Below are 54,632 nucleotides of genomic sequence, written 5' to 3'. Positions count from 1 at the left end.
CGCGCCTGCCGCGCTCGCCGCGCCTGCCGCGCTCGCCGCGCCTGCCGCGCTCGCCGCGCCTGCCGCGCTCGCCGCGCCTGCCGCGCTCGCCGCGCTCGCCGCGCTCGCCGCCGAGGCGCTGTGGTCCCGGGCACCTGTTGGCGGGGTTCGTGGTGCTAACTCTCGCGTGACCCCGTGGCAACAACGGCGTAACACGCGTCGGCGAGGCTCGGGGGATGGAGACAGGTGCGGGCGGTGGGCCGTTGGTCGGGTTCATCGTCGGGGTTACCGCGGCCCGGCGGCGGGAGGAACTTGTCGCGCTGCTCCAGGGGTTGGGCGCCGAGGTGGTGGACGTGCCCACCGTGCGGATCGTCGAGCCGGGGGAGGACCCGGTGTTGCGGCGGGCCACCGAGCGGGTGTTGGAGCGGCGGCTCGACTACGTGGTGGCCACCACCGGGGTCGGGTGGCGCGGGTGGTTCGGGGCCGCGGAGGGGTGGGGGCGAGGGCCTCGGCTCCTGGCCGCGTGTCGGGCGGCCGTCCTGGTCGGTCGCGGGCCGAAGGCCACTGCGGCGGTGCGTGCGTACGGATTACGCGAGGTGTACTCGCCCGGCTCGGACGCCGGCGACGAGCTGCTCGCCTGGCTGCTCGCGCGCGATCTGCGCGGCCGGCGGATCGCGGTCCAGGAGCACGGTGTGCCGTCCACGGGCCTGACCGACGCGCTGCGCGAGCGCGGCGCCGAGGTGCTGGAGCTCCCGGTCTACCGCTGGGGCCCGGCGGAGGATCCCGGCGCGGTGCGCCGACTCGTCGAGCAGACCGCGCGCCGCGAACTGCACGCGCTCACCTTCACCAGCGCGCCCGCGATCGGCGCGTTCCTGGACGTCGCCGACGAACTCGGCCGCCGCGCCGAGGCGTTGGCCGCACTGCGGGCCGACGTACTGCCGGTGTGCATCGGCCCGGTGTGCGCGCGTCCGTTCGCCGAGCAGGGCGTCGACGCGGTGTGGCCCGAGCGCGGCCGGCTCGGCTCGCTGGTGCGTACCATCGCCGAGACGCTCCCGGCGAGGGCCCGCCGGGAACCGGACACCGGCACCGAGCGCTGATCCCGCCGGGCCGCGCGGTCCGCTCCGGCACCGGGTGCGGTTGCCGGCCGGCCGTGGGTCCTCGAGCAAAGCGGTATATTTCCAGCGCGCGCTACCCCCCGCCTGGTAGGAGCCGAGGACCAACCCGCACCATGGCTGGGTGACAGGGGGTGAACACGTACCTTGATACGCATACGGAAACGCACACGGCTGTCGGCGGTCGTGCTGCTCGCCACCACCATGGCCGCCGCCGCGGCCTGCACCGGATCACCCGACACCGGCAAGGTCGCGGACACCGTGGCCACCGCCGGGTCGAGTTCGGCGCGGCTCGCCACGGACCCGAACAAGCCCGCCGCACCGGCCGGCGCCGGCCCGACCGCGGTCGGCGCTCCGCCGGTGGTCCCGCCCGCCGCCGCGGGCGACTCGCCCGAATCCGGCGCCTACGGGAGCGAACTGCTCACCCACATCCGCGCGACCGTGCACGGGAAGCATGTGACCCGGGTCCGGGTGGCCAGCTCGTACAGGGTCTACAAGGTCACGCTGGAAACCGACCTGGTACGCGGCAACGGTTCGAACGTGCAGGCCGAGGAGCTGGTCCGGGACCGCGCGGGCAAGCTGCTCACCGAGACCGCGCAGTGGGCGGAGGACCATCCGGCGTTGTGGGTGGGCGGGATCGAGATCCTCGACTCGGACCGGGACCAGATCGACTACCGGCTCGGCGCCGAGCGGGACGGCCGCAAACCGGCCGCGGACGACTACGGGGCCGCGATGCTGGCCGCGCTGCACACCACCCCGGAGGGGGTCCGGCTGCAGCAGGTCCGGCTGACCATGGACCACAAGGGCAAGTACGAGGTCGCGGTCGACACCGACCTGTCCTCGCACCTGCCGGGCGACTACTCGACCGAGGCCGCGCAGACGTTCAACACCGCGGCCCGGATGGTGCTCGCGGCGCAGAACTGGATCCGCGCGCATCCCGGCTTCGAGGTGGCGGCGCTGCGCGTGTACGACGAGGAGCGCGGGTTGATCACGATCAAGGTGGTCGACTGAGCGCGCGTCCCGGGCCCGGGCGGGCGACCCGGGAGCGGGCCGCCCGGCTGTCGGGAACGGTCCGCTCTGCGGCATGATCGGCGCGGGTCGGAGCACCGGTCGCGGGCAGGCCGATCGCATCGGATCCGGCTCGGATCGGCAAAACCGAAGCGGGGACAGGGGAGGAGGCGCCACGATGGCACGTATGCGCCAGAGCAGCGTTCCGTGGTGGCGTTGGCGGGCCCAGGTCCGCTCCGCGCTGCACATGTTCGGCGACCCGACGTTCCAGCGCGAGTGCTGGCTGGCCGGCCGCCCGGAGTACGGCTCGATCACCGACGCCGTCTATCGCCTCGTCGGCGACTCGTGGTTGGACCGCTGGTCGGCGAGCCGCTACGTCGGAGCACTGGTGGTGGACGCGGACGAGGCGGCGCTGGTGGACGCCGCGGTGGTGGAGATCCTGGCCGTAGTGCACGAGATCGGCGAGGACGCCCCGGCGCCTGCCTACCTCACCCACCCGCGCTGGCCGCAGGTGGTGGCCCGCTCGCGCGCCGCGCACGTCGCGCTGGCCACGGCGGACCAGGACGATCCGGACGCGGGCCCCGACTCGCTCGACGTATTGCGCATCCGTACCGGCGGGCGCTGACCCGCCTCGGACGTGGGATCCTGTACGACCGGCCGGCTCGCGCGACACGTCGACCGGGTCGCACACCCGGCCGCACATCGCCGCACATCGCCGCACATTGGGAAGAAGGGCGCGTCCATGACCGAGCAGACCAAGCCTCTCGACGGCGGCGGTAGCGGTAGTGGCAGCGGCGACGCCTCGACGGGCGGCGGTCAGTACGTACTGACCCTGTCCTGCCCGGACAAGCGCGGCATCGTGCACGCGGTGGCCAGCTTCCTGATGATGACCGGCTGCAACATCGTGGACAGCCAGCAGTTCGGCGACCGGGACACCGGGCTTTTCTTCATGCGCGTGCACTTCACCGCCGAGCCGGGCGTCGAGCTGGACGCGCTGCGGGCGGGCTTCACCGCGGTCGGCGCGTCCTTCCGGATGGACTGGCAGATCCACGACGGCGACACCCGGATGCGGGTGTTCGTGATGGTCAGCAAGTTCGGCCACTGCCTCAACGACCTGCTCTTTCGGGCCGGCATCGGGGCGCTGCCGATCGAGATCGTGGGTGTGGTGTCCAACCACCGCGACTTCGAGGAGTTGTCCCGCTCGTACGGCGTGCCGTTCCACCACATCCCGGTCACCCGCGAGACCAAGCCGGAGGCCGAGGCGCAGCTGCTCGCGCTGGTGCGCGAGCACGACGTCGAACTGGTGGTGCTGGCGCGCTACATGCAGGTGCTCTCCAACGACCTGTGCAAGCAGCTCGAGGGCCGGGCGATCAACATCCACCACTCGTTCCTGCCGAGCTTCAAGGGCGCCAAGCCCTACCACCAGGCGCACGCACGCGGGGTGAAGCTGATCGGCGCCACCGCGCACTACGTCACCGGCGACCTGGACGAGGGCCCGATCATCGAGCAGGAGGTCGAGCGGGTGGAGCACGCGGTCACCCCCGCCGGGCTGGTCGCGATCGGGCGCGACGTCGAGTGCCGGGCGCTCTCGCGCGCGGTCAAGTGGCACTCCGAGCGGCGTGTGCTGCTCAACGGGACGCGTACCGTCGTCTTCACCTGAGCGTCGCCGCGCCTCACCGGGAGCCGAGCACGAACGCCACCGAGCCGACGACGGCCGCGGCGATGCCGGCGAGCCAACCCGCCCGGGCGGCGCGCGGGAACTCGGTGCGTTCCAGCGGGCCGTCGCCGTCGAAGTCGCGGACCGCCGGCGGCACCCGCTGCCGCCGGCGGTCGCGGCCGAACAACACGCAGGCGACGGCGGTGATCCACGCGGCTACCCCGACGACGAACATGGATCGGGAATGTACGCCCGGGCCGGTCGGCTGTCACCGCGGCGCGCGGGGTGCGCGAGGGGCGCCCGGGCCGCCGGCCCGCTTCGACCGGAAAACCCTTTGCGGCGTGGCTCGTTGCCATGGCTTGATGGAGGCCGAGCCAGGATCGGACCTGTCACGGGTCCGGTCCCCGTAGGGAGAGGAGCGAGCCGGTGCGGTTCCGTGACCAAAGCCGACGCCCCGTCAGGTGTGTGTCGGCCCGCCGCGTGTAACCCCTGCTTCGCTTCCTGCTCCGCGGGTCCCGCAGTCGCCAACCCTGCGGCACCCGCCACCGGCTGCCCCCGTGGCGCACCCGGGCACACTACCCGGAGTGCGCCGGGGCAGCCGACCGAGACTTCTTCGAGCCGCCGCGCTCATGTCCGGCCGCTTAAACTGCACTCAGGAGAGTGACCCACCCATGTCGTACACCGAGGTTCCGGGCAACCGGGTACCGATTCGCATGTGGACCGACCCCGCCGCCGTCGAGGGCCAGGCCATGGAGCAACTCCGCAACATCACCACCCTCCCGTGGTTGCACGGCCTCGCGGTGATGCCCGACGTCCACTTCGGCCGCGGCGCCACGGTCGGCTCGGTGATCGCCATGCGCGACGCGGTCTGCCCGGCGGCGGTGGGGGTGGACATCGGTTGTGGGATGAGCGCGGTGAAGACCTCGCTGACTGCGGCCGACCTGCCCGACGACCTGTCCAAGGTCCGGTCGAAGATCGAGCAGGCCATTCCGGTCGGGACGGGCATGCACGGCGAGGCGGTCGACCCGAGCACGCTGTACGGGCTCTCCGCGGCCGGATGGAGCGAGTTCTGGTCGCGCTTCGACGATGTCGCGGACGCGGTGAAGTTCCGCCGGGAGCGGGCCATGAAGCAGATGGGCTCGCTTGGATCCGGGAATCATTTTGTAGAACTTTGTGTAGATATGTCCGATTCTGTGTGGCTCATGTTGCACTCGGGCTCGCGCAACATCGGCAAGGAACTGGCGGACCACCACATGTCGGTGGCCCGGTCGCTGCCGCACAACCAGGGCATCGTCGACCGGGACCTGGCGGTGTTCGTCAGCGACACGCCGGAGATGGCGGCCTACCGCTCCGACCTCTACTGGGCGCAGGAATACGCGGCGAAGAACCGGGCGATCATGATGGCCCTGTTCCAGGAAGTGATCCGGCGCGAGTTCCGCAAGGCTCGGGTGGGCTTCGAGGAGCCGATCAGCTGCCACCACAACTACGTCTCGGAGGAGACGTACGAGGGCGTGGACCTGCTGGTCACCCGCAAGGGCGCGATCCGGGCCGGCCGCGGCGACCTGGGCATCATCCCGGGATCGATGGGTACGCGGTCCTACATCGTGCGCGGCCTGGGCAACGAGGCAGCGTTCAACTCCGCGTCGCACGGCGCCGGCCGCAGGATGAGCCGCAACGCGGCCAAGAAGCGGTTCACCGTCGCTGACCTCGCCAAGCAGACCGAAGGCGTCGAGTGCCGCAAGGACTCCGGTGTCGTGGACGAGATCCCGGGCGCCTACAAGAAGATCGAGCAGGTCATGCGGCAGCAGCAGGACCTGGTCGAGGTGGTGGCGGAACTGCGCCAGGTGATCTGCGTCAAGGGCTGACCACCGGCCCGACGACGTCGAAGGCCCGCCCGGATTCGGGCGGGCCTTCGACGTGTCCCGGTCTTCGCTCACCGGCCGCGGCTGGTGCGGCCGAAGAGGATCAGGGCTCGGGCCAGGGCTGCGGTGGCGGCGGTGGCGGCCAGGGTTCGGGCGATGTTCCAGGCTATCCAGGTGTTTTCCACGTCGTTGCGGAGCTTGGCCGGGTCGGCGATCTTCGTCGGGTCGCCGGCGTCCTTGAGTTTGTTGTTCAGCGGGATGTTGCCGGCGATCGTGATCAGCAGGCCGAGGAAGGCCAGGGCGACGCCGGCGATGATCCAGCGGGTGAGGTCGGGGCGGGACAGGCCGCGGGATTTGACGATGGCGATGATGCCCAGGATCGGGGCGCCGAAGAAGCAGGCGAAGAAGACGGGGTTCTCGATGCGCTTGTTGACCTGCTGGAGGACGTCGATGAAGGTGCGGTCGTCGACGTGCGCCAGGCCCGGCATGATCGCGACGGCGAAGCAGAAGTAGACACCGGCGACCAGGCTCGTGGTGACGAGGGTGGCGCCCAGGACGGTGCCGAAACCGCGTGGTGTGGTGGGCTGTTGGAGCTGCTGCGGGTGCTGGTGCCGAGTGGTCGTCATGCCGGGTCCCCGTTTCGAGTGGTCGAGCCTTCGGTATCGCTGGGTCGGTGGGTCAGTGGGTCAGGGCGAGGGTCAGACAGGCCGCCGCCGCGATGGCGGACAGCGCGCGGACGTGGTTCCACCTGGTCCAGTCGGTCCGGTAGGCGGCCCAAAGGCGGTCCTCCGCCTCGGAGTTCGGCTCGACCCGGGCCAGCGCGTCGTTGCGTGGCACGTGGTAGCCGGCGGTGAGCCCGATCGCGCCGATCAGGTAGCTCAGCCCACCGGCGAGCAGGTATCCGGCGTACGCCTCGCGCCACGAGACGATCGCGGTGATCCCCAGGCCCACACACAGCAGCGCGGTGCCGAACAGGCCGGCCATGAACGGCGGGGTCACCGCTTTGACGTTGATCGAGCGCATCGCCGCGGCCCCCTGAGCCGCCGGCAGTCGGCCGAGGCCCGCCATCACGAAGGAGGAGAAGCCGAAGAAGACGCCGCCCATCGACGCGCAGCCCAGGGCCGCGACGAGGGTCAGTACGAACAGGGGGCCGCTCATGGTCACACCTTCCAGACACCGCGCTCGGCGGCGTCGTTTACGTAGTCGGAGAAGTCGCGAGGTGCCCGGCCGAGCGCCCGCCGTACGCCGTCGGCGAGGTGTGCGTTGCGCCCGTCCATCACCTCGCCGAACAGGAACGACAACAACTCGATCACCTCCGCGGGCACCCGGTGTTCGGCCAGAACCGCCGAGTATGCCGCCAGTGGAACCCGTACGAACGTGATGTCCCGGCCGGACGCCCGGGCGATCTCGGCGACCGCGTCGGCGAAGGTCAACAGCCGCGGACCGGTCACCTCGTAGACGTGGCCGGCGTGCCCGGCCTCGGTGAGCGCGGCGACCGCGACGTCGGCGATGTCCTCAACGTCGACGAACGGCTCACCCACATCGCCCACCGGCAGCGCCAGTTCGCCGCCCAGGATCGGGCCGAGGAACTCGCCCTCGTCGAAGTTCTGCGCGAAGAAACTGGCCCGCACGATCGTCCAGTGCGCGCCCGATGCGCGTACCCGGGCCTCGGCGTCCTGCGCCTCGGGCTCACCCCGGCCGGACAGCAGGACCAGGTGCTCGACGCCCTGCTCGGCGGCCAGTTCGGCGAACGCGCCGACCGCTTCGGCGCCGCCCGGGGCGGCGAGGTCCGGCTGGTAGGAGATGTACACCCGGTCCACGTCGCGCAGGGCCGGGGCCCACGTGGCCCGGTCCGCCCAGTCGAACGGGACGGCCGCCGAGCGCGAGCCGATCCGGACCGGACGGCCCAGCGCGGCGAGCTTGGCGGCGACCCGGCGGCCGGTCTTGCCGGTCCCGCCGAGCACGAGCGTGGTTTCGGCGGCTCCGGCGGCTCCGGCGGCTCCGGTGGCTTCGACAGTTTCGGTGGCTTCGGTGGCTCCAGCGGCCTCGGTGGAGTTTGCGAGGTGTTGTTCGTTCGTCGTCATGTGCTCTATTCAAGACCCGCGCGGTGAGACTGAACATCGCTGAAGCGCCCAATTACATGTTCGATCGTCTAGGATTTGAGCCATGGACGCTCTCGCGAGTCTGCTCAACGGGCCTCGGGCGCAAGGCGCCTTCCTGCTCCGGTCGATGCTGAGCCCGCCGTGGTCCATGCGGATCCACGACGAGGCGCCGCTGACCATCGTGGCCATGGTGCGCGGCCACGCGTGGATCGCCCTGGACCGGGGCGATTCGGTCCGGCTGACCTCGGGTGACGTGGCCATCGTGCGCGGCCCCGACCACTACCGGGTCTCCGACGAGCCGAACACGCAACCGCAGATCATCATCCACCCGGGCCAGCGCTGCTCGACCCCGGACGGGCGCGATCTGGCCAAGGAGATGGCCCTGGGCGTGCGCACGTGGGGGAACAGCGCGCAGGCCGAGACGATCATGCTGACCGGGACCTACCAGATGGCGGGCGAGGTCAGCCGCCCGCTCCTGGAGGCACTGCCCACGCTCGCGGTGATCCGGGCGGACGAGACGGGCTCCCCGGTGATCCCGCTGCTCGCCGACGAGATCGTCAAGGACGGACCCGGCCAGGACGCGGTTTTGGACCGGCTGCTCGACCTGCTCCTGATCGCGATGTTGCGCACCTGGTTCGCCCGGTCCGGGACGGACGCGCCGGGCTGGTATCGCGGTTACCGCGACCCGGTGATCGGCCACGTGCTGAGCCTGATCTACAACAACCCGGAACAACCCTGGACGGTCGCCTCGCTGGCCGGCGAGGCGGGCGTGTCCAGGGCCGCGCTGGCCCGCCGGTTCACCGAACTGATCGGCGAGCCGCCGATGACGTTCCTGACCGGCTGGCGCCTGGCGCTGGCCGCCGACCTGCTGTGCGACCCCACCACCACGGTCGGCGGGATCGCCGAGAAGGTGGGCTACGGCGACGCGTTCGCGCTCAGCACCGCGTTCAAGCGGGTCCGGGGGATGAGCCCGCGCGAACACCGCACCCGGGCGCTGCGCCGCGAGGGTGTGGGCATCGACGGATCGCGGCACCTGCTGGCCGGATCGGGCTGAGCACTACCCCCGCCCGCCGGGCGAGGGTGCGGCGAACCGCAGCCGGAACAGCGCCCCGCCGCCCGGCGCGGCCTCGGCGGTGAGCGTGGCACCGTGCGCCTCGGCGATCTGCCGGGCCAGCGCCAGACCGAGCCCGGAGCCCGGCAGCGCCCGTGCGGCGGAGGCGCGGTAGAAGCGGTCGAAGACGTGCGGCAGATCCTCCGGCGCGATGCCGGGCCCGTGATCGCGCACGGTGAGGTCGAGATCGGCGCCGAGGGTCACCTCGACCGGCCCGCCCGGCGGGCTGAACTTGGCCGCGTTGTCGAGCAGGTTCGACACCAGCCGGGCCAGCCGCGCGGGCACGCCCGAAACGGTTCGCGCGTCCGCGAGATCGACGAACTCGAAGGCCACGGACGGCCAGTGGTCCCGGGCCGCCCGGACGCAGTGTCCGACCAGGGTGCCCGGCCGGACCTGCTCGACCAGCGCCTGTGGCTCCTCGTCCCGGGCGAGTTCGATCAGGTCGTTGACCAGCCCGGTCACCTCGCGCAACTGTCGCTGTAGCGCGGCGCTCGCCCGGTCGCGTTGACCCGCCGTCAACCGGTCCGCCCGGCCCAGGAGTTCGGCGTTGGTGCGGAGCGCGGTCAGCGGCGTGCGCAGCTCGTGCGAGGCGTCCGCGACCAGCCGGCGTCGGGCGGTGACCGACTGCTCCAGCTCGCCGAGCATGGTGTTGAAACTCCCGGCCAGACTGGTCAGTTCGTCCGCCCGCCGACCCGGCGGCAGCTCGATGCGCAGGCTCGCGTCCCGGGTCGTGGCGATCCGCCGGGCGGTCGCGGTCAGCCGGGCGACGGGGGCCAGCCCGGTCCGGGCCACCGCGTAGCCCAGCCCGGCCGCGAGCAGGACACCCGCCGCCGCGACGGCCGCCATCAGCTCGCCCGCCTGCCGCACGCCCCGGTCCACGCCATCCGAACGCAGCGCCACCTGCACCGCCTTGCCCGGGCCGCCCTGGGTGGTCAACATCCGGGCGGACCGGCCGCCGACGGTGACCTTCGTATAGAACGCCCGACGCTCGCGGGCCGCGACCTCGCGCGTGGCGGGCTTGACCGGCAGTAGATACGGCGTCGCGGGGTCGGCCGCAGGATCGGCCGGCACGATCTGGGTGCACGGCGGCGCGGACAGGTAGGCACACTCGCCCTGGAGCACCCCCGGCGGATCGGTCCGGTGTTGTAGCTGCACCAGGGTGGCCTGCTGGGTCAGGCTCAGCTCCAGTTGGTGGACCAGCTCGTAGCGGATGATCGTGTACGCCGCCGCACACACGCCCAGCGCGACCAGCGCCACCGCGCCGGTACACGCGAGCGCCAGCCGGGTGCGCAACGGCCGCCGCCGGCGCCACCGCGCGTGCGCCCTCACCCGTGCCCCGGATCACGATCGAGCCGGTAGCCGACGCCATGCACGGTGTGCACCAGCCGCGGCTCGCCCGCCGCGTCGAGCTTGCGCCGCAGGTAACCGATGTACACGGCGGGCGAGTTGGAGTCGGGGCCGAAGTCCGCGCCCCACACCCGCTCCATGATCACCTCGCGCGGCAACACCTGGCCCGGGTGCCGTAGCAGCAACTCCAGGAGCGCGAACTCGGTACGGGTGAACTCCAGCGGCCGGCCGCCCCGCCGGCCGGTACGGGTGAGCGGGTCCACGGTCAGATCGCCGTAGGTGTAGCTGCGCTCGGCCGGCGGCTCGGGCGCCGCCCGGCGCAGCAGCGCGCGCAGCCGCGCGGTCAGCTCGTCCAGGGCGAACGGTTTGACCAGGTAGTCGTCGGCGCCCGCGTCCAGTCCGTCCACCCGGTCGCTGACCGAGTCGCGCGCGGTCAGCACCAGGATCGGCGTACGGTCGCCGAGCGCGCGCAACCGGCGGCACACGGCGAGGCCGTCCAGGACCGGCATCAGCACGTCGAGCACGATCGCGTCCGGCTGCCAGCCGGCCACCTCGCTCAGCGCGCTCGGGCCGTCGGCGGCGCCGCGCACGAGGTAGCCCTCGACCGCGAGGCCGTCCTCGACGGCGGCGCGTACTTCCGGGTCGTCGTCCACGACCAGCACCTTGGGGCCGTTGCTCATGGTCATGCGGCCAAGGTTCTCAAAAGGGACGCTTAGAACTCTCTTATCCCGGGCCGTGAGGCTGCGGTGTCATGCGCACAGGAGACCTGAAACACCTCGACGAAGGGTCCGGGGACCGGCCGCTGTCGGTGCTGATCGGGGCCGGCGGCACCGGCGGCCACATCTATCCGGGGCTCGCCCTGGCGGACGCGTTGCGCCGCGCTGATCCGAGAGCGGTGATCTCGTTCGTGGGCACTGCTCGCGGTTTGGAGACCCGGCTGATCCCGGCGGCCGGCTACCGGCTGCACACCGTGGAGATGATCCCGTTCGACGCGGCGCTCGGCCCGCGCCACTTCCTGCTGCCCGTCGCGCTGCTCGCATCCGGCCGCCGCTGCCGGGAGATCCTGCGCGCGCAGGGCGCGCAGATCGCCGTCGGGATGGGCGGCTACCCCAGCGCTCCGGCGATCGTCGGCGCCCGGTTGGCCGGCCTGCCGAGCGTGGTGCACGAATCCAACGCGGTGCCCGGCCGGGCCAACCGGTTCGCGGCCCGGCTGACCCCGCACCTCGCCCTCGCCTTCGACCGCACCCGCGACCACCTCCCCGCCGGCGTCACGGCCGAGACGGTCGGCATGCCCCTGGTCGGCGCGCTGGCCACGCTGGACCGGGCCGCGTTGCGCACCGAGGCGCGGGCCCGGCTCGGCGTACCGCGCGGCGCCCGGCTGATCCTGGTCAACGGCGGCAGCCTGGGCGCCACCCGGCTGACCGAGGCCGCCCTGATGCTGGCCGAGCGCTGGCGGGCGCGGACCGACGTACGTCTGCTGATCAAGACCGGCCCGACGGCGTTCGACGCGGTCCGGGCCGAGCTCGCGGACAGCCCGGTGGCCGAGGCGGTCGCCTACCTGGACCGGATGGACCTGGCCTACGCCGCCGCCGACCTGGTGATCTGCCGAGCCGGCTCGGCCACCGTCGCGGAGTTGGCCACGATCGGTGTCCCCGCCGTCCTGGTGCCCTACCCACACGCCCCACACGACCACCAGACGCACAACGCCCGGGTGCTCTGCGACGCCGGCGCCGGCCTGCTCGTACCGGACGCGGACTGCACCGGCGAGCACCTGGCCGGCCTCCTCGAACCGCTGCTCGCCGACCCGCTGCGCCTGGCCGCGATGGCCCGCCCGGTCGAGCCCGGCACGCACACCCACGCCGCCGACCGACTGGCCGCCAAGGTGCTCCGCACGATCGGCCGCACCGCCCACCCGATTCCCGAACCCGCCCAGCAAGCAAGGAAGATCGCATGACCGAGCAGACCGACCCGAAGCCGGACCCGACCACCACCGCCTGGACCGGCCGCACCGTGCTTGTCACCGGCGCGGAGGGCTTCATCGGCAGCACCCTGGTGGACCTGCTGCTCGAGCGCGGCGCCCGAGTGCGGGCTTTGGTGCACTACAAGCCCTACGCCGAACGCGGCCATCTCGCCGCCCACCTGGCCGACGACCGGGTGGAGATGCTCGCCGGCGACGTTCGCGACGCACACCGAGTCCTGGACGCGGTCCAAGGTTGCGACACGGTGTTCCACCTGGCCGCGCTGATCGGGATCCCGTACAGCTACCAGGCGCCGGAGGCGTACGTACAGACCAACGTGGTCGGCACCCAGAACGTCGCCGCCGCCTGTGTGCGGCACGGCGCGCGGCTCGTGCACACCTCCACCAGCGAGGTGTACGGCAGTGCGATCACCGCGCCGATCGACGAACGCCACCCGCTCCAGCCGCAATCGCCGTACTCCGCCTCGAAGATCGGCGCGGACATGATGGCGCTGTCCTACTGGCACGCCTTCGACCTGCCGGTGTCGGTGGTGCGCCCGTTCAACACCTACGGCCCGAGGCAGTCCGCCCGCGCGGTGATCCCCACCATCCTGGCCCAACTGCACGCCGGCAGCCGGGAGATCCGGCTCGGCTCGCTCACCCCGACCCGGGACTTCACCTACGCGACCGACACCGCCGAGGGCTTCCTGGCGGTCGCGCCGGCCGACGCCACCATCGGCGAGGTGATCAACCTGGGCACCGGCACCGAGGTCTCGATCGGCGAACTCGCCCGAGCCCTGATCCACGCCTCCGGCCGGGACGCCGAGATCGTGGTCGACCCCGCCCGCCTTCGCCCGCCCGGCAGCGAGGTCGAGCGGCTGCTGTCCGACAACACCAAGGCCCGCGAACTCGCGGGCTGGCAACCGCGGATCGACCTGGCCGAGGGCCTGCGCCGCACCTCCGCGTGGGTGGCCGCCAACCCACAGGCCTTCGCCCCGAACCGCTACCAGGTCTGACGCGTCGGCGGCGATTGTCGGTGCGAGGTGATCAACTTGGCCGGACCCGTCCACCGCACCACCAGGAGCCGAGCACGATGGCGGAGCACGCACCCGAGGCAGTCGTCCGGATCGAGCCCTGGTCGGCGGACGACCTGCCGCTGCTGCAGCGGATGAACGCGCCGGACATGACTGAGTACCTCGGCGGGCCGGAGTCGGAGGAGCAGGTGGCCGCGCGCCATCGGCGCTACCTGGCGATGGGCGACGGCGCGACCGGGCGGATGTACCGCGTCGTGTCGAGCGCGACCGACACCCCGGTGGGCGGGATCGGCTTCTGGGCCAAGGAGTGGCAGGGCGAGGCGGTCTACGAGACCGGGTGGGGCATCCTGCCCGAACACCAGGGGCACGGGCTCGCCGCCGCTGCGGCGCGCGCGGTGGTCGAGGCGGCCCGGGCCGAGGGCGGATCCCGATGGCTGCACGCCTATCCCAAGGTCGAACACCCGGCGTCCAACGCGGTTTGCCGCAGGGCGGGCTTCACCCTGCGCGGCACCTGCGACTTCGAATACCCCACAGGTCACCCCATCGTCTGCAACGACTGGCGGATCGAGCTGCGTGGGACCGGGGTGGGGTGACGGAATGGCACATCCCAGGGTCGGCGGATCCGTTCCCGGTGAAGGCGACGCGGTGTCCGAACTCCTGGCAATCTCCGAGCAGTTGAACGTCTGAGCATTCCGGACACCACCGGAATCGAACCGAATGGTACGCGCGTGGCACCTCGCATCACGGTCGTCGAGACCGCCCGACTGATCCTGACCCGGCCCCACCCCGACGACGCGGCGGCGGTGTTTGCCGTGCACGGGGATCCGGAGACCAATCGCTACAACCCGCTGGGGCCGATGCGTTCGGCCGAGGAGGGCGTCGAGTTCCTCCGCACGATGATCGAGGACTGGACGCGGGACGGGATCGGCTACTGCGCCGTCGCGTTGCGCACGGATCCGGACGCGGTGTTCGGCTTCGCCGGGACGCAGCTGACTCGGCGGCTGCGGCCGGATGGCATACCGGTGTTCAACCTCTACTACCGCTTCGCGCCGATCGTGTGGGGCCGGGGACTGGCCCGCGAGGCGGTCGACGTGACGATCGAGCTGGCCCGTCGCACGCACCCGACGATGCCGATCTTCGCGGTGATCAACGGGGACAACGTGCCGTCCCTGACCCTGGCCCGCCGGGTCGGCTTCCGGGCGAGCGACGCGTTCGTGGACCGCGAGGGGCGCGATGTGTATCTGCTCCCGAACGACGAGGCGTCCTAGACCGCCTGCTTAGACCGCCCGCTCGGCGAACACGGCGCGGGCGACGGTGATGCCGTTGAGCGCGGCGGGGAAGCCGGCGTAGCCGGCCATCTGGGTGATCGTCTCGACCACCTCCGCCTCGGTGCCGCCGACGTTGAGCAGGCCGTGGATGTGCACCGCGAGTTGCGGCGCGGCCGTGCCGAGCGCGGTGCACATCGCGATCGTGGCCAGCTCGCGCGACTTCAGGTCCAGGCCGGCGCGCGAGTACACGTCACCGAACGCGAACTCGACCACATAGCGGCCCAGATCGGGTGCGATGTCGCGAAGCGATGCCACGACCTGCTCGCCGGCGTGCCCGTCCACCTCGGCGAGCGCGATCAGGCCGCGCCGGTAGCGGTCGTCGGCGGCAGTCCCGGTGGGCTCGGCGGCCTCCGCTTCGGTCTCGTGCGCGGCCTCGGTCGCCGGGTGGGCCTCGAACACCTCACGGGCGGCGGTGAGTCCGTTGAGTGCGGCGGGGAATCCGGCGTAGAGGCAGGTATGGATCAGGACTTCGACGATCTCGCGCCGGGTGCATCCGACGTTGAGCGCGCCGGCCAGGTGGAAACGCAGCTGCGGCGCCGCGTTGCCGAGTGCGGCCAACGCCGCAACGGTGGCCAACTGCCGCTGCCGAAGCGTCAGTCCGGGCCGCGAGTAGATGTCGCCGTAGCCGAACTCGACGGTGTACCGGGCCAGATCGGGGGCGATGTCGGCAAGGCTTTCGAGTACGGCGGGCCGGTCGGTGCCGGCGACCTGTCGCAGGACGGCCAGGCCGCGCTCGTAGCGGTCGTCCAGGGTGGCGGTCGCGGCGGCGGCGGTGTTGGCGACGGCGGTGGTGGCGACGGTGTTTGTGCTGTTCATGTTCGGGACTTTATGAATTGGAGTGAACTCGAAGTCAAGCCTGCCATCGATCGGGGTCTGCCGGTCGCGATGCAACCGCGGCGGAAACGATCCGTGGCTTCCAGGTGCTGATTCGGTGTGGAAACGTGATCCGGGCCACCCCTGATCGGACCTGTCGGTTGGCGCCGGTATCTTGCTCGCGTGTCGGAGCACAGGGGGGACCGGGACGCAGGCGAGGGCCGCGACCGGATGGATGGAAAGTCGGGCGACGGGTCGGGTGGGGCCGATCCGAACGACCCGTTCGCGGGCTACGTGTTCGACGAGGATTTCGTCAAGGGCGCGACCCGGACCGAGGGTTCGGCGCGGGCTCGGATGTTGGCCCGCAAATGGGCGAACGAGCCGCCGGAGCAGCAGCCTTGGCGAGCCGACGGGCCACGGCGGCCGGGTGGCCGGAAGCGGCTCAGGACCGTTGTGGTGACGGTTGCGGTGCTGGCCCTGGTGGCCTTCGCCGCCGCGCCGGACCGGGTGTTCGGCTGGTTCGAGTCGTCGAATACGGCCACCGCGGACGAACCGGTGAACCAGCCGCCGGTGACCCTGATCGCGACCTCGGCGCCGTCCGGCGGACCGCGTGGCGCCGGGCAGTCGGGCCGGCCGACCCGGGCGAATCCGTTCGCGGGATCGCCGGCGGTGAGCTACGCGGACAACGAGGCGGGGATCACCCTGCCCGAGGTCAAGCCGGTGGCCGGCTTCACTCCGGCGGAGGTCGCCGACGCGTTGGAGACCACCCGCCGGCTGCTGATCGCGGGAAACCTGGACCGCGACGTGCTCGCGGGGGGTCGCCCGGCCGCGTTCCTGGCCGCGGTCGACCCGGCGACCCGGTTCGGCGAGCGGCTCGAGGCCGCGATCGCGGCCAACCGGTGGGAGGACAGTCCGCTGCTTTGGGTGACCCGGTTCGATCCCAAGGAGGTCGAACCGGTCGGCAAGGTGGTCAAGGTGACCGGGGTGATGAGCTACGACCTGGACGCCAAGGGCGGGTTGGTGGTGCACGCGGACTATTCGTTCGTCTACCCGGTGGCCAGGACCGGTGGTGGTTCGGGCGCAGAGGTGACCCGCTCGGTGATCCGTCGCGAGCTGAACACCAGGCGGGCCCGAGCCGGCGACGCGGCACCGACCCCGCCGGGCACGGTGGCGCTGGTCGGGGTGGGCCTCGATATCGCGAACTCCGCGTGTTCACAGCGGGACGGGTACGTGCATCCGGAGTTCTCGAGTACGAACTCGGGCCCGCAAGCCGAGCCGTCCCACCGGTCCGATCCGTACGATCGACGCAACCCGATGTCCTTCGGGCGCGACGAGTGTGGGGTGTCGGATCGGATCTGAACCGGGCCGGACCGGCTGCTATCCGAAGAGGCTCTCCTGGACCGAGCCGTCCGGGGCACGACCGGTGTCCAGGGGCTTGACGGTGACGCCGCGGACCGGGCCTCGGTCGGGGGTCAGCCACCAGCCGGTGAGCAGGCGCAGGTCCACGAACAGCGGCCCGGTGTCCGTGTGCAGAAGGGCATCGTGGCCCGCGACGCACGCGAACTCGCCGTACAGCAGCGCGTCTTCGTCGAGTGCGGCGATCTGGTTGCGGGTCGGAGGGGGTGCGTCGGTCAGGCCATAGAAGCCGCTCAGGTCCTGGATGTCGCAGGGCGCCGGGGTCAGGGTGTCCGGGAGCAGTGCGGTCAACCGCTCGTGCGCGGCGGCGAGTTCGGCCGGCGGGCCGACCTCGCGGGTGCGCCACCAGGCCGCGGCCTTGGCCCGGTGCGGGATGCGTTCGCGGACGATCCCCGTCGCGGAGCAGGCGCGTTCGGTGGCGCGGATCGGGATCAGCGGGCCGTGGGCGAGCCAGGTGTACTGCGGCGCACCCTGATCGGCGAGGCGGGCGGCGCGTCGTTCGGTGGCGGTGAGACCGACCTTGACCAGACCGGGGCCGAACCAGGCGAGGTAGAGCGAGAACGGCCGCGGATCGTCCATTGCCTGATCCCGGGCCAACTTGCGACCGGGGTCGGCGAGGGCGCAGGCGTCGCACTGGGACCGGGCTGCACTTGCCGGCAACGCGGACCCGGTGGGACACGGCGTGTGCCTGTCCTTGCGCCGGATGCCGACGCAGGTGCGGGGGCCGTGCAGGCGCCATCCGGCGAGGGTGCCGGGGGTGAGCGCCTGTTGCGACTCGTGGCCACTCGGGTCGACCGACACCAGGTGCGCTCGGCCGTCCTGCCAACGGATGCCGGTGGCGTGTAGGGCGCTTCGCTGGTGGGGTACGGTCATCGGCCCACGATACGTGAACGGGCTGCGGTTGCGTTGCACTTGGCTCGGGAGGGTGTACCCGCCCGCTCCACCCGTTGCCTCCACGTCGATGGCTGCGGTTCTGGAGGCGGCGGGGCGACCTGGTCTGGCCCCGCGGCCCCCGGGGTGGCCGGCCGGGAGTTGGTGGGTTGGCTGCTCCCGACCCATCCCGGCGCCGGCTCCGCCGCTCTGGGTCAGCTCTTTGCCTCCGCCACCTCTTTTGCCCAGCGGTAGTTGGGCTTGCCCGCCGGGGTTCGTGGGACCTCGTCCACCACCACCAGGTCGCGGGGGATTTTGTAGCCGGCGAGGTGGGGCTTTGCGTGTGTGGTCACGTCCTCGATGGTCAGCGAGTGGCCCTCGCGTAGGGACACCACCGCTGCCACTCGTTCGCCGAAGCGTGGGTCCGGGATGCCGACCACCACCGCGTCGTATACCGCCGCGTGGGCCTTGAGGATGCCCTCGACCTCCTCCGGGAAGACCTTTTCGCCGCCCGTGTTGATGCAGACCGAGCCGCGACCGAGCAGGGTCACGTCGCCGTCGTCCTCGACTCGGGCGAAGTCGCCGGGGATCACCCAGCGCACGCCGTCGGGGTCGACGTGGAACGTCTCGGCCGTCTTGACCGGGTCCTTGTAGTAGCCGATCGGGATGTGGCCGGTCCGGGCCAGCCGGCCGCTCTCGCCCACGCCCACCGGGCGCAGGTCCTCGCCCAGGATCGCCGTCTTCGGCTTGAGCGGGAATCGGCCGCCGGCCGTCTGCGAGCTGCCCGCGCCGAACTCGGAGGCACCGAAGCTGTCGGCGATGTACAGACCGGGGATCAGCCGGGCGAGCTGGGCCTTGACCGACGGTGAAAGCAGCGCGCCGCCGGAGCCGATCACCTTGAGCGTCTCGATGGCGTGGTCGCCGCGCTCCAACTCGTCCGCGATCGGACGCGCCATCGCGTCGCCGACCAGCATCATCGTTACGCAGCGCTCGCGCTCGACAGTGCGCAGGATCGCCGCCGGGTCGTAGCGCAGGCCGGTCCACAACACCGCCGTGCCCGCGCTGAACAGGGTGATCCAGGTGATCCACTGCCCGTTGCCGTGCATCAGCGGCGTGGTCAGCATCTGGACCAGGGGCGCGCCCTCGGCCTTCGCGGCGAGCAGTTCGGGGTCGGCGATCGGCTCGCCGCCGAAGTTCCCGCCGCCCATCGCCGCGCAGAAGATGTCCTCCGAGCGCCACTCGACACCCTTGGGGAAGCCGGTGGTGCCGCCGGTGTAGACCATGTATCGGTCGTCCGCAGAGCGCTGCTCGAAATCGCGAGCGGTGCTCTCGACTGCGAGCGCCGCTTCATAGTCGATGTGGGTCTTTTGGTCGATCTTCTGGCCGGGTTGTTCGTCGGGTTGCTCGTCGGACTCGTCCGTCACGACGAATACACACTTCAGGCCCGGCGCCCCGGCCCGCACCGCCGTCACCTTCGGCAGGTATCCCGCCTCGACGACCAAGCCGGCGAGGTCGGCGTTGTCCACGATGTGGCGAAGTTCGTCCTCGACATACCGGTAGTTGATGTTGATCGGCACCATCCGCGCCTTGAACGCGCCGATCATCGCCTCCAACCACTCGGCCCGATTGCGCGAGTAGATGCCGATGTGGTCGCCGGTCGCCAGCCCCGCCGAGACGAACGCGTGCGCCGCCCGGTTGGCTCGCTCGTCCAGTTCGCGATAGGTCAGCCGGACCTCGCCCGCGACCAGCGCGAGCCGATCCGGACAGGCGTCCACCACGACCTCGAACAGGTCCGCCAGGTTGAATACCCGCTGGGTCGTTGCCATGGTCAGTTCCCTTCCGCGACGATGCCGCGCAGGCCGTCCGCGCCGAAGACCGGTTCCAGGAAGGCTCGGAAGTCGGGGCCTCGGCGCAGGTGATGGCCGCCGTCCACGTGGATGTTCTGGCCGGTGATCCAGGTCGACTCGGGGCCGACCAGGAAGGCCGCGAGCGCGGCGATGTCCTCGGTTCGGCCGACCCGACCCAGCGGCGTGCAGTCCAGGTAGTCGTCCAGTACCGGCCCGCCCCGGGTGACCGCGTCGACCAACTCGGTCGCCACCAGGCCCGGCAGGATGCTGTTCACCCGGACGCCGCTCGCGCCCAGTTCGTCGGCGGCGAGCCGGACCAGGTGGTCGACGCCGGCCTTGCTCACGCCGTACGCGCCGAACCAACGATGCGTCGTCGAGGACGCGACCGAGGAGATCGCCACGAACGAGCCACCACCACCGGCCGCCATCCGCCGGGCGGTGTGCTTGAGCACCAACATCGTTCCGGTCAGGTTGAGTTCGACCGTCTCGCGCCACTTGGCGGTGTCCAGCCGAGTCAGCGGCCCCATCGTGGAGTTGCCCCCGGCCGAGGCCACCACCGCGCGCAGCGGCCCCAGTTCGGCCGCGCTCGCCACCGCGGCCTCGACCTGCGCCTCGTCGGTGACATCGGCCACGGCACAGCCGATCCGCACACCGGGCGCCGCCACCTGCGCCAACTCGCCTACCGCCGCCCGCAGTCGGTCCGCGCTGCGCCCCGCGATCAGGACGTGCGCCCCGTCCGTGACGAACCGCCGCGCGCAGCCGAGCCCGATCCCACTCCCACCACCGGTCACCAGCGCCACCGAGTCCGTCAACGGCAGTTCCGCACGGGTCACCGGGCACCTCCCTCGACCGAACCGGGCACGTACGCCGCCCCGTCCGCCGGCCACAGCGGCGCCGCCACTTCGAAGCCGACCGGTTCCCCCCAGCCGTTGCGATACGCCACCTCGTGCGCCGAAGTCCTGGGCGCCACACCCCACTTGCCGGTCGGATAGCCGAACGAGACGCAGCACGCCATGTGCCAACCCTGGTCGGCCGGCACCCCCAGCACCTCGAACACCGCGTCCCGGTGCGCGATCCCGAGTACCGCGGTCAGCGCGCTGCCCACCCCTTCGGCCCGCGCGGCCAGCATCGCGTTCCACACCGCCGGGAAGATCGAGCCACCCGTCGGGTCGTGTCGGGCGAAGCCGAACATGAACAGCGGGACCTGTTCGAAATGGTCCGCGAGCCACTGCGACGAACGCCGCACCCGGACGAAGGACCGGCTCTGCGCGCTGTCCGGATCCGCTTCGGCGGCGGCCACGCGAGGTGCGTACAGGGTCTTCCACAACGCGTCGACGGCCTCCCGGTACAGCGGCCCGAGCCGGCCCTTGACGCCGGGGTCGTCCACCAGCAGAAAGCGCCAACTCTGGCTGTTGCCACCACTGGGCGCCCGTACCGCGGCGTCCAGGATGCGTGCCTGCACGTCGAACGGGATCGGATCCGGCTTGACCCGACGCATCGCGCGCGTGGTGTACAGCGCCTCGTGTAGTTCCATGAAATCCCTTGAAGTTCCGTACCGGTAATGGGTGGTGAGGCGGCGTCAGACGACCGCGCCGAGTTCCCGCAGGCGCTCGAGGTCGGCAGCGGCGATCCCCCAGACGGCCAGGGCCGCGTCCGTGTCGCCGCCCTGCTCGGCCGGTCCCGGATGCACCGGCCGCCCCGGCACCGCCGCCGGGGTGCGGGAGAAGCGCGGCGCGGGGGCCGGTTCCGGCAGTCCGTCGGCGTGCAGGAAGGTGCCCCGCTCGACGTGATGCGGATGCGCCGGCGCCTCGCCGGGGGAGAGCACCGGCGCAAAGCACGTCTCGGTGCCTTCCAACAGCGCGCACCACGCGTCCCGGGTGCGGCCCGCGAACACCTCGGCAAGCCGGGCCTTCATCGCGGGCCAGTGCGCCCGATCGTGCTGCCGGCCGAGATCGGCGAACACCGGGTCCGCGGCCAACCCGAGACGATGGATCAACTCGGCCCAGAATCGCGGCTCGATCGCGCCGACCGCCACATACCCGGCGTCCTCGGTCTCGTACACGTCGTAGAACGGCGCGCCGCCGTCGAGCATGTTGGTCCCGCGCGGCCCGAGCATCCCGGCCGCACCCATGGTGAACCAGGTCGCGCCGAGCGTCGCGGCGCCGTCGATCATCGCCGCGTCCACCACCTGCCCTCGGCCGGAGCGGGCCGCCTCCAACAGCGCGGCGACCAGCCCGAAGGCGAGCAGCAGCCCGCCGCCGCCGAAGTCGCCGATCAGGTTGAGCGGAATGCTCGGTGGTTGACCGGCCCGGCCGATCGGTTCCAACATCCCGGCCAGCGCGATGTAGTCGATGTCGTGCCCGGCCGCCGAGGCCAGCGGCCCGGTCTGCCCCCAGCCGGTGAGCCGGCCGTACACCAACCGCGGATTGTGCTCGGCGAGCACGTCGGGGCCCAGGCCGAGCCGTTCCATCACGCCCGGCCGGAACGGCTCGATCAGCGCGTCGGCGTCGGTCGCCAGGCGCAGCGCCAGGTCGACCCCGGCCGGGTGCTTGAGGTCGATCGCGACCGAGTGTTTGCCCCGGTTCATCGGGTTGCGCGGCGGCTTGGCGTATCCCCCGCGGGCCTCGTCCGCGCGGTCGATGCGCAGTACCTCGGCGCCCAGGTCGGCGAGCAACATCCCGCAGAACGGGCCCGGCCCGAGGCCGACGAACTCCACCACGCGGATTCCCGCGAGCGGTCCTTCTCTGGCGGTCACGGCGCCTCCGGCGGTCCGTTCGGCGTGGCCGGCGAGTCCGGCAATTACTGGAACACGTTCTCACTGAATCTGACGAGACGTCAGACTAGACTTCCGTCTCATCCGTAGGCAAGATCACGGCGGAACGAGCCGGCGCACCACCTCGACCGCACCACCCTCGACCGCACGACCGAAGAGGACAGGCGCATCCGTGGCCGAACCCCGCAGCACCTCGACGATCACCCTCACCAGGTCGCTCACCCGCGACCAACAGGCCCGGCGCGAACGGCTGGTGCGGGCCGCGTGCGACCTCGCGCTCGAAGGCGGCTACGCCGCCGTGACGATGCACGACGTCGCGGATCGTGCGGGGGTGGCCCGGGCCACCGTGTACCGCTACTTCACCTCGAAGAACCACCTGCTCAGCGAGGTGTCGGCGCTGTGGATCGGCGAACTGTCCGACGAACTCGCGGCCCGGCCGCTGCCCGCCGACCCGGCCGGCCGACTGGCCGCGCTGCTGTGCCGGATCGTCGAGGTCAGCGCGGAGAACCGGCTGCTGACCGAGGCGGTGGTGCAGGCCGCCACCGCGCCCGATCCGTCGGCCGGCCAATCGCAGGAGACCTTCCACCAGAGCATCCACCGGATCACCGGCCTGGCCTTCGGCGACCCCGTCGACCCCGATTTTGCCGACCGCGCCGCCGCCGATCGCCGGCGCGACATCGAGACGGTGCTCGGCCACGTCCTGCTCTCCGGCCTGGTCAGCCTCACCGCGCGCGGTCGCGCACTCGACGAGGTGCAGGAGCTGATGCGCACCGCCGTCCGACTCTTCGTCCCGCTCGACACGTGATCACCCCGGAGGTCCGCCATGACCACGACGCCCACGACCCCCGACGTCCCGGACACCCCCGACACTTCCAATACCCCCAGCACCCCCGGCACCCCCGACACCCGGCGGGACATCCACCTGCTCGACCGGGACTGGTACGCCGGTGACCCCTACGCCGACTACGCCTGGCTGCGCGAGCACGCGCCGGCGTACTACAGCGAGCGCGCCGGCGTCTGGGGCCTGACCCGGCACGCCGATCTGGCCTGGGCCGAGCGCAATCCCGAACTGTTCTCCTCGGCCAAGGGCTCGCGACCGCTCGGCTATCCGCAACCGTCGATGATCGACGCCGACGACCCCATCCACTACCGGCGCCGCAAGCTGGTCTCCAAGGGCTTCACCCCCCGGCAGATCGCCGCGATGGAGGACCACGTCCGGGACATCGTCACCACGCTGATCGACGCGATGCTCGCGGGCGGTCGCAGCGCCGAACTGGTGCGGCAGTTCTCCGCGCCACTGCCGATGACGCTGATCGGCGAACTGCTCGGGGTCGGCGCCGAGCACCGCGACCAACTCCAGCACTGGGCCGACGTGATGGTGATGCTCTCCGACGGCGGCGAGCTGAGCCACCGGGCGGGCGAGGCGTTCCGCGAATACGTCGCCTACACCACGCGGGTGATCGAGGACCGCCGGCGCACCCCGTCCGACGACCTGATCGGGATCCTGGTCGACGCCGAGATCGACGGCGAGAAGTTGTCCTTCGACGAGCTGATCGGGGAGTCGCTGCTGCTGCTCGTGGGCGGCAACGAGACCACCCGCAATGTGATCTCCGGTGGTATTGCCGCGCTGTTGGCCGCACCCGAGCAACTCGCCCGGCTGCGCGCGGATCCCACGCTGATCCCCGGCGCCGTCGAGGAGGCGCTGCGTTGGGTGTCGCCGGTGGTCAACATGGCCCGGCACACGACCCGTGACGTCGAACTGCACGGCACGGTGATCCCGGCCGACTCGACGGTGATGATGTTGTACGGGGCGGCCAACCGCGATGCCGAGGTGTTCGCCGACCCGGAGCGCTTCGACGCCTTCCGCACCCCCAACCCGCACATCGCGTTCGGCACCGGGCCGCACTTCTGCCTGGGTTCCGCGCTGGCCCGCCTCGAGATCCGGGTCGCCTTCGAGGAACTGCTGCGCCGGCTGCCCGAGTTGCGGCTGGCCCCGAACGCCGAACTCGCGCACGGGCCGTCCTCGTTCATCCGCGGCCTGGTCGAGCTGCCCGTCGAGTACTGACCGTTCTCCCCGGCGCCGGCCCGAGGGAAGCACCTCGGATCCGGTCGGTGGGCCCGCCCCGAGTGCGGACCCGCGCGTATTCTCGGGCGAACTGCCCGACAACGAGGGGGACGTCCCGTGAAACCGCTCGAGCCCGAGGATCCGCGGCAGATCGGTGACTACCGAGTGTTTCGCGTACTGGGCGCGGGTGGCATGGGCCGGGTCTTCCTCGGCCGCAACCGGGGCGGCCGGGTGGTCGCGATCAAGGTGGTCCGCGCCGAATTGGCGGACGACCCCGGGTTCCGTGAGCGATTCCGGCGCGAAGTGGACGCCGCGCGCCGGGTCGGCGGCGCCTGGACCGCACCGGTCCTGGACGCGGACACCGAGGCGCGGACGCCGTGGGTGGTCACCGGGTATGTGGCCGGCCCCAGTGTGTCCGAGGCGGTGTCCGGGCGCGGGCCGCTGCCCGAGGAGACCGTCCGCACGCTGGGCGCGGGTCTGGCCGAGGCGCTCACCGCGGTACACGCGGCCGGCCTGGTGCACCGCGACATCAAGCCGTCCAACGTGCTGCTGTCGCTCGACGGGCCGAGGGTGATCGACTTCGGCATTTCGCGCGCGATGGACGCCTCGGTGCTCACCCGCAGCGGGCATACCGTCGGGTCGCCCGGCTTCATGTCGCCGGAACAGGTCGACGGGCGCGACATCGGGCCGCCCACCGACGTGTTCTCGCTCGGCTCGGTACTGGTCTTCGCGGCGACCGGGGTCGGGCCGTTCGGCGAGGGCAGCGGACCGGCGCTGATGTACCGGATCGTCGCGCAGGAGCCGCGCCTGGACGAACTGCCGCCGTGGCTGCGCGAGGTGGTCGCGGCGTGCATGACCAAGCAGGCGGCGTCCCGACCGAGCCCGGCCGAGGTGCTCGCCGCACTGGCACCGGGCGGTACGAGCGACCTGGTGGCCGGCAACTGGCTGCCGGCGGACCTGACCACGGCCCTGTCCCGGCGCGCGATCGAACTCCTGGAACTGGACGAGAACGGGACACCGGACGCGGGCACGTTCGTGGCGACCGGCGGTGGGCCGCCGACGTGGGACGACCGGTCCGACTCGTTGTCCATCGATCCGAATCACATCAAATCGTCACAACTTGCCGACGTGTCGCAGACCTATGTACCGGAGCGGACTCCGCCGCCGCCTCCGCCGAGGGTCCCGCCCAAGGCCACCCGCCGCCACCATGCCTGGCTGATCCCGCTCGTCGCCGCACTGGTCGCGGGCGCGGTCACCGCGACGGTGTTGTTGTGGCCGTCCGGCGGCAAGGACGACCCGGCGGTGAAGACCACGTCGGGCGGCCCGGCCGCGGCACCCGAGCAATCGCCGACCGGCACTGCGAATCCGGCCGCTGCCGGCGGGTCGAGCGGCAAGCCGGGCAGCGCCGACCCACCGAGCGGCTCGGCCGCCATGCCGCAGTCCTACTACGGCACCTGGACCGGGACGGCGACCTCGGCACTGGGCAGCCTGTCCCAGATCACCCTCACTCTCACCGGCGGGAAGGTGGGCGATACCAAGGTCGGCGTCAGCAAGCTCACCGCCACCGGCGTGCTCGGCGAGAGGGCCGATTGTGCGGCCGACCTGGAACTGCTCTCGGTGACGGCGGACAAGGGCGTCGAGATGACCAGCCACCTGACTCGCAATCAGGGGTGCGCGGACGGCCCGGTCATCGTCAAGCAGACGGCGCCGGACAAGCTCGCCTACACGTCGCCGGCCTCGAGCCTCCTGACCTCGACGTCGACGGGCACGCTGACCAGGACCGGCTGAGGCCCCGGCCGGGAACCATCGGGCGCGGCCCATGCGTCAAACTGACACCGAGCACTGTCGAATGCGGAACGGAACGGCCTGTCGGGCCGGTAATGCCCGGTCGAGTGGGGAATGGCGAGTTCGGACATGCGGCACAGCCCTGAGAGCGCGGACGACGACCACGACACCGAGCGGTTGGACGCGCGCTTTCAGGAACTCGTGGTGCAGCTCGCGCCGCAGGTTCCGCTGCCGCCGGTGGCCGGCATCCATCGCGCGGTCCGGCGCCGCCGGGTGCGCAACCGGGTGTCGGCCGGCGCCGCGTCGCTCGTGGTGGTCGCCGGTGCGCTGACCCTGGTCCGGGTCGGGACCGCCGACGACGACTCGCCGCAGCCGCCGCAACACCGGGTCGCCGCGCCCGGGCCCGCACCGGTGTCGACGCCGACCCGTGCGCCCGTGCCGCTGAGCGACGCGCTGTTCCCGGCCCCCCAGGAGTTCCCGGTGGTGGCGGGGGTGTACGACAACTGGCGGGTGGCGGACACCCGCGCCGCGCTCAGGGACGAGCTGGGCCCGTGTACGACGCTGACGTTCTCCGGCCTCGGTACGGTCGAGGCCCAGGAGCGGGTCTACAACCACGACCGGCAGGGCGGCGGCCTGGTGGTCCTGGTCCGCTACCCGGACGAGCACACCGCCGAGGTCGCGACGACCGACCTCACCGGCGGCCTGTCCGGCCCGTGTCCGAGCAACCAGCCCAATTTGGCGGTGGATGGGAAACCCCGGATCAAGGCGTTGACCGCGGACGGCTCCGCGTGGCGCACCCAAGGCATCGTCAACAGCCGGGACCAGTACGTGGATTACGGCGTCGTGCGCAACGGTCCGGTGGTGGCGGTGGTCCAGGAAACGGTGATCGATCCGGCCCGGGTCCCGCCCACGGACCCGTTTCTCCGATTGGTCGCCGGCCTCCGGGATCGCTTGGGAAAGAACGGATCCGGACCCTGATGTTCCGAATTCCGGCCTTCGTCGGGCAATGCCGCAGTACCGGGCAATGTCGCGGCGCCGGTCAATGGCACGGGTGTCGGTCAATGCCGCCGGGGATAGTCGACCGGCGGGTGTTAATGCCGCGAACAGGTGAGCGACGCGGCAATCCGGCACCTGGCTATTTGCCACTCCGGGACGTCGTCCGGCCGATTTCATTCGGATGGGCGCGGCCTGATTCCACGTGTGGCCGACCGCAGGCGCTAAGCTGTGCGCGCGCCCTCGAAGTCGGACAACCCGCAGAGGTGTCCACGCTGCTCGGAATCATCCGGCGGCCGACTTCACTATTCTCATCAGCCCTTTTCGGAGGCAAAGCCATGGCGGAATTCGAGCCGCTGGGACGTGCGTGGCGCAAGAGCAGCGCGAGCGCGGCGACCAACTGTGTCGAGGCCAGGCGGGTGGCCGAGGTCCAGGTCAGGGACTCGAAAGCGCCCGTGTCGCGGCTGGCTTTCCAGGCCCGGCCGTGGGGGGCGTTTCTGCGCGCCACCGGCCGAGCGGCGGAGTGAACGGATCGCCGTCGGCGGCCCGTTCGGGCCCCGACGGACGAGGCGGCCTGCCGGTGGCAGGCCGCGAATGACAGGGCCGCAAGGCCCGGTGCGGGTTGATATCCGTTACCCGATGAGAGTGAGCAGTCCGGCGGCCCGGAGCGTGTAATAAAGCGCCCCTGCTGTTACCGCGGCCACGGCTACCAGCAGGAAGATCACGCGAAGCATCCTCTCGAAGTCGTCCTGCACGAGTTCACCCCCTTTCCCTGATCGGACGTCCTTTCATCTCGACGGTGTGTACCGTGCAAGGGTGGGGAGAGCAGTGTTAATGCCCTCATCTGTGATTGTGCATGGGGATGTCCGCTTCCGCCAGAGTGTGCGGAGTCTGCTATGCCTGGTCCCGGGCAAAAAAGAACGAGTTGCCCCGATAAGTCATAGCATCTGACTTTGGGACAACTCGTTCGAAGCCTCGCAGTGGCCGCTGCGAAACCGTGCTGCTCATCGACATCGAGCAACGGATACCCACCTGTCATTATGCGCAGGAACGCGCAATCAGCCAAGTGGCTCTTGGGATGTAATCACCTCGCATCCTGGCTGCGCGCGTGCAGTCAGCCGGCCTGCTGCCACTATGCGCTCCGCAGATCCCCTACTCGACGGGATCGACGCCGGTGGGCGGGTGCCCCGGGCCGGTTTCGAAACGTTCGAGCGCGGCGTCCAGGAAGGCCGGTGTCCGCTCGCGCGAGGCGAGTTGCTCCAGGCCCCAGAACGTCTCCAGGTAGGAGAGCGGCGAGATGGTCGGCGGGTCCTCCGGGTTGCCCTCGCGGATCACCATGTCGCCGGTGGGGGTCTCGATGAACAGCACCGCCTCGTCCTCGAGGTCGGGGAACTCCATCAGCTGATAGGCGATCCGGGCCCGGGTGTAGAGGCCGGCCGAGAACGGGACCACGCGCAGCGTGATGTTGGGCCAGTCCGCGTACTTGCGCATGCGGCGGATCTGGTGGCGCATCACGGCCGGGCCGCCGACCGCACGGTGCATCACGTTCTCGTCGACGATGAAGTGCAGCGTGGGTCCGTCCGGGCGGATCAGCCGCTCCTGCCGCTCCATCCGCAGGGCGACCTTGTCGTCCAGGGAGGCATCGGGCTCGGTCACCTCGCGCAACACCTCGCGCGCGTACTCCTCGGTCTGCAACAGACCCGGAACCAGGAGCGGTTCGAAGTTGCGGATGACGGTGGCCGAGGACTCGTAGCCGAGTAGCACCTTCGCCTCGGCGGTGAGGATGTTCCGGTACGCGTACCACCAACTGCGCTGCTTCGACGCCCTGGCCATGTCGATGAACTCGGCGACCCGGGCCGGCTCGACCACACCGTAGTGCTGGAGCAGGGCCTTCAGGTCGGTGGTCGAGACGTTGACCTGCCCGGTCTCGATCCGGATCAGCTTGGAGAGCGACCAGTCCATCTCCAGCGCGACGTCCCGTTGGATGTATCCGCAGGCCTCGCGCGTCTGCCGGAGCAGGGCCCGAAGCCTGCGCCCCTGGAACATCGGGTCCCGTGTACCCATCGGCCGCCCCCCAAAGGTCGTCGGCAGCGATCTCGCATCCAGCGAGGACGCAGAACGGGTGGTGCACAAATGCCACCCGGAGAACAGCATCGCGTCGAATCGGCCGAGCCGACAAGCCCTCACCGGGGTCCGAACAACGGATCCGACGCCCCGTCAACTGACGAGGCGTCGGATCCGGGGGAAAGCGGGGTCGACGACCGGCCCCGGCGGTGCGGTCCGGGCGGTCGGTCCGCCAACGCGTAGGACACCGGCGCGGTCCGGGCGGTCGGTTCGCCAACGCGTAGGACACCGGCGCGGTCCGGGCGGTCGGTTCGCCAACGCGTAGGACCCCCGGCGCCGTTCGGGCGGTCAGCCCTCCAACGGGTAGGACTCGGCGCCGTCCGGGCCGACGGATTTGGCGCCCCGGAGGGTCACCCGCTGCATCGACCGACGCATCCCCGGCGGTACGTCGGTGGGGACCAGGTGCACGGTCGCCCGGTTGTCCCAGAACGCGATGCTGCCCGGCTGCCAGCGAAAGCGCACGGAGAACTCCGGGTCGGCGATCTGCGCGTAGAGCAACTCCAGGACGTGGGCGCCCTCTTGGCGGGTCAGTTCGAGGATGTGGCTGGTGAAGTTCGGGTTGACGAACAGCACCTTCTCGCCGGTCTCCGGGTGTACCCGCACCACCGGGTGTACCGCGCGCAGCCCCTCGCCGAGGAACTGCTTCGCGAGCTTGCCCGGCAGTTCGCCGCGCTTGATCGGCAGCGTGTTGTGGTGCACCGCGTGCAATCCGTCGACCAGGTCCTTGAGCGGTTCGGACAGCCGCTCGTAGGCCAGTGCGAGGTTGGCCCACTGGGTGTCGCCGCCGTAGGGCGGCACGATCACCCCGCGCAGGATCGAGGCGGTCGGCGGATCGGGGATGAAGGTGACGTCGGTGTGCCAGCGGCTCTCCACGAAACTGCCCCCGCCGCCCATGGCCAACCGCTCGTTGTCAAGCAGCAGGATCTCCGGGTGTTCGGGGAACGCGGCGGGCAACGTCGGGTGTCCGGGCGCCAGTTCGCCGAAGCGCCGGCCGAACGCCTTGTGCTGCTCCTGGCTCAGGTGCTGGTCGCGGAAGAAGACCACCTTCCACTTCAGCCAGATCGCCCGGATCTCGGCGACCACTTCGGGGTCCAGTGGTTCGGCCAGGTCGACGCCGAAGATCTCGGCGCCGATGTGCCCGGCCATCGGCCGGACCTCCAGGCCGAGTTCGGCGGCCGAGGCGGGGGTGGGGTCCGGGTAGGTGGGTTGGTCGATGGTGCTCGTCATGGTCGAACCTCCTGAGACGGACCGGGTGCCGCAGCGGGCGGGACCGGCCGGCGGGATCGGTCGATCGCGGCCTCGGTCCGGGCGGAGACCGGGGCCAGGTAGAGCGCGACGGCGGTGTCGGTCAGGCCCGCCAGGAAAACCTCCCGGTCGGTCGGGGTGTGCCGGCCGGGGAAGTGCAGCGTCATCTCGCGGTCGGCGAGCGCGTGTGTGAGGTAGGACGACATCAACATCCAGCGCTCGTCCCGTACCCGGGCGGGCAACTCGGCGAGCAGGCCCAGCATTCGCTCACGCACGGTGTACACGCCGCGCGTCCACTCCTCGCGGGCCAGGTCGCGCACCGCGGTGCCCTCCAGGAACGCGGCGTGCACGCAGAAGCGCAGGTACCAACCGGGTTTCCCGACCTCGCCCAGGGTGGCGGCGAGCGGGTACAGGAACGCCTCGACCAGACCCCGGGCGTCGTGCCCGTGCCCGGCCGCGTCGAGTTCGGCCAGCATCGCCAGGCGCCGCGCGTTGATCGGCTCCATCCGATGCCGGAACACCGCGTCCACCAGGGCCTCCTTGGACCCGAAGTGGTAGCGCGCGGCGGCGGTGTTGCGCTGTCCGGCCTGGGCACCGATCTCGCGCAGCGAGACCCCGTTGATGCCGCGTTCGGCGAACAGCCGCTCGGCGGCCTCGATCATCAGCAGCCGGGCACCCGCGCCGCGATCCGACGCCGCAGCGCCGTGCGTCCCTGTCATGGACGCACGTTAAAGCGCGCGGGTTAATAACTCAAGTGGGTTAATCGAGGTTCGACGGCCGGCCCCGCCGGGAGCCCGGCCGGCGCACCGCCGCCGTCACGAATGCATCAGGCAGTACAACTGGTGCCCCGCGTGGTGCAGTTCGCGGGCGAACCTGGTCCAGTCGTGCAACATCCGATAGAGCAGATACGCGTCGCGCGGCACCCGGCGGTCCGGGAACGTCGACCAGATGAAGGCCGCCGCGCCCAACTCCTCCTCGGTCGCGCCGCGCAGCACGCCCATCAACATCGGCGGCAACTGCATCACCGCGTGCGCCGGATGCAGCACGACCAGCTCGAGCGGCGGCGTCGCGTCCTGCGGGGTGTCCCCGAGCAGCGACAACACCATCGCGCTGACCGTCTCCGGTTTCACGAACGACACGTAGGAATTGCTCGCGCGCTCGACCGGGGCGGCCGGATCGATCAGCGGCGGCACCCGCGCCGCGGTCGCGCGATCGGGTGCGCCGAAGTACTCATATGTCACACCCACGTGTGCACCTCCCGACCGAAGTCGGTTTTGTGACACGTGCGCACACCCGTGGCGCCCGACGCCATCGCTCCCTGCTCGCTTGTCTCGGTCTGCTCGCTTGTTGTGTTCTGCGGGGTGATCGAGGGGACTCGTTGAAGATCGTCGCAGGTCGCGAGGGCATCACATACCGCGGTTGGGTAACAGGTGTGCACCACTCGGAACCGGTCCCGCCCCGGCATGCGTCAGGACTCCCGGCCAGGCGGCCCGCCCGAGAAGACCCGCCCGAGCGACATGTCGTTCAACGCCGTGACGAATACGCCCGTTCGTACCGAACCGGCCGAACGGGCGGTGATCTTCACCACGTTCGTGCCGACCACCTCGGCCCGCACGTCGGCGAGCACCGTGCTCCAGGGCACGCCCTGCGCGGTCTGCCCGCCGCCGGTGAACAGCGCGCGCAGTCGATCCGCCTCGGTCCGCGCGGCCGGCTCCGAACCGGCGGCCACGCACAACACGTTGGTCCCGGGTACTCCCGCCTTGCCGGTCACCCCGACGGCAAGCCGCGGGCCGTTCGCCCGCTCGCCGCCGCCGGCCCGGTCGGTGAGCACCGCGGCCAGCGGCCGGTCCAGGCAGTTTGCCAACGCGCGCGCGGTCGGATCGGCGCCGAGCATGGCCCCGCCCCGGGTCAACTCGGCGCCGCGCAACGTCGAGCCGTAACCGATCCGGGTATCGCTGACCCGAACCGCGTTGAAGTGGTTGAGTGCCGACGGCAGTTTTTGGGTCAACGCGTCGTCCAAGGCCAGTTCGTTGTCCGGACGCAGCCGGTAGACGCTCGGCGCGGCCGGATCCGGCTTGCCGCCGAGTTCCTTCAGCTTGCCGAGCACCGCGCCCTTGTCGAAGCCGCCGACCAACACCCCGCCCTGGTACGGCGGTCGGCCGGCCGACCAGGCCTCGTGCGCCTTGGCCGGATCGAAGCCCAGCGCCGGCGCCACCTGATCGCGCATGGTCACCAGGTCGGGATAGCCGGTGCCGAGCAGCGGCCCGTACGGCCCCGCCGGGTCCACCCCGCCGTTGGCCTTCGCAAGCGCCGCGGTGTCGCCGTACTCGAACCAGCCCCGGGTGGAGTCGTCGTCGCGTACCGCGTCCAACGCGCCGCGCAATCCGGTTCGGCCGTCGTCGCCGGAGCTCTTGTCGCACGCGGTGGTGCCGGCCAGCATCAGCAGCGTCGCCAGCGTCGGTACGAGACCGCCGGCTATCCGCCGGCGTCGCCCGGACCGCCCACCTCGACGAGTTCTCGCCGCCACGCGCGCACCCCGATCGTCGTGCTGCACTCCGCCGGACATGCCTCACCCGTGGGCACGGGTCCGGGTCGCCCGATCATACTGCGCCCGACCCCCGGTTTCGCTTGCCGGATCCCCGGGAACCAACGCGTTTGCGCACACACCCGCCCCGGCCTCCATCGGGTTGGTCCACCGGGCGGCGCGCCGGGGGTAGCCGAGGGCGTCCGGTTTGTTTGAGAGCATGACCGGGTGAGCTCTGCCAACGAGAACCCCGCACCCGCCTCCGCCGCCCTGTTCGCGCGTGCGCGGGCCGTCACCCCCGGCGGGGTCAACTCGCCGGTGCGCGCCTTTCGCGCGGTCGGCGGCACGCCCCGCTTCATGGTCTCGGGCAACGGCCCGTACCTGACCGACGCGGACGGCCGGGACTACGTCGACCTGGTGTGCTCGTGGGGCCCGATGATCCTGGGCCACACGCACCCCGCCGTGCAGGAGGCCGTCCGCGAGGCGGTCGCGCGCGGCACCTCCTTCGGCACCCCCGGAGCCGGCGAGGTCGAACTCGCCGAGGAGATCGTCTCCCGGGTGGCCCCCGTCGAGCAGGTCCGCCTGGTCAGCTCGGGCACCGAGGCGACCATGTCCGCGATCCGCCTCGCGCGCGGCTTCACCGGCCGGGCCAAGGTGGTCAAGTTCGCCGGCTGCTACCACGGCCACGTGGACGCGCTGCTCGCCGCGGCGGGCTCGGGCGTGGCCACCCTCGCGCTGCCGGACACCCCCGGCGTCACCGGCGCCTCGGCCGCGGACACGATCGTGCTGCCCTACAACGACCTGGCCGCCGTGGAGTCGGCCTTCGCGGTGTACGGCGACGACATCGCGTGTGTGATCACCGAGGCGGCGGCGGGCAACATGGGCGTGGTCGCCCCGCGTCCGGGCTTCAACGCCGGCCTCAAGGCGCTGTGCGAGCGGCACGGCGCGTTGTTCGTCTCCGACGAGGTGATGACCGGCTTCCGGGTGTCCAAGGCGGGCTGGTTCGGCCTCGAGGGTGTCGTGCCCGACCTGCTGACCTTCGGCAAGGTGATGGGCGGCGGCTTCCCGGCCGCGGCCTTCGGCGGGCGCTCCGACGTGATGTCCCACCTCGCGCCGCTGGGCCCGGTGTACCAGGCCGGCACGCTGTCCGGGAACCCGGTCGCCACCGCCGCAGGCGTCACCACCCTGCGGCACTGCACCGACGCGGTCTACAAGCACCTGGACCGGGTCTCGCTGGCGCTGCGCACCGAGGTCTCGGCCGCGCTGGCCAAGGAGGGTGTCGCGCACACGGTGTCCGCGGCCGGGAACATGTTCTCGATCTTCTTCACCGACCGGCCCGTGCACGACTACGACCAGGCGCGCACCCAGGAGGCGTTCCGCTTCGCCGCGTTCTTCCACGCGATGCTGGACGCGGGTGTCTACCTGCCGCCGAGCGCGTTCGAGGCATGGTTCCTCTCGGCCGCCCACGACGACGCGGCCGTGAACCGTATTCTCGACGCGCTGCCGGCCGCAGCCCGCGCCGCAGCCAGTGCCCAGGAGAACTGACGATGGCTCAGAAGCCGCAGACCAACCGCGACGTGACGATCGTCCACCTCATGCGCCACGGCGAGGTGCACAACCCGCACGGCATCCTCTACGGCCGCCTGCCCGACTACCACCTGTCCGAGCTGGGCCTGAAGATGGCCGAGCGGGTGGCCGACCACCTGGCCGGGCGCGACATCACCCACGTGGTGTCCTCGCCGCTCGAGCGCGCCCAGGAGACCGCCGCCCCGATCGCCGGCCGGCACGGCCTGGAGCTGGCCACCGACGATCGGCTGATCGAGGCGGAGAACATCTTCCAGGGCAAGACCTTCGGGGTCGGCGACGGTTCGCTGAAGAACCCGACGCACTGGAAGCACCTGACCAACCCGTTCAAGCCCTCGTGGGGCGAGCCCTACATCGAGCAGGTGGTGCGGATGATGGGCGCGCTGGGCGCCGCCCGCGACGCCGCGCGCGGGCACGAGGCGGTATGCGTGAGCCACCAGTTGCCGATCTGGGTGACCCGCTCCTTCGTCGAGCGCCGCCGGCTCTGGCACGACCCGCGCAACCGGCAGTGCTCGCTGGCGTCGCTGACCACGTTCACCTACGAGGGGGACAAGATCGTCTCCGTCGGCTACAGCGAACCGGCCCGGGACCTGCTTCCGGCCAAGCTCGCGGGCAAGACGCAGAACAAGAGTTTCGGGGCATAACGCCCCTTTCCTACTCCATTTATTTCAGGGCGAAACGGGATGAACTGAAGCAGTGTCAGCGGCACGACGGACCCCGCGTGGAGCGGCCGTGGGGGCATGCGAAACTTTTCACATGCTCACACGCCGCCTGCCTCGTCGTGCCGCGCTGCTCACCGCCGCGGCCCTGCTCGCACTCACCGGCTGCGGCGGGATGAGCGCCGGCGGCAAGAGCAACGGGGACGGCAAGGGCTACATCGACAGCGACAGCAGCGGCATCGCACGCGCCAAGGCGGCCGACCGCACCAAGGCCCCGAAGGTCACCGGCAAGACGCTGGACGGCAAGGACATCAGCCTCGCCGACTTCAAGGGCAAGGTCGTGGTGCTCAACGTCTGGGGCTCGTGGTGCCCGCCGTGTCGGGCCGAGGCCGCCGACTTCCAGCAGGCGCACACCGAGAGCGCGGACAAGGGCGTGCAGTTCCTCGGGATCAACACCCGCGACGCCACCCAGGCGAACGCGCTCGCGTTCGTCGAGAGCAAGGGCATCACCTACCCGAGCCTGTGGGACCCGGACGCGCGCGAGATCCTCAAGTTCACCGGCAACCTGAACCCGAACGCGATCCCCAGCACGCTGATCATCGACCGTGAGGGTCGGATCGCGGCCCGGGTGCTGCGCGCGGTCACCATCGAGGAATTGCGCTCGATGATCGACCCGGTGCTGAGCGAACCCGTGCCGAACGAGAAGGCCTGATCGGGGTGCTCGTCGCAGCGGAACAGATCAACAACACGGTCTACACGGGGTCGTTGCTCGCGGCCATGCCGATCGCCCTGCTCGCCGGGCTGATCTCGTTCTTCTCGCCGTGCGTGTTGCCGCTGGTCCCCGGCTATGTCAGCTACGTCACCGGGGTGTCCGGGGCCGACCTGAAAGACGCCCGGCGCGGCCGGCTCTTCCTCGGCACCCTGCTGTTCGTGCTCGGCTTCACCGCCGTGTTCGTCTCGATGGGCGCGGCGTTCGGCTACCTCGGCAACACGCTCCTGGAACACCAGGCGACCATCACCAAGGTCTTCGGCGCGATCACCGTCCTGCTCGGGCTGTCCTTCATGGGCGTACTGCCGGGCATGCAGCGCGAGTTCCGGGTGCACAAGAAGCCCGCGATAGGGCTGGTCGGCGCACCGCTGCTCGGCATGGTGTTCGGTCTGGGCTGGACGCCGTGCATCGGCCCGACCCTGACCGCGGTGCTGAACCTGTCCGCGAACGAGGCGAGCGCCAACCGCGGCGCCCTGCTCACCGTGGCCTACTGCCTGGGCCTGGGCGTGCCCTTCCTGGTCACCGCGCTCGCGTTCCGCAAGGCGCTCGGGGCGTTCGGGTGGGTCAAGAAGCACTACGTCTGGGTGATGCGCCTGGGCGGCGGCATGCTCGTGCTGCTCGGCGTACTGATGCTCACCGGGGCGTGGGATCACCTGATGCGCGAGATGCAGTCCTGGGCCGGGCAATACACGATCGGATTCTGATGAGCCTCGAGACCCGCACCGACGACGACCTCGCCCGGGACGACGACGCGCGACCGGTCGCGGCGCCCGAGGCGAGCGCCGACGCCGGGATGTCCACGGCGCCCCGCCAGGACGACGACGAGGAGATCCGCCAACCGCAACTGGGCGTGGTCGGCTGGCTGCGCTGGTTGTGGCGGCAACTGACCTCGATGCGGGTCGCACTGATCCTGCTGTTCATGTTGTCGCTCGCCGCGACGCCGCCGACGCTGATCCCACAGCGGCCGGTCAGCCCGATCAAGGTGAGCCAGTACTTCCGCGACCACCCCGACCGCGCCAAGATCATGGACAAGTTCCAGCTCTTCGACGTGTTCTCGTCGTGGTGGTTCGCCTCCATCTACATCCTGCTGTTCGTCTCGCTCGCGGGCTGCATCGTGCCGCGCTGCTGGGCGCACGCCAAGACGTTGCGGGCCAAGCCGCCGGAGGCGCCGCGCAACTTCTCCCGGCTGCCCGCGTACGCCCGGTGGGAGACCTCGGCGCAGCCGGACGAGGTGCTCACCGCGGCGCGCGCCGCGCTGAAGAAGCGCCGGTTCCGGCTGAATCCGGGCACCGACGCGATCGCGGCCGAGAAGGGCTACGCCCGCGAGAGTGGCAATCTGCTGTTCCACGTCGCGCTGTTCGGCATCCTGGTCGCGTTCGCGCTCGGCAGCCTCTACAGCGTCAAGGGCGGCAAGATCGTGGTCGAGGGCGGCAGTTTCGCCAACGTGCTCACCCAATACGACGACCGCCAGTTCGGCGCGCTCGTGGACGAGGGCAGCCTGGAGCCGTTCGGATTCCGGCTGAACTCGGTCGAGCAGACCTTCCAGCCGAGCGGCGCCAAGCGCGGCGAGCCGAGGTCGTTCACCGCGCATATCGAGTCCTGGTACGGGCACGAGGGCAAGGACAAGACGGGCACGATCCGGGTCAACCACCCGCTGGAGATCGGCGATACGAAGGTCTTCATGATCGCCACCGGCTATGCGCCGGTGGTCACCGTACGCGACGCCAAGGGCAAGATCGCCTACTCGGGCCCGACCGTGTTCCTGCCCCAGGACGGCAACCGCACCTCGACCGGCGTGATCAAGGTCCCGGACGTCAGTGCGGGCCTGAAGCAGCTGGGCTTCAACGGCATCTTCGTGCCGAGCACGCCGGTCAAGCAGGACGGCACCTTCTACCAGGACCCCAAGCGGGGTTGGGTATCGGTGTTCCCCTCGCTGCTGAACCCGGCCCTGGTGTTGAGCGCGTTCGAGGGTGACCTCGGGATGGACTCCGGCATCCCGCAGAACATCTACGCGCTCAAGGCCGACAAGATGACCCAGTTCAAGTCGGGGGATCAGCCCTGGTCGGTGGCGCTCAAGCCGGGCCAGGCGGTGGACCTGCCCAACGGGTCCGGGAGCATAACCTTCGAGGGCGTCAAGACCTGGGCCAACTTCCAGGTCGCCAGCGAACCCGGCAAGGGCCTGGCCCTGTTCAGCGTGGTGGCCGCGATCCTCGGCCTGGTGCTGTCACTGTTCGTTCGCCGCCGCCGGATGTGGGTGCGCGCGGTGGAGGGCCCCGACGGCCACACGGTCGTCGAGGTCGGCGGGCTCGCCCGCACCGAGGGCGGGGGCCTCGGCGATGAGGTACAGGAGTTCGTGGACGCGTTGCGCGAGGCCGCGCCGGCGAACTCACCCGGCAACAAGGTCAAGGAGTGAGCGTGGGCGTCAACGAGAACCTCGCCCAATTCAGCAATGTGCTGATGTATTCGGCGATCGCCGTCTACCTGATGGCGTTCTTCGCCTATTGCATGGAGTGGACCTTCGGCAGCAGCGGGACGGTGGCCAAACGCTCCGCCGACCTGTCGGTCGAGGTCCTCGAGCCGGCCGCCGCGGGCGCGGCCGGCGGGGTCGCGCTGGCCGAACGGCCGGTGGTGATCCTGCGCGAGGGCGGGCACGACGGGGCCGGCGCGGACGACCAGGGCAGCGTGGCGGGCGGCAGCGAGCGGGCCGACCGGATCGGTCGGGTGGCGATCTCGCTGACCGTGCTCGGCTTCCTGCTGCACGCCGGATCCGTGCTGACCCGCGGCATCTCGGTGGAGCGGGCGCCGTGGGGCAACATGTACGAGTTCTCCACGGCCGTGTCGATGGTGGTGATCGCGGCGTTCCTGGTGCTGCTGTGGAAGTATCCGGTGCGCTGGCTGGGCCTGTTTGTCACCCTGCCGGTGCTCACCACGCTCGGCATTGCGGTGGCGGTGCTCTACACCGACTCCGAGCAACTGGTCCCGGCGCTGGACTCGTACTGGTTGTGGATCCACGTCGCGTCCGCGATCGTCTCCTTCGGCGCCTTCCACATCGGCGCGCTGGCCTCGATCCTGTTCCTGTTCAAGCAGCGCTACGAACGCCGGTTGGCCGACCCGAGCAACACCAAGGTGGGCCGCTTCGACGACCAGTTGGCCCGGCTGCCGAGCGCTGCGTCGCTGGACAAGACCGCCTACCGGGTCAACGCGATCATCTTCCCGCTGTGGACGTTCGCGATCGTCTGCGGCGCGATCTGGGCGGAGAACGCGTGGGGCCGCTACTGGGGTTGGGACCCCAAGGAGGTCTGGTCCTTCATCACGTGGGTGGCCTACGCGGCCTACCTGCACGCACGCGCCACGGCCGGCTGGAAGGGTACGAAGGCGGCGGCGGTGTCGCTGGTGGCCTTCGCGTGCTTCCTGTTCAACTACTACGGCGTCAACATCTTCGTGAACGGCCTGCACTCGTACGCGGGCGTCTGAGCGGTTGCTTCAAGCGGGTCGGCCCCGTCGCCTCGAGGGCGAGGGGGCCGACCCGAGCTGTTTGCCGAGGTTGACGGGTAGGCGTGCCAACCGCTTGAAATCAGGGCTTGCCGGTGTCGATCCCGTACACGTTCCGCAGGATGTTGATCCCCCTCGTGGCGTCGGCAAGCGTCGAGGGCACGTCCTCGCCGGTCATGATTCGACGTACGGCCTCCCCACGCCAGCCATCCGGGAGCGCGGCCAAGCTCCGACCGATCTCCTCGGCGTATCGCGCGTCCTTCGCCCGCTTCCCATGCTTCCAGCCGTCGCACAGGTCGGCGACGTGGCGCAAGTGGTCGGCGAGTCGGCGGATGGAGACGCCCTCCCGTTCGTAATCCAAGCGGGCTTCGGTCAGGCCTGCCAGCTCATGTCCCGAGGTCATCGCCCAGTGCACTGCGGCCTGTTCGCTCGCAGGCAGGCTTTCCCATAGGCGGTTGGCCACCAGCCGGTCCTGCATGATCGGACCGGCGCTACGAGCCGTCTCCGCGATTTCCGGCCAGGGCTCCAGCTTCCACCGCCACAGCGTTGCGGACATCTCCCGGAGAGCGAGCGCGTCTTCGCCTCCCGTGGCTTCCTGGGCGTCGGTCATGATGTACCCACCATCGCGATCTCGATGTCGTGGTCGATTCCAATAGCTGCCGGCGTGGCGGTGGTTCGCCGCGAGCCGCTCGCCGGGACTGGCTTTGTACGAGCCCCGCTTCCGCGTCCGGGATGTCGCGCCCGCAGCGGAGCGGATCGGAGTGTCAGGATCACGCGTGGGCGTCATCCTTGGATTTCGATCACCGCGTAGGCGGGCAGGTGTTCGGAGAGTTGATGCACTGTCGGTTCATCGACGACGCCCGCAGCACGGAACTTCAGTCCGGCGCCGAGAATGAGACCGCTTCGGCGAAGGATGTCGTCTTCCTTCTTCTCGTTCCGGTAGCCGACCGTATTTCGGCCGTGCGGCAGACCCTCGAACGGGTCGACGAACCCGGCCCGCACGAGCACGCGGATTGTTCGGCGATCGGTGAGGCCGAACACCCCTTCGTCGAGGCACAGTCGGTGACGCGGGTGAAGGTGGTCGGGCAGCCTCGACCAGTCGGGGTCCGGGTCGTTGGCCCCGATCGTGTTGAGGTCGCCGAGTAGGAGCGTGCACTGGCCAGGCGTTGCGTATTCGGTGAGCCACCGTGCTTCGCCATCTCGATCGTCGTCGTCGGAGGAGGGGGCGAGGTGGGTGTTCAGCACAGTGAGTGGCTCGCCGGTGGCCGGGACAACGAACTCGACGCGCTGGAGAGCGTGGTGAAACGCGCCCTCGGCCGCGTCCGCCGTGTAGTTCACCCGTGTGAGCTTGTCGGGTTTCCACGCGAGCATGAGGTGACACCGCCCGCTCGCCGAGCGGGCCAGGGCGGACTGCATGCCGAGTTCGTTCGCGATCAGGCACTCGAGCGCGTGGTCGTCGCGGTCGCCGTCCTTGACCTCTTGTAGGGCAACGAGATCCAGGTCCATGGCGCGCAACATGGCCAGTTGAGCCGGCAGACGTGGCCCGCCACCCTCGAAGAGGTTGTACGTCCCCACCCGAAGTGTCGTCATCATGCTCCCTTCTTTGCTCTGCCGCGCGCTTCGCAGGACGCGCTCGAACTCCGCGTACGCCTCCGAAACGCGCTTCAGCGACGCCTCGACGTCGTACTCCTCCTCCTTCTCCCCTTCCTTCTCCTGCTTGGCTTTCGCGGAGTCGAAGCCGCCAAGCAGATCGGCGCGGTACTCGTCGAGCGTGCGATGAAGCTTGCGGTAGCGCACGTGTACGTCCCACCACTCCCGGATCGCACCGGCGGCCCCATCGAGGAGCCGAGCGTGGGGAGTTGGGCGCGACGGGTCCAGGATGCGTCGAGTGTTTCGCGCGTAGCCGGCGGCAGCCGCTTCGGCTGCGCGCGAGAGCCGTCGCTTCATGCCGCATCACCTGCGGCCGGGATCGTGCACCACGTACATGAGCCGTCGCGCCCCCAGGCGTCGGACAACGCCTGGACGATCATCAGGCCACGGCCGTCTTCCGCGTCCTGGTCGAAGGGCCGAACGTTGGGCTGACCATCCGCATGGTCATCGACCTCGATGCGGATCTCCCCGGACTCAGCGCAGACGAGCCTGAACGTAACCGTGGTGGCCTGCGCGTGCTTGATGGCATTCGTGACTAGTTCGCTGACAACCACACAAGCCAGGTAGATGGCATCGGAGTTGCGGTGGCCGCAGTGGTGGAGCTGCGCACTGGTGAGTGTGCGCATCTGTTCGACGCGTTGCGGGTGTGCCTCGAACTCGACCTCGATGTAGCCGCGTTCGATCCGCGCGACGGCTGTTACGGGTGAGGGCACGAGAGTTGGTGGTGGTCCCACCGATAGCTGTCGTTGAAGCACAGCCAGACGCCTCCAAAGGAACATGCGCGAGCAGTAACGAGCAGGCGGCACGATCTTCTGGATCGGTTGCCCGGCGTGTGGTAGTGATCACTACATGTAGTGCTGGTTGTGCAACCATCTCTACTGAGATTTCCGTTTGCAACACACATCAGTCAAGTGCGGGTAAAATCTACCGCTGTCATGTGCGCCCGCGCTTCACTGTGTGCTGACCAGGGAGGGACAACAGATGCCCACGACACCGATGTTGGCTCGACGGAGACTCGGCAACGAACTCCGCACGTTGCGAGAGCTGCGGCGACTCACGATCGAGGAGGTGGGGTCGCAGCTCGGGTGGCACAAGTCGAAGGTTTCGCGCATCGAGAACGCGCAGTCCGGCATCACCCGTCGCGATCTGTACAAGCTCATGGAGCTGTACGAGGTCGACTCGGACGGCCGGGACAAGTGCGAAGCACTGGTGGCGGATGGGCGAGAGCGCTCGTGGTGGGCAGTTGCGCCGTATGCCGACGTCCTCAACAACGACTACCAGGAGCAGATCGGGCTTGAGGCGGAAGCCGCTGCGGCGTGGGAGTACCAACCGCTGCTCATTCCAGGCTTGTTGCAGACGGCCGACTACTCGCGGGCGGTCATCGGGAGCGGGCCGTTCGTTCAGGATGAGGAGGACATCGAAACGCTCGTGGAGGTACGCCAGCGGCGCCAGCGCGTGTTGCTCACCGAGGACGACCCCGTGGAGTACTCGGGCGTGATCACCATGGCGGCCCTCATGTACGAGGTCGGCGGGAAACAGGCACTGCGCGCCCAACTCGCTCACCTGCTGGACGTGGCCGAGCGACCCAACGTCACGGTGCAGGTGATTCCTTATGACGCTATGGCGCCGTCGAGTGCCGGTCTGACGCTCCTGCATTTTCGAGACGCTCAGGATCCGAGCGTTGCCTTCGTGGACACTGTGTCTGTGAGCTTTCAGCGGGATAATGCCCGTGAGATCCGGCGGTACGTACGGTTCTTCGAGTACCTGCGCACCAACGCTCTCGATAGCCAGAACACCCAAGCGATCATCAAGAAGCGACTGGAAGACCTCAAGTGACTCAGCTTCCCCCCGTCGTGCAGCAGGCGTCCGAGTACGGCCACCTGACCTGGTTCAAGAGCATCCGTAGTGCCCAGCAGAACGGCTGTGTTTCGGTGGCGCACACGGACGTCCAGACGGCCGTTCGTGACAGCAAGAACCCCACAGGGCCCGCCTTCGCGGTCCGGTCCGACGCCTGGACGTCGTTCATCGCCGCAGTTCGCTGACCTTCGGGAACGCGAAAGCCCCTCCTTTGGAGGGGCTTTCGCTTTTTGTGGCACTGCTTGTCGCAAACAGGATGAAGAATATTAGTTGCAAACAGCCTTCATGTTGATCTTCTGTAGCGGTATCGTCACACACAGACATGGTCGAGGTGTTCGGCGCCGACGACTGCACGGGTCTGGGCCCGCGAGCCGACTCATTGACTCCCCACGGCAGTTGCGGTGGGGCTGGGTAACTACGCCAGGGAGAAGACATGTCGCTACCCACACCGTTCGGCGTGCGCCACCTGAACGAGGTCGAGGTCCCGGCGCAGCCGGCGCCGGGCATGCACTACGACCCGCAACTCCAGATCGGCGTGACCGCCGAGGGCAACCCGTGGCACGCCCTGATGCCCGGGGACACGAAGACCGCGACACACTTGGATGGAAAGTCCGACGAGGGCACCGACCTGTGGTGAAAAGCGGCACCGGGACGGTCGTTGTCATCACGGCGCAGCACGATGCAACCGCAGATCCGGTTGTGTTGGCACTGAGCGAGCGCGGTGTCGACGTGGTGCGATTCGACACGGCCGAGTTCCCCGCTCGCGCCACCCTCGCCGCCTCCCTGACGGGGAGCGGCTGGGGTGGCGCCCTCCACGTCGGCACGCGAACAATCGACCTGGACAGCGTCACGAGCGTGTGGTGGCGGCGACCAGGCGAGTTCCGGCTACCGGAAGAGTGGACTGCCACCACCCGTGCATTCGCTGCGTCCGAAGCCCGCGCCGGCCTGCTGGGTGTGCTCGGCTCGCTGCCCGTGCGGTGGATCAACCACCCTGCGGCCAACCTGGCCGTGAACTACAAACCGATGCAACTGGCCGTCGCCGCAACCGCAGGCCTCGATCCTCCGGCAACGATCATCACCACCGATCCGATACAAGCCCGGACGTTCACCGAGTACCACAATGCCGCAGGGCGCGAGGTCATCTACAAGGCTCTTGGCGGAGGTGTGTACACCGCCGACTCAGCGGCAGCGATCCCCACGACGGTGGTGGATCCGGCCACCCTTGACGACTCGATCTCATCGACTGCCGTACTCCTCCAGGAACGGATCAAGAAGGCGTACGAGGTACGGCTCACCGTCGTAGGTCGGCGTATGTTCGCCGCAGCGATCCATGCCGGAAGTGACGCAACGCGCCTCGATTTCCGGGCGGACTACGGCGCGCTGACATATGGCCGAGTGTCCATCCCCGAGAGGATCGTCACCGGAGTGACGGCCTTGATGGAACGCTTCGGCCTGCTCTTCGGGGCGTTGGACTTCGCGGTTTCCCCGGACGGCCGGTGGCGTTTCTTCGAGATCAACGCCAACGGCCAGTATCACTGGCTCGAACAGCATCTCCCCGACCTGGGCATTACCGATGCCTTGGTAGACGCTCTCTCGGAAGGGCATGCATGACCTGGAACGACGCTGCGGCAAAGCTGGCGGGTGCGGTTGCGGCCAACTCACCCTGGAGCGAAGCGGTTGCCTGCACGCCGCGTCATCTCCTCGTACCGAACTGGTGGGAGCAGGACGGCCTTCAATGGCGTCGCCATCGAGGCGTCGTCGACACGGCGTCCTGGACCAACGCGGCATACGACAACCGAACGCTTGTGACACAGGTCGGGGACGTGCACGCCGATACGGCCGGTGACGATGTGGCGCCGCCGTCCGACCGACCCCCCACCTCGTCATCGACATTGCCTTCGCTCGTGCTCCGGATGTTCGACGTCGCGGAGATCGAAGAGGGTATGCGGGTGCTCGACCTCGGTACCGGCAGCGGCTACTCGGCCGCCCTGCTCGGCCGCCGCCTTGGGGACGGTCACGTGTTGTCGGTCGATGTGGACGACTACCTGGTGAATGCCGCCCGTCAGCGCCTCGGCGCTTTTGGTCGGGCCCCGCGAATGTCCGCCATCGACGCGACCCGGGATCTTCCCGAGGACGGGTTCGACCGTGCCGTGGCGATGTTCTCGACGCGGACCATTCCTTCGACGTGGTTGGCGGCCGTACGAAGTGGCGGCATCATCTCGACCACGCTCGCCGGAACCTCCCTCCATCTCCGGGTGGTCGTGACCGATGCGACGCACGCCGAGGGTCGTATCGCCTCACACGAGGCACAGTTCATGCGGGTACGCAGCGGCCCCGAGGACGGGTCCGCCATGCATCGCGTGTACCTCTCCGCACGAACCGCCGAAGGCGATGAAGTCCGCTCGCTCGACGGCGGCTTGCCGGATCTGCGGACCGACTGGCGGCTCGGCCTACTCCTGGAACTGCTGGAACCGGCCATCGACCATCGCTCGATCGATCTCGACGACCGCTCGATGGTGTGGCTGCTGCACCCCTCCGGCTCTTGGGCCCGTGCCGAAGTACCGAAGTCCGGTTTGCCCGTGGTGCATTCGTCGGGTCCGTTGGACCTGTGGGGGCAACTCGAACGCGCGCGGCACCTGATCGCGGAGTACGGACCGGTCGACCCCGGCTCGCTCCGGATGGAGATCGCCTCCGGCGATCAGCAAATCGTTTGGCCCGCAGCCGGCTTGTCACTCCCTCTTTGACAAGGATCGTCGTGGGGGCCGACGACCCTGACCACCTGCGGCTCTCCCCCTACACCGGGCGGCGGGCACGGACTCAATGGAGGGCCTGAAACTCCTCGATCAGCCGTACCGCGTCGCGTTCGACTACTTGGTGAAGAACTCGGCGACCCGGGCAACCGGGTGTGTGGTCTGTTCACCGGATGTCATGTCGCGAACGATCACTTCGCCGGCTGCTTGTTCGCGGTCGCCATGGATGAGACAGAACCGTGCGCCTTCGGCCGCTGCCCACTTCAGTTGGCGTGCGAGTTTGCCGCTCGAACCCAGGTAGACGCCCGTACGCAGCCCGGCGCGGCGGACTGCGGCAGCCATCCGAAACGCCGCGTCGGCCTGGTCGTCACCGAGCACGGTCACCGCGACATCCAGCGCCGGAGCAGGCTTTTCGCCGGCCGACGGCAGCAGGGGAAGGATTCGTTCGATTCCCAACGACCCACCACAGGCGGGTGTTTCAGCGCCGCCGGACATGCGTGCGATGAGGCCGTCGTACCGGCCGCCCGAGGCGATCGAACCGGGCATGCCCGGCGCCGTCACCTCGTAGATGACGCCCGTGTAGTAGTCGAGACCCCGAACCAGGCTCGGCACGAAGCCGATGCGCTCGCGCGGGACAGTACCGGACAGCAGATCGAGAAGCCGATCGACCTCGGCCAACCCTTCCTGTCCGATCGCGCTGTTCGTCAACTCCTTGCGAATGCGCGCGATGGAGTCGGACGCAGTGAGGTCTGCAACCAGGCTGCTCGCGGTTGATTCGGACAGGCCGCGGCCTTCGACCAGTTCCTGTACGACCGCTTCCGGGCGTAGCTTGTCGAGCTTGTCCAGCGTGATCAGCACACCCCCGCCGGCGTCGGCCGGCACCTCGTACACCTCCAACAACCCCACGAGCACCTTGCGACTGTTGACCAGGAACCGGAACTCGGGAACGCCGAGCGTGTCCAGTGCTTCGTGGAGAGCGGACACGATCTCGGCGTCGGCCAGTGGGGACGCCGTCCCCACGACGTCCAGGTCACATTGGACGAACTCCCGGAATCGACCCTTGCCCGGTCGGTCGGCGCGCCATACGGGCGCCAGCGCGTACCGCTTGTACGGCGTCGGAAGTTGGCTTCCGTACGCTGCGACGACCCGCGCAAGAGGGACCGTGTGGTCATAGCGAAGCGCCAGATCCGCTTCCCCGGTCGCTTCGTGCTCCCCACGCCGAAGGATCTTGAAGACAAGCTTGTCGCCTTCGTCGCCGTACTTGCCCGTCAGGACTTCGAGCCGCTCGAACGCGGGAGTCTGTAGAGGCTGGAAGCCGTACCGAGCAAAGACGTCCCGGACCGTGGCGAACGCTTGTTCGCGGATTTCGGATTCGGCAGCGAGGAAATCCCGGGTGCCGGACGGGGGAAGGAAGCTTTCGGTTGCCATGGGGTAGATGATTCCGCATCTCGGGCAGGCAACCGACGGCTTCGGGCCGCGTGCATGGTTCGGCAAGCAGGCGCGGCCATCGGGCCGCCACCAGGCCGCCGGCAGCCCATCCACCACCCGGCCGGCCGGGACGCGGTGAGCTACACGTTCGGGACGCTGCCGGACGTGGTGCAGGGAGTAATCGGGACCGTAACCCGAGGCTTCGGTTTGGCGTTCGCCGCTTGGGATCTCGTACGGGACGAGACTGGCACGGTGTGGGTGCTGGAGATGAACCCGAATGGGCAGTGGGCCTTCACACCTGATCGTGACGACATCTGCCGAGCCATCGCCGACTATTTGGAGGAAGTCGCAAGCACATGAAGACACTCGACGAAGAGGCAACCGCTCGGCGCGAAGCCATGGTTGACGAGTTGATCGCCGGCGGCCATGCGCTCCGGTCCGATGTGGCCGCCGCGTTCCGAGCCGAGCCCCGGCACGTCTACGTAAGTCGATTCACGCGCAGCCATCAAGTCGATGGCGAGTGGGAGTCCGAGGAGGTGAACGACGCACACCCGGAATGGCTGGCCGAGGTCTATCGCGACCAGGTGCTCCTCACCTCGACGTGGCCCGCTATGTCCTCGTCCACGGTTCCGTCGATCATGGCCGACATGTTGGACGCCCTCGATACGCGTGCCGGCATGGCAGTGACCGAGATCGGCGCGGGAACCGGCTACAACGCCGGCCTCCTGGGGCGTCTCGTGGGAGACGAAAACGTTCTCTCCGTGGACGTTGCCCCGGAGCTGGTTTCCGCTGCGCAAGCGGCTCTTCAGGCCGCTGGACACGGCAGGATCACCGTTGTCTGCGGCGACGGCGCAAGCGCCGGTGTGGTGCGGCCCGACAGCACTGATCGCCTGATCGCCACCTGTGGTGTGAGCAGCCTTCCGAACGCATGGCGCAACGCCGTTCGACCCGGCGGCGTGATCGTCGCCCCGTTCGGTGCCGGTGTCGCCGTCCTCGACGTGGACGAGCAACACGGCGCTCAGGGGCGGTTCCTGCCGATAGGGGCTTGGTTCATGCAACTGCGCCCGGTAGACGGCGCACCGTTGATGCCACGTCCCGACGATCCCGAGGGGCCCAAGGAGCCCTGTGCAATGCCGGTGTCGGCGTGGAACGACGACGAGTTCACGTTCCTGGTGTCGTTCCGGCTGAGCCTGGCCGACATCCTGACGGATGCCTCACCGGATGCGCTGACCGTCTGGCACAGGGACGGCTCGATCGCGACCATCACCGCGGACGGACTCGCAGGTCAGGCGGGGCCGCGACAGCTGGCCGATCTACTGGGCCGCCTCTGGAACGACTACCAGGCGCACGCCCGGCCGTCGCGCGACGCCTACCGAATCGCGGTCACCGCCGACGGGGTACACACAGTGATCGCCGGGTGCGCAGGCGGGGATTGGGTGATTTGCCCGCCCTATGCCGAGTAGGTTTCGCGCAGCGAGGATGCTTCGATCAGCCGCGACGCCTCGCGGCGGGGGACTCCTACACAGGGTCCGCGGGGTCGCCATACCCGTCGATCACCTTGGCGAAGTAGACACGGGCCAATACCCGGCCCTCAGGTTCCGAGTGCTCCCCGAGGAACTGAAGGACACATGAGTCCCGAGCCGTCTGTTTCAGAGCTTCGGAGGCTGATTCACCCACACACGGGGGACCTGGCCGACGTTCGGCGCACCGAGCGAGGGTTCAGCTCGAACCTCACCGCCCTGGTCACGTGCGAGAACGGGCCCTTCTTCATCAAGGTCGTCCGGAACCGGCCGGGGGGACGGCGTGACTCCATCGTGCGGGAACGCCTCATCAATCCAACGGTGTTGCTGCTCTCCCCGGCGCTGCGGTGGCACGCGGAAGACGACGCCTGGATTGCTCTGGGCTTCGATGCCGTCGACGGGCGCTCGTCCGACTTCGCACCGAACTCGCCCGATCTTCCCGCAGTTGTCGCCATCCTCAGCCGAATCGGTGACGTGGATCTGCCCGAGGTGGCGCGCAACTGGCCGGAGTCCCGGTGGGATCGGTTCGCGCTGGACGAGAGGGAGGCTGCTCTCTTCCAGGGCGACGCATTGCTTCACACGGACATCAATCCGAGCAACCTCATGATCGGAACCGCGGACACCTGGGCTGTGGACTGGTCATGGCCGACACGCGGCGCCGGGTTCATCGACCCGGCCTGTTTGGTCGTGCAGTTGGTGGCCGCCGGGCACAGCGCCGGTTCGGCCGAATCCTGGGCCTCCGAGTGCACGGCCTGGGTCAAGGCGGACCCGGCCGCCGTCGATGCGTTCGCCGCGGCTACGTTGCGCATGTACCGCACGTTTGCCGACCGCAAGCCGGATGCTTCATGGCTCCGGGCAATGGTCGAGGCTGCCGAGTTGTGGACCTCTCACCGCGGGGTGACGGCATGACGGAATCGCGCGCCACCGACTCGATCGTCTGCCAAGGGATTAGTGGACCGTCGCTGCGCGCCGGGCTGTTTCTCCGGTCGGGTTCGCGTGGTTCGTGTCGGGGGCGGGTGTCGTCCTGGCTTGGGGTCTGCACGTCCCCTCCGGGGCCGGGGTCTTTGGTTCGGTGCTCCGCATCCGTGTTGCCCGTCCACTACGTGGCCGTTGCCGACCGGGACGGCTTCGCTGATTCGTGGTCGGGGGCGGTCGGCCGCTTGGCGTCGTGGTGTTGGGCTGGTGGGTGGTGGCCCTGGGTCGGTTCGGCGGGGCCGGGTCGTGGCAGGTGGCCGCCGTCTCGTCGTTGCTCGTCCCCTCCGGGGCCGGGGTCTTGCTTGGTGCTCCGCATCCGTTGTTGCCCGTCCACTACGTGGCCGTCACTGCCCTGGTCGACTTCCTCCGACTCGCGGTCGGGAGCCGTTGTCCGTTGGGCGTCGGGGTGTTCGGCCGCTGCGCAGGCGTGTTCCGGCCCTGTTGGGGTTGGGTGGCGCGTGTTGCGGTGTGCTGTGGACCGCCGGCTCGGGTTCTTGGGCCGGTGTGCGTCCGATGCTCGGTTCTCCGTCGGGGTGGCGGCCTTTTCTGCCGTCTCCTGCCTCGGTTTCGGCTCGGGGGGCACGAAACCCGCACTCGTCGGCCTGCGCGTGACCGGGCGCCGGGTAAAACCGCAGGTCACGCCCCGCCGCAAGCCTTGGGGATCTCGTCGCGCTCCGGTTTTGGACCTGATGGGAGCCGTGACGGGCTGCGGACGAGCTTGGCTCCGGTCACCGGGGCCGCCGCCGGGACAACGGCTCCCGACCGCGAGTCGGAGGAAGTCGACCAGGGCAGTGACGGCCACGTAGTGGACGGGCAACAACGGATGCGGAGCACCAAGCAAGACCCCGGCCCCGGAGGGGACGAGCAACGACGAGACGGCGGCCACCTGCCACGACCCGGCCCCGCCGAACCGACCCAGGGCCACCACCCACCAGCCCAACACCACGACGCCAAGCGGCCGACCGCCCCCGACCACGAATCAGCGAAGCCGTCCCGGTCGGCAACGGCCACGTAGTGGACGGGCAACACGGATGCGGAGCACCGAACCAAAGACCCCGGCCCCGGAGGGGACGTGCAGACCCCACGCCAGGACGACACCCGCCCCCGACACGAACCACGCGAACCCGACCGGAGAAACAGCCCGGCGCGCAGCGACGGTCCGAAACCGGCCGCGAAGCGGACGAGCAACCACGAGACGCGGGCAACCACCACGACCAGGCCAACGGCGAACCAGCCCGGCAACACGACGCCGAGCGGACAACCGCCCCTGGCGCGAATCAGGTAGGCCGACCCAGACGGCAACGGCCGCGTAGTGGACCGGCAACATGCCCGCGCCACAGGCTCGTTGCGCCACGAGCCCGACTGCGTCCCGAACCGTGGGGGCGGCCCTGAGCGATCTTGGAAGTCGTACGATCCGGTCTGTCGGATTGGGACGGTGTGCTTTCGGGGGAGCGGATGGCGTTTGTGGTGAGTGCCGCGTCGGGTACTGAGTTCGGGATTCGTGGGCGGTATCGGCCCCATGAGTTGCGGAAGTTGCCGCAGGATGTGTGGCAGGGGTCGGCTCTTGGGGTGCGGCGGCGTACGGCGTTTGAGGATTTGTTGCTCATTGAGCCTCAGCCGAGGGACAAGGGGACGTGGCACAAGGATTGGCGGCACCTGACGTTGTGGGCCGACCCCCGGCGTGAGGTGGCCGCGATCGTGGTGGAGACCGAGTCGGCGGATGATGCGGGTGCCGTCTATCGCATCGTCGGGGGCACCGGGGAGTTGCTGGGGCGGGTTACCCGGCGGCGGGGGAGTGTGTTCGGGTTTCGGCGGACCTCGTGGCGGGTCGAACTGCCGGATGGGGCGCCGATGTACGCGGTCAAGGGTGACGCGGTCGGCTGGTTCTGGTGGTGGTTGTTCTCGCCGGTGTGGGCGGTGATGGCGGCGGCGATTCTGTTCGGTGGGGAGTTTCCTCGGATGCCGATGAAGACGCGGTGGAGGCAGGGCGGGCAGGACGTGTTCCGCTTCTTGGGCGACGGCCTCGAGAACCGGTACCGGGTCGAGGTCGACTGGGCGGATGTTCGGGTTCTGCACGGCTTGGCCGCGTTGCATCACACCCACCCCACCCCGCTGAGCAATCTTGTCGTTTGATCGATATGGCAGGTGATGTCCGAGGCGCGTCCCATGTTGCTGCCGACTGGGCTTCGGGCGCCCATCGTCCGGGTCGACATTCCACTACGCGTGCCAGTTACCGCCTTTGAGCGCGGTGGGGCTGCGTCGTGTCCGACTACTTGGTGAAGAACGCGGCGACTTGGGCAACCGGGTGTGTGGTCTGTTCACCGGATGTCATGTCGCGAACGATCACTTCGCCGGCTGCTCGTTCGCGGTCGCCATGGATGAGACAGAACCGTGCGCCTTCGGCCGCTGCCCACTTCAGTTGGCGTGCGAGTTTGCCGCTCGAACCCAGGTAGACGCCCGTACGCAGCCCGGCGCGGCGGACTGCGGCAGCCATCCGGAACGCTGCGTCGGCCTGGTCGTCACCGAGCACGGTCACCGCGACATCCAGCGCCGGAGCAGGCTTCTCGCCGACCGACGACGACAGCGCTGCGGAAGGCCTTCGCGCTGTGTGCGGCGCTGGTGTACGGGCGTGGTCGACGCGTACGAGCAGCACAGTGCGGATACCCAGGGAAAGACCGGACTGCCGAGCCGACCGGGCAGGGTCGATCCCCCTCTTCAAGCGGGTCGGCCCCGTCGCCTCGAGGACGACGGGGCCGACCCGAGCTGCGCGTGGCTGCGGTAGCCGGACCCGATGTCCAAGCGCCGCGAGTTCGACCGGCTCCAGACGCCGGCCACGGCGGCGACGCCGGGACGGCGATCGCCACGGCGAGAGCGGCCCCCATGACCGGCCGTGCCGCGTGGGATGGCCCTCGTGGTCGGCGGCTGTCCTGGTGAATTGTCCCGTGTCAGGCGACTGTTACTCCGCCTTCGGTGGAGTCGGTGGAGCGGCTGAGTTCCGCCCAGGCGTCGAAGTCGTCCTGGACGCGTTGGCGCCCGGCAGCGACCAGGCGTAGCGCGTCCGAGCCGAGCAGGATGTGCACGGGGGGCTTCTCCGCGTCCAGGAGGGTGAGGATGGCGTCGGCCGCGCGATCGGGGTCGCCGATGCCCTGGCCCGCGAGGGCCTGGCGGCGGGTCCGGATCGGGTCGAACAGTGCGTCGTAGTCGGCGATGCTGCGAGGTGCGCGGACCAGTGACCTGCCTGCCCAGTCGGTCTTGAACGCGCCGGGAGCCACCGCGGTGACCCGTACGCCGAACTGGGTGACCTCTTGGGCGAGGGTGTCGGTGATGCCTTCCAGGGCGTGTTTGCTGCCTTCGTAGAACGCCAGTCCGGGAAAGGTGGTGTGCCCGCCCATCGAGGTGATGACGAAGATGTGGCCGCCGCGTCGTTCCCGCATGCCGGGTAGGACCGCTTTCACGGTCGCCACCGTGCCGAATACGTTGACCTCGAACTGGCGGCGCAGATCGGCCATCGACGATTCTTCGAAGGTGCCTTCGAGCCCGTAGCCGGCGTTGGCGACGAGCACTTCGATCGGGCCCAGTTCCGCTTCGACGGCCCGCACCGTGGGGTCGATCCGGTCCGCGTCGGACAGGTCGAGGACGAAGGGCCGGGCGCGGTCGGGGTCCAGTGCCCGGAAAGCGGCCGCGTGTTGCTCGGTGCGCACGGTGCCCGCGACCCGGTGCCCGGCCGCCAGGGCTCGCCGGGCGATGGCCAGGCCGAGGCCGGTGCTGACGCCGGTGATCAGGAATGTCTTGCTCACTGCGGGTGTCCTTTCGTGGACGGGTGTCGGGCCGCGGGGCGTGCGTGGGCACGGCGGCATGGACCCCGCGCGTTTGGCGGGGTCGGGTTCGGGTGGTGTCGGTGCCGGATCGCCCGGTTCGGGCGGTGGTCAGGACTCGGCGGCGGTGTCCCGGGTGGTCGCGGTGGCGGGTTCGCTGCCCCAGCTGGCCAGCAGTCGCAGGCGCTCCTGGGACGGCGAGCCGGCCGGCGCGGTGTAGACGACGAGGGATTGGCCCGGGTCGGCGACCGAGGTGAAGATCTCGTACTGCAGTTCCAAGTCACCGACGACGGGGTGATGGAGGCGTTTGAGGCCGGTGCTGCGTTCCTGGACGCGGTGTTCCGACCACCACGCCGGGAACTCGGGTGAGCGCATCATCAGCTCACCGATCAGGGTGGCGATGTGCTGGTTTCGCGGCTGGGCGGCGGCGGCCCGCCGCAACCCGTGCACGTAGTCGCGGGCGACGCGTTCCCAGTCGCACCACACCAGGCGGGCCCGCGGATCCAGCAACGTCCAGCGTGCCATGCTGCGTTCTTGGCGTGGCAGCTCGGCCACATCGGGAAACAACAACGCCCACATCGTGTTCCCGCCGACGACGGTGAGGTTGCGGTCGCTGACGAAGGCGGAAGCCAGATCCATCGACTCCAGCACCTGTCGCAGCGCCGGTCGTAGCCGAGACGAGTGCTCGGCCCGGTCCCGGTGCCCGGCCGTGGTGCCCGCGAGGGCGAACAGATGCCGCCGCTCGATGTCGTCGAACCGCAGCGCGTCGCAGAGCGCATGCAGTACCTGTTCGGACGGCTGCCGGGCGCGGCCCTGTTCCAGCCGGGTGTAGTACTCGGTACTCACTCCGGCCAGCTGCGCGACCTCAGCGCGCCGCAGACCGGCGACCCGGCGGCCGGCGCCGAACTCGACCGGCAGACCGATCTCATCCGGCGTGAGTCCGGCACGGCGGGCCCGCAGGAAGTCGCCCAAGTCGTTGTTGCCCATGCCCAAAGTCTGCTCTGCGCCCAGTCGATCACCAAGGGCATAGCCGGCCCTGCCAGTACTACACACATCGCTACACACATCGCTACACACATCGCTACATGGGCTTGATCCGTTTTGACGGACACCCTGGCTGAGGGGCTGCGGTCCCTTGGGGAGGATGTCCATCATGGAGAGCATGGGGAAGAAGAAGCCTC

At 69.9% G+C, this 54,632-nt stretch carries 55 protein-coding genes; 31 read left to right on the top strand and 24 right to left on the bottom strand.

The genetic code is table 11. The features are described 5' to 3' along the window. Nucleotides 1-215: 215 nt before the first annotated feature. The 4 genes from ABIA38_RS43290 to purU all read left to right on the top strand — a co-directional run bounded on the left by ABIA38_RS43290 (nt 216) and on the right by purU (nt 3,759). The gene (locus ABIA38_RS43290) at nt 216-1,076 is read left to right on the top strand and encodes a uroporphyrinogen-III synthase (protein ID WP_424644530.1); all 861 of its coding nucleotides are present in this window, start codon (nt 216-218) and stop codon (nt 1,074-1,076) included. A 162-nt stretch (nt 1,077-1,238) separates the two neighbouring features. Beyond that, nucleotides 1,239-2,102, top strand: a complete 864-nt coding sequence (locus tag ABIA38_RS43285) for a hypothetical protein (RefSeq protein WP_424644529.1) — start codon at nt 1,239-1,241, stop codon at nt 2,100-2,102. Nucleotides 2,103-2,286: 184 nt separating this feature from the next. Beyond that, nucleotides 2,287-2,724 (top strand): SCO4402 family protein, encoded by a 438-nt coding sequence (locus ABIA38_RS43280; protein ID WP_424644534.1) that lies wholly within the window; start codon nt 2,287-2,289, stop codon nt 2,722-2,724. Nucleotides 2,725-2,841: 117 nt separating this feature from the next. After that, complete coding sequence (gene purU / locus ABIA38_RS43275) at nt 2,842-3,759, top strand: formyltetrahydrofolate deformylase (protein WP_424644528.1); 918 nt, start codon at nt 2,842-2,844, stop codon at nt 3,757-3,759. A 13-nt stretch (nt 3,760-3,772) separates the two neighbouring features. Here purU and ABIA38_RS43270 read toward each other — a convergent pair whose 3' ends face one another. Continuing rightward, nucleotides 3,773-3,991 (bottom strand): hypothetical protein, encoded by a 219-nt coding sequence (locus ABIA38_RS43270; RefSeq protein WP_424644527.1) that lies wholly within the window; start codon nt 3,989-3,991, stop codon nt 3,773-3,775. A gap of 436 nt (nt 3,992-4,427) precedes the next feature. On the opposite strand from ABIA38_RS43270, the gene ABIA38_RS43265 reads away from it, so the two are divergent. Further along, nucleotides 4,428-5,621 (top strand): RtcB family protein, encoded by a 1,194-nt coding sequence (locus ABIA38_RS43265; RefSeq protein WP_424644526.1) that lies wholly within the window; start codon nt 4,428-4,430, stop codon nt 5,619-5,621. A 68-nt stretch (nt 5,622-5,689) separates the two neighbouring features. On the opposite strand, the gene ABIA38_RS43260 is transcribed toward ABIA38_RS43265, so the two are convergent. Genes ABIA38_RS43260 through ABIA38_RS43250 form a run of 3 tightly spaced genes read right to left on the bottom strand, consistent with a single transcriptional unit; the run spans nt 5,690 to nt 7,702 of the window. After that, nucleotides 5,690-6,244 carry a DUF1772 domain-containing protein gene (locus ABIA38_RS43260; RefSeq protein WP_424644525.1) on the bottom strand — a complete coding sequence of 185 codons (555 nt, stop codon included), beginning with the start codon at nt 6,242-6,244 and terminating at the stop codon, nt 5,690-5,692. Nucleotides 6,245-6,296: 52 nt separating this feature from the next. After that, nucleotides 6,297-6,776, bottom strand: a complete 480-nt coding sequence (locus tag ABIA38_RS43255; RefSeq protein WP_424644524.1) for a DUF1772 domain-containing protein — start codon at nt 6,774-6,776, stop codon at nt 6,297-6,299. A gap of 2 nt (nt 6,777-6,778) precedes the next feature. Beyond that, nucleotides 6,779-7,702, bottom strand: a complete 924-nt coding sequence (locus ABIA38_RS43250) for an NAD(P)H-binding protein (RefSeq protein WP_424644523.1) — start codon at nt 7,700-7,702, stop codon at nt 6,779-6,781. A gap of 82 nt (nt 7,703-7,784) precedes the next feature. Here ABIA38_RS43250 and ABIA38_RS43245 point away from each other — a divergent pair, with 82 nt between their 5' ends. After that, nucleotides 7,785-8,774, top strand: a complete 990-nt coding sequence (locus ABIA38_RS43245; RefSeq protein WP_424644522.1) for an AraC family transcriptional regulator — start codon at nt 7,785-7,787, stop codon at nt 8,772-8,774. A gap of 3 nt (nt 8,775-8,777) precedes the next feature. Here the strand turns inward: ABIA38_RS43245 and ABIA38_RS43240 are convergent, their stop codons facing one another. Together ABIA38_RS43240 and ABIA38_RS43235 are read right to left on the bottom strand one after the other, a co-directional pair. Beyond that, the gene (locus ABIA38_RS43240; protein WP_424644521.1) at nt 8,778-10,160 is read right to left on the bottom strand and encodes a HAMP domain-containing sensor histidine kinase; all 1,383 of its coding nucleotides are present in this window, start codon (nt 10,158-10,160) and stop codon (nt 8,778-8,780) included. Then, complete coding sequence (locus tag ABIA38_RS43235; protein WP_424644533.1) at nt 10,157-10,858, bottom strand: response regulator transcription factor; 702 nt, start codon at nt 10,856-10,858, stop codon at nt 10,157-10,159. The genes ABIA38_RS43240 and ABIA38_RS43235 overlap by 4 nt, the downstream gene beginning before the upstream one ends. A 71-nt stretch (nt 10,859-10,929) precedes the next feature. Between ABIA38_RS43235 and ABIA38_RS43230 the strand changes: the two genes are divergently transcribed. The 4 genes from ABIA38_RS43230 (at nt 10,930) to ABIA38_RS43215 (ending at nt 14,437) form a co-directional block, all read left to right on the top strand. Further along, entirely contained in the window at nt 10,930-12,132 is a 1,203-nt protein-coding gene (locus ABIA38_RS43230) for a UDP-N-acetylglucosamine--N-acetylmuramyl-(pentapeptide) pyrophosphoryl-undecaprenol N-acetylglucosamine transferase (protein ID WP_424644520.1), read from the top strand. After that, nucleotides 12,129-13,151 carry an SDR family NAD(P)-dependent oxidoreductase gene (locus tag ABIA38_RS43225; RefSeq protein ID WP_424644519.1) on the top strand — a complete coding sequence of 341 codons (1,023 nt, stop codon included), beginning with the start codon at nt 12,129-12,131 and terminating at the stop codon, nt 13,149-13,151. The genes ABIA38_RS43230 and ABIA38_RS43225 overlap by 4 nt, the downstream gene beginning before the upstream one ends. Before the next feature lie 77 nt (nt 13,152-13,228). After that, entirely contained in the window at nt 13,229-13,762 is a 534-nt protein-coding gene (locus ABIA38_RS43220) for a GNAT family N-acetyltransferase (RefSeq protein WP_424644518.1), read from the top strand. Nucleotides 13,763-13,897: 135 nt separating this feature from the next. Next, nucleotides 13,898-14,437: a GNAT family N-acetyltransferase gene (locus ABIA38_RS43215; protein WP_424644517.1), complete on the top strand. Its 540-nt coding sequence runs from the start codon at nt 13,898-13,900 to the stop codon at nt 14,435-14,437. A gap of 9 nt (nt 14,438-14,446) precedes the next feature. On the opposite strand, the gene ABIA38_RS43210 is transcribed toward ABIA38_RS43215, so the two are convergent. Beyond that, complete coding sequence (locus ABIA38_RS43210) at nt 14,447-15,313, bottom strand: carboxymuconolactone decarboxylase family protein (protein WP_424644516.1); 867 nt, start codon at nt 15,311-15,313, stop codon at nt 14,447-14,449. 180 nt (nt 15,314-15,493) lie between these two features. Between ABIA38_RS43210 and ABIA38_RS43205 the strand changes: the two genes are divergently transcribed. Continuing rightward, nucleotides 15,494-16,669: a hypothetical protein gene (locus ABIA38_RS43205; protein WP_424644515.1), complete on the top strand. Its 1,176-nt coding sequence runs from the start codon at nt 15,494-15,496 to the stop codon at nt 16,667-16,669. 18 nt (nt 16,670-16,687) lie between these two features. On the opposite strand, the gene ABIA38_RS43200 is transcribed toward ABIA38_RS43205, so the two are convergent. From ABIA38_RS43200 to ABIA38_RS43180, 5 genes are all read right to left on the bottom strand, one after another. Further along, nucleotides 16,688-17,599 (bottom strand): DUF2797 domain-containing protein, encoded by a 912-nt coding sequence (locus ABIA38_RS43200; RefSeq protein WP_424644514.1) that lies wholly within the window; start codon nt 17,597-17,599, stop codon nt 16,688-16,690. 212 nt (nt 17,600-17,811) lie between these two features. After that, a complete protein-coding gene (locus ABIA38_RS43195; RefSeq protein WP_424644513.1) occupies nt 17,812-19,422 on the bottom strand; it encodes an acyl-CoA synthetase in 1,611 nt (536 codons plus the stop codon). Between the two features lie 2 nt (nt 19,423-19,424). Then, complete coding sequence (locus ABIA38_RS43190) at nt 19,425-20,276, bottom strand: SDR family oxidoreductase (RefSeq protein WP_424644512.1); 852 nt, start codon at nt 20,274-20,276, stop codon at nt 19,425-19,427. Beyond that, complete coding sequence (locus ABIA38_RS43185) at nt 20,273-20,977, bottom strand: nitroreductase family protein (RefSeq protein WP_424644511.1); 705 nt, start codon at nt 20,975-20,977, stop codon at nt 20,273-20,275. The genes ABIA38_RS43190 and ABIA38_RS43185 overlap by 4 nt, the downstream gene beginning before the upstream one ends. A 45-nt stretch (nt 20,978-21,022) precedes the next feature. After that, nucleotides 21,023-22,198, bottom strand: coding sequence for a CaiB/BaiF CoA transferase family protein (locus ABIA38_RS43180; RefSeq protein ID WP_424644510.1), 1,176 nt, complete (start codon nt 22,196-22,198; stop codon nt 21,023-21,025). Between the two features lie 190 nt (nt 22,199-22,388). On the opposite strand from ABIA38_RS43180, the gene ABIA38_RS43175 reads away from it, so the two are divergent. The 5 genes from ABIA38_RS43175 (at nt 22,389) to ABIA38_RS43155 (ending at nt 27,586) form a co-directional block, all read left to right on the top strand. After that, nucleotides 22,389-23,021, top strand: a complete 633-nt coding sequence (locus tag ABIA38_RS43175; protein ID WP_424644509.1) for a TetR/AcrR family transcriptional regulator — start codon at nt 22,389-22,391, stop codon at nt 23,019-23,021. Nucleotides 23,022-23,039: 18 nt separating this feature from the next. Continuing rightward, nucleotides 23,040-24,281, top strand: coding sequence for a cytochrome P450 (locus ABIA38_RS43170; protein ID WP_424644508.1), 1,242 nt, complete (start codon nt 23,040-23,042; stop codon nt 24,279-24,281). Nucleotides 24,282-24,398: 117 nt separating this feature from the next. Then, on the top strand, nt 24,399-26,069 hold the full coding sequence (locus tag ABIA38_RS43165; RefSeq protein ID WP_424644507.1) for a serine/threonine-protein kinase: 1,671 nt from the start codon (nt 24,399-24,401) through the stop codon (nt 26,067-26,069). Nucleotides 26,070-26,195: 126 nt separating this feature from the next. Beyond that, a complete protein-coding gene (locus ABIA38_RS43160; RefSeq protein ID WP_424644506.1) occupies nt 26,196-27,044 on the top strand; it encodes a hypothetical protein in 849 nt (282 codons plus the stop codon). Nucleotides 27,045-27,397: 353 nt separating this feature from the next. Beyond that, nucleotides 27,398-27,586 carry a DUF397 domain-containing protein gene (locus tag ABIA38_RS43155; protein WP_424644505.1) on the top strand — a complete coding sequence of 63 codons (189 nt, stop codon included), beginning with the start codon at nt 27,398-27,400 and terminating at the stop codon, nt 27,584-27,586. A 625-nt stretch (nt 27,587-28,211) separates the two neighbouring features. Here ABIA38_RS43155 and ABIA38_RS43150 read toward each other — a convergent pair. The 5 genes from ABIA38_RS43150 to ABIA38_RS43130 all read right to left on the bottom strand — a co-directional run bounded on the left by ABIA38_RS43150 (nt 28,212) and on the right by ABIA38_RS43130 (nt 32,955). Then, on the bottom strand, nt 28,212-29,123 hold the full coding sequence (locus tag ABIA38_RS43150) for a helix-turn-helix domain-containing protein (protein ID WP_424644504.1): 912 nt from the start codon (nt 29,121-29,123) through the stop codon (nt 28,212-28,214). Between the two features lie 348 nt (nt 29,124-29,471). Then, complete coding sequence (locus ABIA38_RS43145) at nt 29,472-30,410, bottom strand: TauD/TfdA dioxygenase family protein (protein WP_424644503.1); 939 nt, start codon at nt 30,408-30,410, stop codon at nt 29,472-29,474. After that, nucleotides 30,407-31,147, bottom strand: a complete 741-nt coding sequence (locus ABIA38_RS43140) for a TetR family transcriptional regulator (protein ID WP_424644502.1) — start codon at nt 31,145-31,147, stop codon at nt 30,407-30,409. Before ABIA38_RS43140 ends, ABIA38_RS43145 begins: the two co-directional genes overlap by 4 nt. A gap of 96 nt (nt 31,148-31,243) precedes the next feature. Further along, nucleotides 31,244-31,675, bottom strand: coding sequence for a hypothetical protein (locus ABIA38_RS43135; protein ID WP_424644501.1), 432 nt, complete (start codon nt 31,673-31,675; stop codon nt 31,244-31,246). A gap of 221 nt (nt 31,676-31,896) precedes the next feature. Beyond that, nucleotides 31,897-32,955, bottom strand: coding sequence for a hypothetical protein (locus ABIA38_RS43130; RefSeq protein ID WP_424644500.1), 1,059 nt, complete (start codon nt 32,953-32,955; stop codon nt 31,897-31,899). A gap of 225 nt (nt 32,956-33,180) precedes the next feature. On the opposite strand from ABIA38_RS43130, the gene hemL reads away from it, so the two are divergent. From hemL to ccsB, 6 genes are all read left to right on the top strand, one after another. Continuing rightward, nucleotides 33,181-34,497: a glutamate-1-semialdehyde 2,1-aminomutase gene (gene hemL, locus ABIA38_RS43125; protein ID WP_424644499.1), complete on the top strand. Its 1,317-nt coding sequence runs from the start codon at nt 33,181-33,183 to the stop codon at nt 34,495-34,497. 2 nt (nt 34,498-34,499) lie between these two features. Continuing rightward, nucleotides 34,500-35,180, top strand: coding sequence for a histidine phosphatase family protein (locus ABIA38_RS43120; RefSeq protein ID WP_424644498.1), 681 nt, complete (start codon nt 34,500-34,502; stop codon nt 35,178-35,180). A 112-nt stretch (nt 35,181-35,292) separates the two neighbouring features. Further along, nucleotides 35,293-35,907, top strand: a complete 615-nt coding sequence (locus ABIA38_RS43115; RefSeq protein WP_424644497.1) for a TlpA family protein disulfide reductase — start codon at nt 35,293-35,295, stop codon at nt 35,905-35,907. Between the two features lie 65 nt (nt 35,908-35,972). After that, entirely contained in the window at nt 35,973-36,668 is a 696-nt protein-coding gene (locus ABIA38_RS43110) for a cytochrome c biogenesis CcdA family protein (RefSeq protein WP_424644532.1), read from the top strand. Continuing rightward, entirely contained in the window at nt 36,668-38,377 is a 1,710-nt protein-coding gene (gene resB / locus ABIA38_RS43105; RefSeq protein ID WP_424644496.1) for a cytochrome c biogenesis protein ResB, read from the top strand. Before ABIA38_RS43110 ends, resB begins: the two co-directional genes overlap by 1 nt. Nucleotides 38,378-38,421: 44 nt before the next feature. Beyond that, the gene (ccsB, locus tag ABIA38_RS43100) at nt 38,422-39,438 is read left to right on the top strand and encodes a c-type cytochrome biogenesis protein CcsB (RefSeq protein WP_424644531.1); all 1,017 of its coding nucleotides are present in this window, start codon (nt 38,422-38,424) and stop codon (nt 39,436-39,438) included. Nucleotides 39,439-39,538: 100 nt separating this feature from the next. On the opposite strand, the gene ABIA38_RS43095 is transcribed toward ccsB, so the two are convergent. The 3 genes from ABIA38_RS43095 to ABIA38_RS43085 form a co-directional block, all read right to left on the bottom strand. Then, nucleotides 39,539-40,066, bottom strand: a complete 528-nt coding sequence (locus ABIA38_RS43095) for a hypothetical protein (RefSeq protein WP_424644495.1) — start codon at nt 40,064-40,066, stop codon at nt 39,539-39,541. Between the two features lie 173 nt (nt 40,067-40,239). Beyond that, on the bottom strand, nt 40,240-41,403 hold the full coding sequence (locus ABIA38_RS43090) for an endonuclease/exonuclease/phosphatase family protein (protein ID WP_424644494.1): 1,164 nt from the start codon (nt 41,401-41,403) through the stop codon (nt 40,240-40,242). Continuing rightward, entirely contained in the window at nt 41,400-41,819 is a 420-nt protein-coding gene (locus ABIA38_RS43085) for an ATP-binding protein (protein ID WP_424644493.1), read from the bottom strand. Before ABIA38_RS43085 ends, ABIA38_RS43090 begins: the two co-directional genes overlap by 4 nt. A 268-nt stretch (nt 41,820-42,087) precedes the next feature. On the opposite strand from ABIA38_RS43085, the gene ABIA38_RS43080 reads away from it, so the two are divergent. The 5 genes from ABIA38_RS43080 (at nt 42,088) to ABIA38_RS43060 (ending at nt 45,707) form a co-directional block, all read left to right on the top strand. Next, nucleotides 42,088-42,942: a helix-turn-helix domain-containing protein gene (locus tag ABIA38_RS43080; protein WP_424644492.1), complete on the top strand. Its 855-nt coding sequence runs from the start codon at nt 42,088-42,090 to the stop codon at nt 42,940-42,942. Next, nucleotides 42,939-43,148, top strand: coding sequence for a DUF397 domain-containing protein (locus ABIA38_RS43075; RefSeq protein WP_424644491.1), 210 nt, complete (start codon nt 42,939-42,941; stop codon nt 43,146-43,148). Before ABIA38_RS43080 ends, ABIA38_RS43075 begins: the two co-directional genes overlap by 4 nt. Before the next feature lie 248 nt (nt 43,149-43,396). Further along, entirely contained in the window at nt 43,397-43,600 is a 204-nt protein-coding gene (gene tgmA, locus ABIA38_RS43070; protein WP_424644490.1) for a putative ATP-grasp-modified RiPP, read from the top strand. Beyond that, nucleotides 43,597-44,574 carry an ATP-grasp ribosomal peptide maturase gene (gene tgmB / locus ABIA38_RS43065; protein ID WP_424644489.1) on the top strand — a complete coding sequence of 326 codons (978 nt, stop codon included), beginning with the start codon at nt 43,597-43,599 and terminating at the stop codon, nt 44,572-44,574. The genes tgmA and tgmB overlap by 4 nt, the downstream gene beginning before the upstream one ends. Continuing rightward, nucleotides 44,571-45,707 carry a methyltransferase domain-containing protein gene (locus ABIA38_RS43060; protein WP_424644488.1) on the top strand — a complete coding sequence of 379 codons (1,137 nt, stop codon included), beginning with the start codon at nt 44,571-44,573 and terminating at the stop codon, nt 45,705-45,707. The genes tgmB and ABIA38_RS43060 overlap by 4 nt, the downstream gene beginning before the upstream one ends. Nucleotides 45,708-45,830: 123 nt before the next feature. Here ABIA38_RS43060 and hisS read toward each other — a convergent pair whose 3' ends face one another. After that, nucleotides 45,831-47,141: a histidine--tRNA ligase gene (hisS, locus tag ABIA38_RS43055; RefSeq protein WP_424644487.1), complete on the bottom strand. Its 1,311-nt coding sequence runs from the start codon at nt 47,139-47,141 to the stop codon at nt 45,831-45,833. A 135-nt stretch (nt 47,142-47,276) separates the two neighbouring features. Here hisS and ABIA38_RS43050 point away from each other — a divergent pair, with 135 nt between their 5' ends. The 4 genes from ABIA38_RS43050 (at nt 47,277) to ABIA38_RS43035 (ending at nt 51,769) form a co-directional block, all read left to right on the top strand. After that, nucleotides 47,277-47,501 (top strand): hypothetical protein, encoded by a 225-nt coding sequence (locus ABIA38_RS43050; RefSeq protein WP_424644486.1) that lies wholly within the window; start codon nt 47,277-47,279, stop codon nt 47,499-47,501. Then, entirely contained in the window at nt 47,498-48,604 is a 1,107-nt protein-coding gene (locus ABIA38_RS43045; protein WP_424644485.1) for a methyltransferase domain-containing protein, read from the top strand. Before ABIA38_RS43050 ends, ABIA38_RS43045 begins: the two co-directional genes overlap by 4 nt. Nucleotides 48,605-48,769: 165 nt before the next feature. Further along, nucleotides 48,770-49,570 carry a phosphotransferase gene (locus ABIA38_RS43040; RefSeq protein ID WP_424644484.1) on the top strand — a complete coding sequence of 267 codons (801 nt, stop codon included), beginning with the start codon at nt 48,770-48,772 and terminating at the stop codon, nt 49,568-49,570. A gap of 1,665 nt (nt 49,571-51,235) precedes the next feature. Next, nucleotides 51,236-51,769, top strand: a complete 534-nt coding sequence (locus tag ABIA38_RS43035; protein ID WP_424644483.1) for a hypothetical protein — start codon at nt 51,236-51,238, stop codon at nt 51,767-51,769. A 136-nt stretch (nt 51,770-51,905) separates the two neighbouring features. Here ABIA38_RS43035 and ABIA38_RS43030 read toward each other — a convergent pair whose 3' ends face one another. From ABIA38_RS43030 to ABIA38_RS43020, 3 genes are all read right to left on the bottom strand, one after another. Continuing rightward, entirely contained in the window at nt 51,906-52,289 is a 384-nt protein-coding gene (locus ABIA38_RS43030; RefSeq protein ID WP_424644482.1) for a His/Gly/Thr/Pro-type tRNA ligase C-terminal domain-containing protein, read from the bottom strand. A gap of 292 nt (nt 52,290-52,581) precedes the next feature. Next, entirely contained in the window at nt 52,582-53,433 is an 852-nt protein-coding gene (locus ABIA38_RS43025; protein ID WP_424644481.1) for an oxidoreductase, read from the bottom strand. A gap of 129 nt (nt 53,434-53,562) precedes the next feature. Then, nucleotides 53,563-54,438, bottom strand: a complete 876-nt coding sequence (locus ABIA38_RS43020) for a helix-turn-helix transcriptional regulator (RefSeq protein WP_424644480.1) — start codon at nt 54,436-54,438, stop codon at nt 53,563-53,565. Nucleotides 54,439-54,632 lie beyond the last annotated feature (194 nt).

This window comes from Embleya sp. AB8, assembly GCF_049739465.1.
In the GTDB taxonomy this organism is placed as follows: Bacteria; Actinomycetota; Actinomycetes; order Streptomycetales; family Streptomycetaceae; genus Embleya.
Note: the sequence above shows the minus strand (reverse complement) of the source record. Positions and strands in the feature narration are given on the sequence as shown.

What these genes read in the sequence shown, in the direction of transcription:
- ABIA38_RS43045 (WP_424644485.1), top strand. Translation starts at nt 47,498, where the DNA reads ATGAAGACACTCGACGAAGAGGCAACCGCTCGGCGCGAAGCCATGGTT.
- ABIA38_RS43080 (WP_424644492.1), top strand. Translation starts at nt 42,088, where the DNA reads ATGCCCACGACACCGATGTTGGCTCGACGGAGACTCGGCAACGAACTC.
- ABIA38_RS43170 (WP_424644508.1), top strand. Translation starts at nt 23,040, where the DNA reads ATGACCACGACGCCCACGACCCCCGACGTCCCGGACACCCCCGACACT.
- ABIA38_RS43235 (WP_424644533.1), bottom strand. Translation starts at nt 10,858, where the DNA reads ATGAGCAACGGCCCCAAGGTGCTGGTCGTGGACGACGACCCGGAAGTA.
- purU (WP_424644528.1), top strand. Translation starts at nt 2,842, where the DNA reads ATGACCGAGCAGACCAAGCCTCTCGACGGCGGCGGTAGCGGTAGTGGC.
- ABIA38_RS43150 (WP_424644504.1), bottom strand. Translation starts at nt 29,123, where the DNA reads ATGGGTACACGGGACCCGATGTTCCAGGGGCGCAGGCTTCGGGCCCTG.
- ABIA38_RS43060 (WP_424644488.1), top strand. Translation starts at nt 44,571, where the DNA reads ATGACCTGGAACGACGCTGCGGCAAAGCTGGCGGGTGCGGTTGCGGCC.
- ABIA38_RS43265 (WP_424644526.1), top strand. Translation starts at nt 4,428, where the DNA reads ATGTCGTACACCGAGGTTCCGGGCAACCGGGTACCGATTCGCATGTGG.
- ABIA38_RS43270 (WP_424644527.1), bottom strand. Translation starts at nt 3,991, where the DNA reads ATGTTCGTCGTCGGGGTAGCCGCGTGGATCACCGCCGTCGCCTGCGTG.
- ABIA38_RS43210 (WP_424644516.1), bottom strand. Translation starts at nt 15,313, where the DNA reads ATGAACAGCACAAACACCGTCGCCACCACCGCCGTCGCCAACACCGCC.
- ABIA38_RS43230 (WP_424644520.1), top strand. Translation starts at nt 10,930, where the DNA reads ATGCGCACAGGAGACCTGAAACACCTCGACGAAGGGTCCGGGGACCGG.
- ABIA38_RS43185 (WP_424644511.1), bottom strand. Translation starts at nt 20,977, where the DNA reads ATGGAACTACACGAGGCGCTGTACACCACGCGCGCGATGCGTCGGGTC.
- ABIA38_RS43095 (WP_424644495.1), bottom strand. Translation starts at nt 40,066, where the DNA reads ATGACCGACGCCCAGGAAGCCACGGGAGGCGAAGACGCGCTCGCTCTC.
- ABIA38_RS43250 (WP_424644523.1), bottom strand. Translation starts at nt 7,702, where the DNA reads ATGACGACGAACGAACAACACCTCGCAAACTCCACCGAGGCCGCTGGA.
- ABIA38_RS43245 (WP_424644522.1), top strand. Translation starts at nt 7,785, where the DNA reads ATGGACGCTCTCGCGAGTCTGCTCAACGGGCCTCGGGCGCAAGGCGCC.
- ABIA38_RS43225 (WP_424644519.1), top strand. Translation starts at nt 12,129, where the DNA reads ATGACCGAGCAGACCGACCCGAAGCCGGACCCGACCACCACCGCCTGG.
- resB (WP_424644496.1), top strand. Translation starts at nt 36,668, where the DNA reads ATGAGCCTCGAGACCCGCACCGACGACGACCTCGCCCGGGACGACGAC.
- ABIA38_RS43020 (WP_424644480.1), bottom strand. Translation starts at nt 54,438, where the DNA reads ATGGGCAACAACGACTTGGGCGACTTCCTGCGGGCCCGCCGTGCCGGA.
- hisS (WP_424644487.1), bottom strand. Translation starts at nt 47,141, where the DNA reads ATGGCAACCGAAAGCTTCCTTCCCCCGTCCGGCACCCGGGATTTCCTC.
- ABIA38_RS43110 (WP_424644532.1), top strand. Translation starts at nt 35,973, where the DNA reads ATGCCGATCGCCCTGCTCGCCGGGCTGATCTCGTTCTTCTCGCCGTGC.
- ABIA38_RS43090 (WP_424644494.1), bottom strand. Translation starts at nt 41,403, where the DNA reads ATGAAGCGACGGCTCTCGCGCGCAGCCGAAGCGGCTGCCGCCGGCTAC.
- tgmA (WP_424644490.1), top strand. Translation starts at nt 43,397, where the DNA reads ATGTCGCTACCCACACCGTTCGGCGTGCGCCACCTGAACGAGGTCGAG.
- ABIA38_RS43255 (WP_424644524.1), bottom strand. Translation starts at nt 6,776, where the DNA reads ATGAGCGGCCCCCTGTTCGTACTGACCCTCGTCGCGGCCCTGGGCTGC.
- ABIA38_RS43280 (WP_424644534.1), top strand. Translation starts at nt 2,287, where the DNA reads ATGCGCCAGAGCAGCGTTCCGTGGTGGCGTTGGCGGGCCCAGGTCCGC.
- ABIA38_RS43200 (WP_424644514.1), bottom strand. Translation starts at nt 17,599, where the DNA reads ATGACCGTACCCCACCAGCGAAGCGCCCTACACGCCACCGGCATCCGT.
- ABIA38_RS43040 (WP_424644484.1), top strand. Translation starts at nt 48,770, where the DNA reads ATGAGTCCCGAGCCGTCTGTTTCAGAGCTTCGGAGGCTGATTCACCCA.
- ABIA38_RS43290 (WP_424644530.1), top strand. Translation starts at nt 216, where the DNA reads ATGGAGACAGGTGCGGGCGGTGGGCCGTTGGTCGGGTTCATCGTCGGG.
- ABIA38_RS43140 (WP_424644502.1), bottom strand. Translation starts at nt 31,147, where the DNA reads ATGACAGGGACGCACGGCGCTGCGGCGTCGGATCGCGGCGCGGGTGCC.
- ABIA38_RS43115 (WP_424644497.1), top strand. Translation starts at nt 35,293, where the DNA reads ATGCTCACACGCCGCCTGCCTCGTCGTGCCGCGCTGCTCACCGCCGCG.
- ABIA38_RS43260 (WP_424644525.1), bottom strand. Translation starts at nt 6,244, where the DNA reads ATGACGACCACTCGGCACCAGCACCCGCAGCAGCTCCAACAGCCCACC.
- ABIA38_RS43120 (WP_424644498.1), top strand. Translation starts at nt 34,500, where the DNA reads ATGGCTCAGAAGCCGCAGACCAACCGCGACGTGACGATCGTCCACCTC.
- ABIA38_RS43155 (WP_424644505.1), top strand. Translation starts at nt 27,398, where the DNA reads ATGGCGGAATTCGAGCCGCTGGGACGTGCGTGGCGCAAGAGCAGCGCG.
- ccsB (WP_424644531.1), top strand. Translation starts at nt 38,422, where the DNA reads ATGTATTCGGCGATCGCCGTCTACCTGATGGCGTTCTTCGCCTATTGC.
- ABIA38_RS43195 (WP_424644513.1), bottom strand. Translation starts at nt 19,422, where the DNA reads ATGGCAACGACCCAGCGGGTATTCAACCTGGCGGACCTGTTCGAGGTC.
- ABIA38_RS43220 (WP_424644518.1), top strand. Translation starts at nt 13,229, where the DNA reads ATGGCGGAGCACGCACCCGAGGCAGTCGTCCGGATCGAGCCCTGGTCG.
- ABIA38_RS43145 (WP_424644503.1), bottom strand. Translation starts at nt 30,410, where the DNA reads ATGACGAGCACCATCGACCAACCCACCTACCCGGACCCCACCCCCGCC.
- ABIA38_RS43160 (WP_424644506.1), top strand. Translation starts at nt 26,196, where the DNA reads ATGCGGCACAGCCCTGAGAGCGCGGACGACGACCACGACACCGAGCGG.